Here is a 56,956-nt window from a genome sequence, read left to right on the forward strand (position 1 = left end):
CAGGGACTGTCGTTCTCCGCTCTCGAACGAGATCATGATGTGGTGTGCCATATCTGAAGACTTCCCGTGATCGCCACGGAACTCTCTGAATCGGCACGGTCCAAATCCGGCCAAACACCCAGGTTTACCGCTAAGACCGCGTCCGGAACTCAAGATCGAGGCTCGCCGGAACCGCCGCGAAGGCCGCCTCGACCCGCGTTCGCAGCGCCTCGCGCGTCGGGGGTTCCGCGGCCTCGGCCCACTCCTTCATCGCCCAGCGCCAGGCGGCGAGCATCACCTCGAGGGGGAGCACGAGTTCGAGCGGGCGCGGGCCGTCCGGGCCGAGGCGGCGGGCGAGCGTGTCGAGCACCGTCGCGGTGACGCCGGCGCAGTGTTCGAGGCTGTGCGCGACGAGCGCCTGCGTCCCCTCGGCAAGCCGACGGCTCGCCACGAAGCGCGGCTCCCAGCCGGGTTCCATCTCGGCCAGCGCGACGAACAGCGCGCGCTGGTAGACGGCGAGGGCTGGGCCGTCCAGGGGGCACTCCTCGATGTGCCGCACGTAGACCGCCCAGAGTTCCTTCTCGGGCGCGAGGGCGACGTCCTCCTTGGAGGTGAACATCCGGAAGAACGTCCGCTTCGACACCTCGACGGCTCCGACGACCTCGTCAAGCGTTGTCGCGTCGAAGCCCTTGTCGCCGAACAGCCGGAGCGCCGCTTCGACGAGCGCGGCCCTGGTCCGCAGCTTCTTGCGCTCACGCAGCGGCAGCTCGGAGAGGGTCACACGGCCGAGTCTACGCCCTCGCCTCCGAAGGGCGAACGCCGCTTGACGCCAAATGCCACTGAGTGGCAGATTTCAGCCATGCAAGCTCATGTGATCGACCACAGCGCTCCCGGACACCTGCGGCTCGCCGAGGTCCCCGACCCCGAACCCGGGCCTGGCCAGGCGCTCGTCCGCGTCCGCGCGATCTCCCTCAACCCCGGCGAGGTGCTTTACGGCCTCCCCGGCGCACCCGACGGGACCGTGCCGGGGTGGGACGCGGCGGGCGTCGTCGTCCGGGCCGCCGCCGACGGGAGCGGGCCCGCCGTGGGCACGCCCGTCGCGACCGCCGACTGGGCGGGCGCGTGGGCGGAACTGCGCGCGGTGGACACCGGCATGATCGGCGTCCTGCCCGACCGGCTCGACTTCGGCGTCGCGGCGACCCTGCCGATCGCGGGCGCGACGGCGCTGCGGGCGCTGCGCGGCCTCGGCCCGATCCTCGGCCGCCGCGTCATGGTGACGGGCGCGGGCGGCGCGGTCGGGAGGTTCGCGGTGCGGCTCGCCGCGCTCGGCGGCGCGGAGGTCGTCGCCGCGACCCGCGACGCCGCCCACGCCGACGTGCTCAGCGCGCTGGGCGCGTCGGAGGTCGTTGACTCGACCGCACTCGGCGAGCGGCCGACCGCGCCCGTCCACGGCGTCATCGACAACGTCGGCGGGCGCTGCCTCGTTGACGCGTTCGACCTGCTCTCCCCCGGCGGCACGCTCCTCGCGGTCGGGCATGTGACCGGCGAGCCCGAGACGTTCCCGTTCCACTTCCTCGCCGGGGACGGCGGCCGCCACGACCGCGCGGTGCGGACGTTCTTCCTGTTCGACGGCACCCCCGGCTACGCCGCCGACCTGACGTGGCTGGCCGCGAAGGCCGCGTCCGGCGACGTCGTCCCGCATCTAGGGCCGCGCGCCGACTGGACCCGGCTCGGCGACGCGGCCGACCTGCTGCGCGCGGGCGCGCTCCAGGGCAAGGCGGTGCTCGACCTACCCGCGTGAGCGGTCAGGCGCAGGCGCAGCCTGGCACCGTCCAGTGTGTGACGGTCTGCTCAGGTTGTTCCTCGACAAGGACCGACCCCTCGCACAGCAGGACGATCAGCGGCAGCCCCCTGCCGCTCTCGGCGAGTTCGTCGAAGTCCTCGAAGTCCGGATCGGCCAGCGGATCGGCGAGCCACTGGATCTCCGAGACCGTGCCCTGGGTGAAGCCGACGTGGCCCGACGGCGGCATGTGGTGCACGAGCTTGCCGGTGAGGACCCCCTCGCCGTGCCCTATGGTCAGGGTCGCGTCGCCCGGCAGGCCGTGGACCACGCAGTTGCCCAGCAGCTCGGAGACCACGACGAGGTAGTCCTCGCGCGCCCTGCACCCCTCCGGCAGGGCGCGCCTGACCCAAGACCGGGCCTCGGCCACCTGGACGGCCTCGGTGAAGAAGGTCCGTTCGGTCGCCCCCAGCGCCGCGAGCCCGAGTCCTTCGTCGAAGGTCATGGCTCACAAGGTAAGGAGCCACGGCATAGGCGGTCCAGCAGGTTTCTCATTGTTTCTCCGACGGTTTCCCGGCGGCTTTCCCTCACGGCGTCGCCGCCTCGATGAGGGTCCGGGCATCCCGCCCGTAAACGGACGCCTGGGCGAGCCGTTCGAAGGTGCCCATGTAGGCCAGGACGTCGCTGGGCTGGCGGTTGCGGATCTGGCCGGCGACGAGGTCGGGGCGCACCTCGCGGGAATCGTAGATCCAGAAGCCCTCCCATGGCCAGACCGTCCTTGGCGCGCGTAGCGGAAGGATTCCTAGGGCGACGTTGGCGGAGCGGCCGTCGGTGAACTCCAGGAGCCTGGCGAGCTGCGCGCGCATTCCCTCGGGCGGCAGCATCGGGGCGTGCAGGGCGGCCTCGGAGACGACGAAGGAGAACGTCTTGGTGCCGTCGTCGAGGTAGCGCTGGTGGGAGAGGCGTTCGCGGGCGGCGTCGGCGACGTCGTCGGGGATCTGCCGGAAGCGCATGATCGCGGTCAGGTGCGCGGTGGTGTACGCGGGGGTCTGGAGCAGCGACGGGATCGGCGCGTGCTGGAAGATGCGGAACTCGCGCGTGTCCTCGTACAGGGTGTGGAACGAGGTCTGCACCGGGCGCAGCCCGCCCTGTTCCATGCGCCGCCACTGGATGTACAGGCCGTCGAGGTTGCGGGCGGCGGCGATCAGCTCGGGGATCTGGTCGGGGTTGCCGGTCGCCTGGCACCAGACCCGGATGTCCTCCTCGGTCGGCACCTGCCGGCAGTTCTGGATCTTGGAGACCTTCGACTTGACCCAGCCGACCTCGGCGGCGAGCGACGTCACCGTGTGGTGCGACTGGGACAGCAGCTGCCTGAGCTGCGAGGCGAGGATCTTCGATGCCTCGTCCGCGCGTTCCTTGGTCGTCGGCATGTACCGACGGTACGCCGGATGTTTCGCTTTGTCCCCGGGTGTTTCGCAGCCGTTCGCGAAACACCCCTCAGTCGAGGCGGGCGAAATCCCGGACGTGCAGGACCGCCGTGCCGGACTCGTCGGACGCGGCGAGGTCGACGTCGGCGGTGAGCGACCAGTCGTGGTGGCCTTCGGGGTCGGCGACGACCTGACGGACCCGCCAGACGCCCTCCTCCTCGGCGATCTGGAGGAACGCCGGGCCGCGCGCGTCGGGGCCGGTGGGGAGCTCGGCGTGCTCGGCGAAGTACTCCTCGACCGCGTCGGCCCACTCGTCGGCGTCCCAGCCGGTGCCCAGCTCCTCGAGCTCGCGCCACGAGCGGCGGGCGGCGAGCTGGAGGTGACGGAACGCGGCATTGCGGACCAGGACGCGGAAGGCGCGCGGGTTCGCGGTGAAGGCGTTGGTCTTCTCCTCGATCGGCTCGTCGGCCTCGCGCGTGGGGTTGGCCAGCTGCTCCCACTCGTCAAGGAGGCTGCTGTCGACCTGCCTGACGAGTTCACCGAGCCATTCGATGAGGTCCTGCAGCTCCTCGGTCTTGGCCGAGTCCGGCACCGTCTGGGCCAGCGCCTTATACGCCCCGGCGAGGTAGCGCAGCACGATGCCCTCGCTGCGGGCCAGCTCGTAGTGGTGGACGTACTGGGAGAAGTTCATCAGGCGCTCGGAAAGGTCGCGCACCACCGATTTCGGGCGCAGCGGGTGGTCGGCGACCCACGGGTTGCCGCGCGCGTAGATCTCGAACGCGCCGTCGAGGAGGTCTTCGAGCGGCTTGGGGTAGTCGACCTCCTCAAGGAGCTCCATGCGCTCCTCGTACTCGATGCCGTTCATCTTCATCTCCGCGACGGCCTCGCCCTTGGCCTTGTTGAGCTGGGCGGCGAGGATCTGGCGCGGGTCGTCGAGGGTGGCCTCGATGACGGAGACGACGTCGAGCGCGTAGGTCGGGGCGTTCTTGTCGAGCAGTTCGAGCGCGGCGAGGGCGAAGGTGGACAGCGGCTGGTTCAGCGCGAAGTCCTCCTGGAGGTCGACGGTGATGCGGACCCAGCGGCCGTCGGCGTCCGGGACGGTCAGTTCCTCCACGATGCCGCCCGCGCGCAGCGACCGGTAGATGGCGATCGCGCGGGAGATGTGGCGGCGTTGCGCCGCCCTGTCTTCGTGGTTGTCGGTGAGGAGCTTCTTCATCGCCTGGAACGCGTTGCCGGGCCGGTTGATGACCGACAGCAGCATCGTGTGGGAGACCTCGAAGCGCGACTTCAACGGCTCGGGCTCGGCGGTCTGGAGGCGGGTGAAGGTCTCCTCGTCCCAGGAGACGAAACCCTCCGGGGGCTTCTTGCGGACCAGCTTGCGGAGCTTCTTGGTGTCGTCGCCCGCCTTGAGGACGGCCTTGTGGTTCTCCACGACGTGGTCGGGGGCCTGGCAGACGACGTAGCCGACGACGTCGAACCCGGCGCGTCCGGCGCGTCCGGCGATCTGGTGGAACTCGCGGGCGCGCAGGCGGCGCACGCGGCGTCCGTCGTACTTGGACAGCGCGGTGAACAGCACGGTGCGGATCGGCACGTTGACGCCGACGCCGAGCGTGTCCGTGCCGCAGATGATCTTGAGCAGGCCGGCCTGCGCGAGGCGCTCGACAAGGCGTCGGTACTTGGGCAGCATCCCCGCGTGGTGGACGCCGATCCCATGCCTGACCAGGCGTTCGAGGGTCTTGCCGAACTTCGTGGTGAACCGGAAGCGGCCGATCAGCTCGCTGATCCGCGCCTTCTCCTCCTTGGTGCACACGTTGACGCTCATCAGCGACTGCGCCCGCTCGATCGCCGCGGCCTGCGTGAAGTGGACGACGTAGACCGGGGCCTTCTTCTCCAGCAGGAGGTGCTCGATCGTCTCGTGCAGGGGGGTGAGCTTGTAGGCGTACTCCAGCGGCACCGGACGCGTCGCGGACCTGACGATCGCCGTCGGGCGTCCGGTGCGGCGGGTGAGGTCCTTTTCGAACATCGCGACGTCGCCGAGCGTCGCCGACATCAGCAGGAACTGCGCCTGCGGGAGCTCGAGCAGCGGGATCTGCCAGGCGACGCCACGGTCGGGCTCGGCGTAGAAGTGGAACTCGTCCATGACGACGAGGCCGATGTCGGCGCGGTCGCCCTCCTGGAGGGCGATCGCGGACAGGACCTCGGCGGTGCAGCAGATGATCGGCGCGTTCGGGTTGACCGACGCGTCGCCCGTCATCATGCCGACGTTCTCGCTGCCGAACTGCTCGACCAGGTCGAAGAACTTCTCCGACACCAGGGCCTTGATCGGCGCGGTGTAGAAGCTGCACGCGTCGCGGGCGAGCGCGGCGAAGTGCGCGCCCGCCGCGACGAGGGACTTGCCCGAGCCCGTCGGCGTCGCGAGGATCACGTTCGCGCCCGTGACCAGCTCCATCAGCGCCTCCTCCTGAGCCGGATAAAGGCTCAGGCCGCGCTGCTCTGTCCACCCGGCGAACGCCTCGAAGACCTTGTCGGGGTCGCCGTCTTCGGGAAGCAGGTCGTGGAGGTTCACCCCTCCATGATGGGTCATCCCCAGACCGCGCCGACCTCCTCGGCGACCTCGGCGGCCTGGACGCGTCCCGCCTCGAAGGCGGGCAGCCACAGGCGCGCGTCGAGGATGTCCACGCCGAACAGCTCGATCGCGGGCTGGTTCGGGCCGACGGCGGCGATCTTGGCGTCGCCGAGCGCGGCGATCTCCCGGGCCAGGACCGGCCGCGGCGTCATGTGCGCCATCGGCTCCACGATGACGACCTTGTCGTGGCCCGCGGCGAGGTCGGCGTTGCTGACCGAGCGGACGCCGCCGTCCATGTAGCGGCGGCCCGCGATCTCCACGGGCGGGAACACCGCCGGGACCGCGCAGCTCGACGCGACCGCCAGCGGCAACGGCACGCCGGAGGCTGCCTTCCAGATCTGGAAGGCCCCGTCGGCGGTGTCGACGGCGGTGACCAGCAGTTCCCGGTCCGGCCAGGCGTGGCTGGACAGCCGCTCGCCGATCTGGGCGAGCCGCGCGCCGTCCCCCTCGACGGTCAGGGCCAGCTCGCCGATGCGTCGTCTGGCCTCCTGCGGCTCGATGCCCTCGTCGCCGTACATGAGCGCGAAGGCTTGCATGACCTTCTCCATGTCGATCTGCTGCGCGTGCGCCGCCGCGGCCTCGGCCTCGGCGACCGCGGCGATCTCGGTGGCCAGATCGGCGCCCTGGGCGACCATGGCGCCGACCACCGAGCCCGCCGACGTGCCCACGACGAGGTCGGCCTCACCGAGGTCGACGCCCGCCGCGCGCAGGCCCGTCACGAGGCCCGCCTCCCAGCCGATTCCCGCGATGCCGCCTCCGGCGAGGACCAGTGCTCTGCTCATGTCCCCCAGTGTCGCCCAGGGGTCACGCGCTCATCCAGGCGGGGTCGGGCGGCAAAGCCCCCATACCCGGCACGAAGGACCCCTCGGGGAAGCAGGCCCAGGCCCGTGTGTTCGTCTCCTTGACCTCGATCGAGACGGGCTGGTACCGCCCGGCCCCGGACAGACCGGACACGACCTCGCCGAAGACGAAGGCCGAGACGATCACCCCGAGGTCGGCGCTGGTCGCGGCGAGCTCCTTCTTGAAGTCGGGCGCGTCGAGGGCGCGGTGCAGCTGGTTGGCGGCGCGGCCGACGAGGCCCCGTCCGTCGTGGGTGACGTGCCCGGCGTCCACGGACATGCGCATGCGCAGCCGGGACGCGGCCGCCGCGCGGCGGTTGTGGGCGGCCAGGAGCGTCCGGAGGTGGTCGACCAGAGGGTCGATCAGCCGGACCGTGGGCAGCCCCGCGGGCAGGGCCAGGAGGATGCCGTCGCCGCGGTCCTCGCGGTGGCTCTGCACCCACGGGAGTTTGCCCTGCTCGAACGCCTGCTCGACCAGCCGGTACATGGTGGCGCGCAGGTAGATCATGTCCTCGTGGCTGCGCGCGAGGTCCCCGAAGGCGCAGATGTCGAAGGCGAGCAGTGCGTGCAGGCCGCCCTCGGGGCGCACCTTGGCCCCGTCGGAGCAGGTGGTCGGAAAGTTCCCTCGTCTAGTGTGGTGAGACCGCTTCATTCCCCAGCCATCCCCTGGATTCTGCTTTCTTGGGTTGCCCCCAGACGGGGATAAGACGCACTAACCAGACGATCGGCTCCATCCCAATGGTTGGGATGTTTGGGATAGGCTCACTGCTATCTACCACCGAGTTGCATTGACGTCCTCCGGAGGAGGAAAGATCCATGGCCGGGCCGCTGTGGCGCGACATCTCCGAGACGCTGCGCAGGCGCATCGAGTCAGGTGACCTTCCCCCCGGCGCACAGCTCCCCACCGAGATCGACCTCATGGAGGAGTTCGGCGCGAGCCGCAACACGGTACGGCAGGCGCTCCAGCCGCTGATCCAGCGCGGCATGGTCACCGCGCAGCCGGGGCGCGGCACGTTCGTCACCGAGAAGGTCGACCCGTTCGTCACCACGCTCACCGAGAACCCCAGGACCGGCTTCGGCGGGGGCGAAGGGGCCGCGTACATGTCGGAGGCGAGCCTCCAGCAGCGGCTCGCGCGCAACGGGCCGATCAAGGTCGAGCTGCAGATGGCGACGCCGTACATAGCGCGCGGGCTCGGCGTCGACCCCGGGACGCCGGTGATCAGCCGCCACCAGGAGCGGTTCATCGACGGACGGCCCTGGTCGCGCCAGTCCTCGCACTACCCGATGACGCTCGTCGAGGCGGGGGCCGCGCTGCTGCTCCAGGCCGTCGACATCGACCAGGGGCCCGTCGCCTACCTCGAGGACGTCCTGGGCATCCGCCAGGTCGGCTACCAGGACCTCGTCCTCGGCCGCCCCGCCCACCCGGACGAAGCGGCCTTCTTCCGCCTCTCCGGCCCCGGCAGCCTCGTCTTCGAGCAACGCCGCACCGCCTTCGCCGTCGACGGCCACCGCATCCGCCTCACCGTCACCGTCTACCCCGCCGACCGCAACCGCTTCCTCATCAACGAGGGCATAGTCCCCGAAGAAGCCATGAGCCCCCCACCCCGCAAAGACCGCTAACCTCGCAGTCCCTTCGGGACTGCGAGGAAGAACTCGGGACCCCGCGGCGCAGGTCCGGGGCTCGGGGCCCCGCGGCGCAGGGCTCAGGTTTCCTCGCAGTCCCTTCGGGACTGCGAGGGGACAGGCGCCGGGGCGCATGGGCGCGCTCGGCGCGCCTTGGGCCTGAGTCCCGCGAGGCCGGGGCGCCCTTTCCCGCAGTTCCGAAGGGACTGCGGGTCAGGCTCTTGCTGGGCGGGGGGGTTTGAGGAGGGTGCGGAGGCGGGGGGGTGGGTTGTTGAGTTTTTCCAGCATTTGGGTGGCTTCGGCGGCGGTGAGGCGGTCGGACGGGTCCTTGCGGAGGAGGCCGTCGATGACCGGGCGGAGTGGGCCCGCGTTGCGTGGGGGGGTGTGTTCGTCGACCAGGACTGCGAGCATTGAGGCCAGGGCGCCGGCTCGGCGGTAGGGGGGGCGGCCGTCTACTGCGGTGTAGAGGGTGACGCCCAGGGACCAGAGGTCGGAAGCCTCGGTCAGGCGGTCGTTGCGGGCCTGTTCTGGTGAGACATAGGCAGGGGAGCCCTCGAGGACCTTCAGGTCGGTGTCTTCGGTGTGGATGGCAAGGCCGAAGTCGGTGAGGACCACGCGGCCGTCGGCGCAGACCATGACGTTGCTCGGTTTGACGTCGCGGTGCAGCAGGCCCGCGGTGTGGGCCGCGCGCAGGACGGCGCAGAGCTGGCGGCCGATCTCGGCGGCCTTGGCCGGGGTGAGCGGGCCTTCTGCGTCGATGACCTGTTGCAGGTTGGGCGCGTCGATGAACTCCATGACGAGCCACGGCCGCCCCCCGGCGACGAGCACGTCGTGCACCGCGGCGGTGCCGGGATGGCTGAGCCGCGCCATCGACCGCGCCTCCCGGGTGAGCGACCGGCACAACTCGCGCCTGCGCTCGGTGTCCGCCCCCAGCGGGAGCAGGATCTCCTTGACCGCGACCACCCGGTCGAGGACTTCGTCGTGGGCGCGCCACACCACGCCCATGCCTCCACGGCCACGCTCTTCAAGCAGCCGGTAACGCCCCGCGACAAGAATTGGTCCGACCCCCGTCTCGCACGTCCAGCACGCTTCTGTTCTCAGCTCCTGCCCGTTTTGTGCGGATGGGAAGGTCGGAAGATCGTCAAGAGTCGGGCAGTTTTCCGCCGCGCCGGTGCAGCCACCAGGCCCACGCGAGCCCCCCGAGCGGGATTTCCACGACATACGTGAAGAAGCTGTACAGCAGGACGGCGGTGGCCGCGCCGGACGCGTCAAGCCCGAAGTGGACGAGCACGGCGGCGGTCCCCGTCTCGGTGACGCCGGTCCCGCCCGGGGTCAGCACGACGCTGGTCAGCACCCGGTTCAGCGCGAACGCCGCGACGGTCTCGGCGAGCCGGGGCGGCTGCCCGACCGCCCACAGACAGGCCCAGAACAGCACGCCTTGGAGGAACAGATACCCCGTCATGCCGAAGGTCAGGGTCTTCCACCCGGTCCGCAGCACGCCGATGGTCTCCGCGCGGATGCGCAGCAGCGCCGACCCGAGCCCGCGCAGCAGCACCGCGAGCCTGCGCGGGGAACGTGCCGCGAGCGCGCGCAGCCGTCCGTTCACCCAGTGCGCGGCGCTCTCCCAGCGCAGCGCGACCCCCAGCAGCACCGCGCACGCCAGCAGCAGCGCCCCCGCCGACGCCGCCGCAGCGGCGAGCTGCCGGTTGGGGGCCTCCCCGATCGCCAGCAGCGCGGCGAGGCCCAGCGCGGGCAGCAGCAGCCTGCCGAACACGTTCCACACCCCGCTGACCAGCGTCGACACCGCCACCGAGGCGGGCGCGAACCCCCAACTTCCGGCGAGCGCGAACGTCGCGGCGACACCGGCCGCGCCGCCGAACGGCAGCAGGTTGCTGACCGCGCTGCCCGCCGCGTTCAGCTGGAACGCCTGTCCGTGGCCGAGTCCTGGCAGCGAACCCGTCAGGACGAAGGTGTACAGGCCGAGCCCCGCGAGCCACAGCGCGACGAGGATCGCCGCCTCCCCCGGCCCGAGGGAGCTGAGGCCGCGCCAGATCGCCGTCCAGTCGGCGCCGACGAGGCGGGGCATCAGCGCGATGAGCCCGACCGCGAGGGCCAGCGAGGCAGCCGACAGGACGAGCCTTCTCACCGCCGTACGTAGTACTCGGTGCCGAGCGCCAGCCGGAACAGCGGCCCCGGCAGCCTGCACAGCACCGCGAGCAGGCGCGGACCGCCGGTACCTTGGCTGGCGTGCGCGGCCATCGCGGCGCGCTTCGCGGCGGCGAAGCGGCGGACGTCGACGCGATGGCTGATCCTTGAGCCTGGGGTGTATGCCTGCCTCCAGCCGTCGAGCGGGAACAGCGCGGCGAGCGGACGCAGCCACCGCCACAGCCGGTCCCGGTCCACCGTGGCCTCAAGCACGATCTCGGTGCCCGCGATCCGCGCGGCGGCCACCCCCACGCGGTGCACCTGCACATGGTCGGGATGGCCGTAGCCGCCCCGTTCGTCGTAGACCGTCAGCAGGTCGGCCTTCTCCTCGACGAGGACGCGCGCAAGGCGCTCGGCGGCCTCCTCCACCGGACGCGACGCGAACCCTCCGGGCGCACAGCCGTCGAGCCCTGAGTCGGCGTAGCCGAGTGCGACGACGCGCGCGCAGCCGAGGATGCGCGCGGACTCCTCAAGCTCCCGAAGGCGCACCGGCCCAAGCGCGCGCGTACGCAGACCCGTACGGCCGAGTTCCCCTGCGGTGGCGACTACCAGGACCACACGGTTGCCGTCGGCGGCGAGCCTCGCCATCAGCCCGGCGGTCAGCAGCGCCTCGTCGTCGGGGTGGGCGTGGAAGAAGACGCAGGTGCGCATGAAGCGGAATCTGCCCTGTGCCTCGTGAAGATCAGGCCGTCCCCGGGTCAAGTCTGGGTCAGAGGGGACGCCGCTGGCCGGTTCCGGCGTGCGGGCTCCCGAAACTCACGAAGGTGAGGATTCTCCATGTGAGCGACTGCTTCCTGCCCAGGCTCGGCGGGATCGAGGTCCAGGTGGACGAGCTTGCCGCGGCCCAGCGCGCGCAGGGCCACGACGTCGCGGTGGTGACCGCCACCCCCGGGCCCGACTTCCCCGGGCTGCTGCGGACCGGCCCGCGCGTCCCGTGGGGGCTGCCCGTCGGCGGTTCGCTGCGGCCCGTCGTGGAGGAGGTGAAACCCGACGTGATGCACGTCCACGCGGGGGTGGTGTCGCCGTTCGCGTGGCGTGCGCTGGCGAGCTGCCGCGACGTGCCGACCGTCGTCACCGTGCACAGCCTGTGGGGGCGTCCGACGGGCGCGGTCTACCGGCGGCTCATCGGCCCCGACGTCGCCGTCACGGCGGTCAGCGAGGCCGCGGCGAGGCCGATCCGCCGCGCGCTGGGCGCGGACGTGAGGGTGGTGCCGAACGGCATCGACACCGAGCCGTGGCGGACGATCAGGCCGTGGCTGCCGACGGGCGCGGTGCACGTCGTCGCCGTCGGCAGGCTCGCGCCGCGCAAGGAGCCGTTCACGCTGCTGAAGGTGCTGCGCGAGGCGGGCAAACGCGTGCCGATCCGGGCGACGATCGTCGGCGACGGGCCTGCCGCGCGCGGGGTGCGGCGGTTCCTGCGCGAGCACCGGATGGCCCACTGGGTGCGGGTGACGGGACGGCTCGACCGCTCGGAGGTCCGCGAGGTGCTGGCCTCCGCCGACGTGTTCGTCGCGCCCGCCCGGCGTGAGTCGTTCGGGCTCGCGGCGCTCGAGGCGCGCCTGGCCGGGGTCCCTGTCGTCGCGCACGCCGACTCGGGCGTCGCCGACTTCGTCGCGCCCGAGCGCGAGGGGCTGCTCGCCGGGTCGGCCAAGGAGCTGACCGAGGCGCTGGTCAGGCTGGTCACCGACCACGAGCTGCGGCACCGCGTCGCCGCGCACAACGGCGACACGGTGCCCGAGCGGTGCACCTGGCCCTCGGTGCTCGCCGCGTTCGGCGAGCTGTACGAGGGCCGCCGCGCGGCCCCCGCACCCGTGGACGATCAGACGCCGAGCACGGACCGCGCCCACTTGTAGTCGGACTTGCCGACCGCCGTGCGCTGCACCTCGCCGACGACCTGGAGCTGACGCGGCAGCTTGTACCCGGCGATCCTGTCGCGGCAGTGCGCGACGAGGTCCTCGAGGGTCAGCTCGTAACCGGGCAGCGGCGCGACGACGGCCGCGACGCGCTGCCCGAACCGCTCGTCCGGCACGCCGACCACGACGACGTCGTAGACGCCGGGGTGCTCCTTCAGCGCGACCTCGACCTCCTCGGGGTACACCTTCTCGCCGCCGGTGTTGATCACCAGCGAACCCCTGCCGAGCAGGACGATCGAGCCGTCCTCCTCGAGGCTGGCGAAGTCGCCGGGGACCGACCAGCGGACCCCGTCGGCGTCGGTGAAGAACGTCGTCGCGGTCTTGGCGGGGTCGTTGTAGTAGCCGACCGGGATGTGGCCGGACCTGGCGAGCTTGCCGATCTCGCCGGGCTTGACGGGCTTGAGGTCGTCGTCGAGCACCGTCACGCCGGGCTTCATCATGAAGCGCGCGGTGCCCTCCTTGCCGCCCACGGCCGGGCCGCACGCGCCGGTCTCGGACGCGCCGTAGTTGTCGAGGAACAGGCCGGTGGACAGGTGCTTGCCCAGGGCCTCCTTGGCGGCGTCGGTGAGCGGCGCGCCGCCGGACGCGATCGCGAACAGGCTGGAGATGTCGTAGCCGCCCTTGTCGAGCTCGGCGGCCAGCGGCCTGCCCATGACGTCGCCGACGATCATGAGCACGTTGACGCCCTCGTCCTTGACCAGGCGCAGCACCCGGGCGGGGTCGAAGTTGTGGTCGTTGAGCAGCACGAGCCGGGTGCCGCTGAGCAGCGACATCATCGCCACCCACTGGCCCGCGCCGTGCATGACGGGCGCGCAGTCGAACGTCGTCGCGGGCGCGGCCGTGGCGTTCTGGGCGATCTGCTCGGGCGAGGTGATCGGGTCGCCGAGCGCGTTGCCGCCGCCCATCGCGCCGAAGAAGATGTCCTCGGTGCGCCACTCGACGCCCTTGGGGTAGCCGGTCGTGCCGCCGGTGTACATGATGTAGCGGTCGTCGTTGGAGCGCGGCGGGAAATCGTTGTGGGTGGGCTGGGCGGCGAGGGCTTCTTCGTAGCCGACGGCGTCGGGGATGTCCTGGTCGCCGCCGTCCTCGAGGACGACGACGTGGCGCAGCAGCGGGAGCTGGGCGCGGTCGAGCCTGGCGAGCAGCGAGCGTTCGCCGATGACCGCGACGGAGCGGGAGTCGGTGAGCACGTGGTGCAGCTCGCCCGCGACGTACCGGTAGTTCACCGGGATGGGGACCGCGCGGATCTTGAAGGCGCCGAAGAACGACTCGAGCCACTCGGCCCGGTTCCACGAGAGGATCGCGACGTGGTCGCCGGGCCCGACGCCCTGGGCCGCGAGGTGGTGGCCCACCTGGGAGGCGCGCGCGTCGAGCTCGCCGTAGGTGTGCCGGACGTCGCCTGCGACAAGGGCCTCTCGGTCCGGCGCGGCTGCGGCGAGCAGCTCAAGAAGCTCAGCCAGGTTGTACGTGGACATGGGTCTCCTCCCAGGGGGTGGAATCGCGCGAGACGTGCGGCCATCCTCGTTTCCGTTTCGTTAACCGGCAATACCCGCCGGTAGCGCCGTCAAAGAGATTCCAGTCACAATCCGGACCCCCTAGCAGGCCGCTGAGCTGCGGTCCAGTAACCCGGGAACGGAACACCTCCTCCTACCCCTTAACGGCGCTCTTATGGCCGGTTGTGCAGGGTAGATAACAATTCAGCAACCAGCGAGCAGGGGGCCAAGACGTGAGCACACCGGTTGCCTGGACGCCGCCGAGTTGGGAACAGATCGTCACCGAGCACTCGGGCCGTGTTTTCCGGCTCGCCTATCGGCTGACCGGGAACAGGCACGACGCCGAGGACCTCACCCAGGACGTCTTCGTCCGGGTGTTCCGATCCCTGTCCTCCTACACCCCGGGCACCTTCGAGGGCTGGCTGCACCGGATCACCACGAACCTCTTCCTCGACGGCGCGCGCCGCCGTCAGCGCATCCGCTTCGACGCCCTCACCGACGAGGCCGCCGCCCGGCTGCGCAGCGGCGAGCGCGGTCCCGCCCAGATCATCGACGACGCCGCGCTCGACCCCGACGTCCAGACCGCGCTCGACTCCCTGGCCCCCGAGTACCGCGTCGCGGTCGTGCTGTGCGACATCGAGGGCCTGTCGTACGAGGAGATCGCCGCGACCCTCGGCGTCAAGCTCGGGACGGTCCGCAGCCGCATCCACCGGGGCAGGGCGCAGCTGCGGATGGCGCTCGAGCACCGCAAGCCGCGCACGGCGTCCGACGAGTCGCCGACCGGCGGGTTCCAGGTCCCCGCGGGGGTTTGAGCACGGGTTGGAGAACCGGACACGCCGCCGCGACGGGTGCGGGCCGGCCGAAACCGTCGGCTAGCGGAGTTCCGGGGTGTGTCCTAGCGGAGACATGTGGGTTTCTCCGGGGTTTCTTGTGATCGTCCGCCTATGACCGCCCGGTCTGCCGCGGTTATCTTCCGGCCATGGACATGGTCTTCGCACGGCGCGGGTCGGGCCCGCCGCTCGTCGTCCTGTGCGGCACGGGCCCCCGGGCGCGGGCGTGGGAGCCGGTCATCGGCCTCCTGGCCGCCGAGCGCGAGGTGCACGCCGCCACGGTCCCGGCGGGCGACCTCGACGCCGCCGTCACGGCCCTCGCCTTCGCCGTCGCGGGGCTCGACCGCCCCCACGTCGCGGGGTGGGGCTTCGGCGGGCTCGTCGCGCTCGAGGCGGCGGAACGCGGCCTCGTCTCCTCCGCGACGGCCTTCGCGCCGACCGGCTTCGACTCCGCCGACCGCCCCTCCACCCTGCTGACGGCGCTGCGCCGCTGCGCGTCGGTGCCGGGGATGCTGCTGGAACGGCTCGTCGCCCCGCCCGTCAAAGGGTCGCTGCCGTACCGTGCCGGGTTCGGCGGGCCGCTGCTGGCCCCGGACGACGGCTCGGCCTTCACCGGCGACCTCGCCGACGTGCCCGTCACGCTCGCGTGGGGCACCCTGCCCGACGGGGGCGTCCCCTCCCCCGCCCGCTCCGCCCGCGCAAGGCTCCCGCACGTCACGCACCTGCGGCTGCCCGGCTGCGGCAGGGTGCCGATGGCCGACGCGCCGCGCATGGTCGCCGAGGTGATCCTGACCGCGACCGCCGCCGCCGAACGGCAGCGGGTGGCCGTCGCCGGTTAGCCGGGCACGATCGGCAGCCGCAGCACGAAGCACGCGCCGCGCTCGGAGTCCTCGGCGACGAGGTCGCCGCCGTGCGAGCGCGCGATGTCCCTGGCGATGGCGAGACCGAGGCCCGTCCCGCCCAGGTGGCGGCTGCGCGCGGTGTCGAGCCGCGAGAACCTGCCGAAGATGCGCTCCCTGTCCTCCGGCGGGATGCCGGGACCGCTGTCGCACACCCGCATGACGGCCTTGTCGCCCTCGCGCCGCACCCGCACCCGGATGTCGCCGCCGCCGTAACGCTCGGCGTTGTCCAGGAGGTTGGCGTACAGCCTGGCGAACTGGAAGCGGACCCCGTGCACCCGCACCCCCTCGACGACGTCGAGCGCGACGCCCCTGCGCGACTCGAGCCTGGCCAGCTCGCCGAGGTCGAAATCCTCCGCGACCGACGTGCCCGCGCCGATCTGCGACAGCAGCAGCAGGTCGGTGATGATCGCCTCAAGCCGGTCGGTGTCGCGCAGCGCGGCCCGCGACACCTCCTCCCAGTCGGCGTCCTCCGGGTGCAGGAGCGCGCCCTCGAGGTTGGCGCGCAGGCCCGCGATGGGGGTGCGCAGCTCGTGCGAGGCGTCCGAGGCGAACTGGCGCTGGCGCTCCACCGCGTGCTCGAGCCGCTCGAGCGTCTCGTTCGACGTCCTGGCCAGCCGCGCGATCTCGTCGTCGCTGTTCGGGACGGGCACGCGCCGGTGCAGGTCGGACGCGCTGATCTCGGCCATCTGCCGCCGGATCGCCTCGATCGGCCGGAGGGTACGGCCGACGATCAGCCAGGTCACCCAGGCGGCCAACGCGGACAGGACGAAGACGAGCAGCGCCGCGATGATGTTCAGCGTGTGGCCGGTGAGCGCGCGCGGCATCGGCACCGCCACCACGACGAAGTCGGCGTCGCCGTAGATGGTCGTGCGCAGGGACACGACCGCGTAGCAGCTCACCTCGCCCGCGCACTCGATCCGGCGCGCCAGCCTGTCGTCGGGCGGCGGGCGCAGCTGGCTGAGCGGCGGCAGGTCACGGGCGTCGGCGCTGGCCTGGACGACCCTGCCGGACTGGTCGATCACCTGGATGAGGTGGACCGCCGCCGACGACGGGATCGGCGAGTCCACCCGGTCGGCGCGGACGTCGGCCGACACGCGGCGCGCCACGCGTTCGGCCTCGTCGAAGATCTGGGCCTGCACGGTGCGCCGGAACAGGCTTGTGACGCCGACCGCGATCAGGCCGATGACCACCGCCGCGAGAAGCGCCGCGACCACGGTGTCGCGCACCCGGATGGAGCGCGGCCACCACCTCATGCGTCCCCCCGATGCCCTGCCCCCGAAGGCGCGGCCCCCGCCGCGACCCGTCACGCGTCCGCCCCCGTGCCCGGCCGGGTGCGGCCGTCCGGGAGCGGCGACCGTCCCTCGGTGTGCCTACCCGGACGAACGGCCGTCGCAACCCATCGCGCACGCACCCGTCACGCATGGTGACATCACCGACTGTACCGAGTCGATCACCCGCGGGGGGACCCGGACGCCGAACGCGGTCCACGGACTGAGACGGGTCACCCCCGGGTGAACTTTCGATGAGAGCTCGTCGCATTGGCCCGCAAGGGCTGACTCAACGGGTCAGCATGGGGTTATGTTGCCGGAGTGGCATTGTTCGGCCACGAACAAGAGGAAATCGGCAGTACGTCCGGACGCCGTCGACAGCGTTCGGGTAACGACCGTTACCAGATTGGAACATGGACCCGGACACCGCCCCCCTCCAGCGGCGGCGTCCCTGCGCAAGGGGTTCTGGACCGCCCCCCACCGCAAAGAGCGCCGAAGTTGCCACGGCCGCGCGGCCGATCCTGGCCCCGCGCGGACCTACACTGGCGGTCTGGTGAACCACCAGAGCATGATTTGCACCACAATCTCATGTGAAATTCGTCATGATCCTTGAGGTCGAGGCGACCAAACTGCCCCAGGGCGCGCGGGGCCAATGCCGAATGGAGGTCACCGCGTGACAGCAGAAGTGGGCATCCCCTCCCGCACCGGGCGTGCCGGGCGGAGCCCATGGTCGGACATTCCGCGCGAGCTCTCCGAACACGTTCTGCCGCATCTCGACCTTGTCGCGGAGGAGATCATCAAGGAGGTCCGCCTCCAGGTCCGCGAATACTCAAGGGGTGGAGGCCCCTACGCGTCCAACCTCCGCACCGTCGTCGAACGCGCCCTCACCCACTTCGTCGACCGCATCGCCCACGGCGGGCCGCACCCCGACCCCGACTTCTTCCAGGCCATCGGACGCGGCGAGGCCGGCGAGGGCCGCAGCCTCGACCCGCTCCAGGCCGCGATGCGCGTCGGCGGGCTCGTCGCCTGGCGGCGGCTGTCGGAGAACGCCTGGGAGCTGGAACCCCGCGTCATCACCGCGCTCGGCGAGGCGGTCTTCGTCCACCAGGACGACATCGCACGCCAGGCCGCCACCGGATACCGCCAGGCACAGGCCGACGCGGCCGGCGAGATGCAGCGCCGCCGCCGCAGACTGCTCGACCTGCTCCTCACCGGCGGCTCAGGCCACGACGCCATCGCCGACCTCGCCGCCGCCGCGCACTGGCCGATGCCCCGCACCGTCGCGGCCGTCGCGCTCGACATCCGCCACCAGGACACCCGCCCCCCGGCCTTCCCGCCGGACGTGCTCATCGACCTCGGCCGCACCCAGCCGTCGCTGCTCATCCCCGACCCCGACGGGCCCGGCCGCAACCAGCTCATCGACCGCGCGCTCGCCGACTGCAGCGGCGTCATCGGCCCGACCGTCCCGGTCACCGAGGCCGCGCACTCGATGCGGCTCGCCCGCGCGATGCTCCAGCTCGGCCAGCGCGGCGTCATCGACGCCGAGGGCGTCGTGCGCTGCGTCGACCACATGTCGACGCTCATCCTCTTCCAGGACGAGCAGCTGCTGACGTCGCTCGCCGAACTGCGCCTCGCGCCGCTGTCGCACCTGCGCAGCAGCCAGCAGGACAGGCTCGCCGAGACGCTGCTGGCCTGGCTGCAGTCCGGCAGGAACGCCAACGAGGTGGCGATGCGGTTGCACGTCCACCCCCAGACCGTCAGATACCGCCTCCGGCAGCTCGAGGAGCTGTTCGGCGACCAGCTCCTCGACCCCGATCTCCGGTTCGACCTGGAGATCGTGCTGCGGGCCAGAAGGCTCCAGCAGTCGGTCGCGCCGGTCCCCGCCGCGCCCGACCAGGCGGTCGCGGGCGAGGTCATCAGCCTCCGCCGCGTCTGACCCAGCGCACAACGAAGGCCACCGCTTCTGGCGGTGGCCTTCGCCTCTCTCACCCCTCACACTCCCCGTCCCGCGGGGCCCTGCTCACCGCCCAAAGAACTCCTCATCCGGCCGAGTACCAATCCCAATAGTCAACCGATTGGTGTAGTTGAAGAACGACGCGACCTCGATGACCTCGACGATCTGCTCGTCGGTGAACCCGTGCTCGCGCAGGCCGAGCACGTCATCGTCGGTCACGTGCGACGGGTTCACGGTGAGCTTCACCGACAGGTCGACGATGGCCTGCTCACGCGGGCCGAACCCGATGATGTGGTGGTCGTCGGCGATCCGGTGCGCCAACTCGCGGTCCTTGAGCGCGGCAGCGAGCCCGGCGCGGTGATTCGCCTTGCAGTACCCGCAGCCGTTCTCGTGGGAGACGACGACCGAGATGAGCTCGCGCTCCTGGATCGTGAGGGTGCCGCCGTTGGGGTCCCACAGCGAGTGGTAGAAGGTCAGCAGCCGCTTGAGCGTCTCGGTGTTGTGGGCGTAGCTGTTCAGGTAGTTGGGGACGCGGCCCTGTTTCTTCTCCGCGTCGGCGAACAGCGCCTCGACGTCCTCGGGGAACTTCGACCGGTCGGGGGTTCCGAACCGCGAGAGGCGGGGCTCGGCCACTTCGAACGTCATGAGTGACTTTCTCCTTGCTGCTGTTCCCATCTTCCCTACCGATAATGTAGGAATGGTGGGGAACTTGCAAGGGCGTAGCGGGAACCACGGAAGGTGACGGAGCATGACAGTTCAGACGGACGTCGCGGCACCACATGCCCTGTCGGACGCGGAGGCGCTGCGCGTCGCCGTCGAGGTGGCCGGGCGGGTGCGCGTCGGATCGGCCGAGCGGGACCGCGAGTCACGCCACCCGCGCGCCGAACTCGACGACCTCGCCACGACGGGGCTGCTCGGCATCGCCGTCCCGACCGAATACGGCGGCGGAGGGGTGCGGCCGAGCACCGTCGCTGAGGTGTTCCGGCTGCTCGCGGTCGGGGACCCCGCGGTGTCCCAGCTGCTGCTGTCGCACTTCGTCCTCATCGAGCTGCTGAAGGAGGCTGGGTCGGCGGAGCAGAAGGAGTTCTTCTTCGGCGAGGCCGTCCGGGGCGTCAGGTTCGGGAACGCGACGGCCGAGCGCGGCACGAAGCACGTGTTCGACCGGCGTACGTCGCTCACCGCCGACGGCGACGGATATGCGCTGAACGGGCGGAAGTTCTACACCACGGGGGCGCTCGCGTCCGGGTGGATCGGGGTGGCGGCGTCGGTGGACGGGGACCAGGCACAGCCCGTCATCGCGTTCGTGCGGCCGGACGACGAGGGCGTCGCGTTCGCCGACGACTGGACCGCGTTCGGGCAGCGGCCCACCGCGAGCGGGTCGATCGAGTTCACCGACGTGCGGGTGCCGGCGGAGCGCGTCCTCGTGCTCGGGCCCGTCCCGGCCGACCCGCCGCCGCAGACGCTCGGCGCGTACGACCAGATCCTGCACGCCGCGATCGACGTCGGCATCGGCAGGGCCGCGCTGGAGGACGGGGCGGCGTTCGTCGCCGAGCGGAGCCGTCCGTGGTTCGAGTCGGGCCACGACCGCGCCGCCGACGAACCCCACACGCTCCTGCACTTCGGCAAACTGACCACCCGCCTCCACGCCCTCGAAGCCCTTTTCGCCCGCGCCGGAGCAGTCCTCGACGCCGCCTACGCCGCCCCCGCCCTCACCGACGCCAACACCGCGGCCGCCTCCCTGGCCGTAGCCGAAGCCAAGGCTTTCGCCCAGGAAATCTCCCTCCAGATCGCCTCCGACATCCTCGAACTGTCCGGCACCAGCGCCGCCGACTCCACCCACGCCCTAGACCGCCACTGGCGCAACGCCCGCGTCCACACCCTCCACGACCCCGCCCGCTGGAAATACCACCACATAGGCAACCACACCCTCAACACCACAAACCCCCCACGCTACCCCCTCCTCTAACCCCCAAAGGCCCCCGCTTCCCCTGGGAGCGGGGGCCGTCGGCGGGATCTCTCAAACCCGGGCGGCTTGCGGCGTCCACCAGGGTTTCGGTGGGGATGGGGAGGCGGGGACCGGGGGTGGTCCCCGCCGGGAGGGGTTAGGAGCGGTAGAGGTTTAGTTTTTCTTCGCCGATTTTGGCGCGGAGGGTGGGGTCGTCGATGCCCAGGCCCTCGGTGGGGGCGGCGCAGAGGAGGGCTACCTTGCCGATGTGCTGGTTGGTTTGGACGGCTCGGGTGGCGTCGGCGGCGGTGTCGAGGTCGAAGACGCTGGAGAGGGTCGGGTGGATCATGCCCAGGCTGATGAGGCGGTTGGTCTGGACCGCTTCGTGGTAGTTGAAGCCGTGGGAGCCGACGATGCTCTTCAGGCGCATCCACAGGAAGCGGTTGTCGTACTCGTGGCGGTAGCCGGTCGAGGAGCCGCAGGTGACGATCTTGCCGCCGCGCTTGGCGACGTAGACCGAGGTGCCGAAGGTCTCCGCGCCCAGGTACTCGAAGACGATCTGGGGGTCCTCGCCGACGGTCGAGCGGATCGCCTCGCCGAGGATGCGGCCCGCCTTGCGGTTGCGGAAGCCCTCCGGGCCGAGGCCGAGCTCGTTGCGGTTGATGACGTGCTCGACGCCCTGCTTGCGCACGAGGTCGGCCTTGTCCTGCGAGCCGACGACCGCGACGGGGATGCCGCCGCCGTTGAGGACGAGCTGTGAGGCGTAGGAGCCGAGGCCGCCGGTGCCGCCCCAGACCAGGACGACGTCGCCCTGCTTCATCCGCGCGCCGTGCGAGCCGACCAGCATGCGATAGGCGGTCGCGGCGCACAGCGTGTTCGACGCGGCCTCCTCCCACGTGAGGTGCGCGGGCTTGTGGATGAGCTGGTTGGCCTTGACGACGCAGAACTCCGCGAGCGACCCGAAGTTGGTCTCGAAGCCCCACGCGAGCTGCGACTCGGTCATCATGCCGTCGTCGTAGGAGGCGTGGTCCTCCTCGTCCACGTAGGCCGGGGAGATGACGACCTTGTCGCCGACCTTCCAGTTCTTGACGCCCGCGCCAGTGCGCACGACGACGCCGGAGCCGTCCGAGCCGAGGATGTGGTACGGCAGGTTGTGACGGGCCCCGTACCAGCCCTGCTGGCCGAACTTCTCGAGGAACGCGAAGGTCGGGACGGGCTCGAAGATCGCCGACCAGACCGTGTTGAAGTTGATGGCGGCCGACATGACCGCGACGACGCACTCGTCGGGCGCGATCTCCGGCATGGCGACCTCGCCGACGTGCATCGACTTGCGCACGTCCTTGTCGGTCTCGCCCTCGAAGATGCCGACCTCTTCGCGCAGCGTGTACGCGGCCCGGAACGACTCCGGAAGTGCGGTGTTCTGGAGCTCCTCGGGGGAGGCGCCGTTGATCACGGCCTGGAGCAGATCAGACATGTCGATTCCTCTGGTGAGCGCGCCGTTGACTAGTGGGCAAGTTCACCGGCCAGATGCGCCGCGATGAGGTGCACACCGGGCGGGTCCAGCAGGTTCAGGTGGTGTGTCCCGGTGACCTCGACGATCTCCAGGTTCGGGCAGAGCGGCCCGAGCCCGTTGGTGTCGTCGAGGTCGACGTAGCGGGCGTCCTGGACGGCCCACGGGGTGGGCAGGGGCGCCTTGTAGAGGATGACCCGGCCGTCGTACGGCTTGTAGGCGTACCTCTCCAGCGTCCTTGTGTCCTGGTGTGAGGTGAGCTGGTGGTGCAGCACCGCGGGGGGCAGGGACGCCATCACGGGTGCGGCCCGCTCGGCGACGAGGGCGAACATCTCGTCCTCGCTCTTCCCGGCCAGCTCCGCGTACTCCAGCTTCACCTCCGTCCCGTACGTCTCGGTCAGGTAGGCGGCGAAGCCGGCGAACCTCTTGGCGAGGTTGTCGGCGTCGTCGTCGGTGGGCAGCGGGACGCCGCCGTCGAACAGCGCGACGAACTCGACCTCGTGGCCCGCGGCGGTGAGCTGCCGCGCGGTCTCGTAGGCGAGGGTCGCGCCGAACGACCAGCCGCCGAGCCGGTAGGGCCCGGAAGGCTGGGTCTGGAGGATGTGCTCGACGTAGCGCGCGGCGCGTTCCTCGACGCTCGGCGCGTCCTCCCAGCGTTCGAGCCCGTAGAACGGCTGTGCGACGCCGATGAGGGCGGCGAGCTGCTGGTAGCAGCCGGTGGTGCCGCCCGCGGGGTGCGCGGCGAAGAACGGCCTTCCCGCGCCGAGGGGTTGCAGCGGCCGGACGGTCTGCCGCGCCGCCTCGTCCTCGACGGCCCTGACGACGTCGGCGACGCCCTGGGCGGTCGGTTCGGCGAACAGGGCGGTCCGGTCGAGCGTGGTGTGCAGCTCGGCCTGGAGCTTCAGGTGGATCAGGTCGGCCTGGTGCTCCTGGCCGCCGAGCGCGAAGAAGTCGTCGACGACGCTGACGCGGGCGAGGCCGAGCTGTTCCTCGAACAGCCGGACCACGAGGCGTTCTGCGGCGTCGCGCGGCATGACGTAAGCCGAGTCGTCGGCTTCGGGCGCGGCGGTGCCGCCGAGGCCGAGTTCGTCGGCGGCCCATTCCTCGAAGACGTTCACGCTCGCGCCCTGGAGCAGGACGGCGGGCGGGACGGTGAGTCCGAGGTCGTGTTCGATCGCGCTCTTGATCCGGACGGCGACGAGCGAGTCGAGGCCGAGTTCGGTGAGCGGGGTCGCGGGGTCGAGGCGGCCCGCGTCGAAGCCGAGGATCGCCGAGACGCGTTCCAGGACGCGGGCGCGCAGGGCGGCGCGGGCGGCGTCGGGGTCGAGGGCGCGCAGGCCGTCGGGGCCCGGCCAGTCGTCGGAGGCTCCGGCCTGTCCTGCGGCCTCTACTAGGGCGGTGTAGAAGGGCATCCTGCGGATTTCGGGGAACAGCTCGACGGCCTTGGCGGCGTCGAACCGCAGAACGCCGGTGGCCGCCCTGTCGTACGCGAGGAGCGCTTCCAGGGCTTCTACGCCCTCTGCGGGGGTCAGCGGCTCGATGACGGTCACCGCCGCGTCGGTCGCGCCGCCGACCTCCGCCCAGGTGCCCCAGTTGACGGTCGAGGCGGCGAGGCCGTGCGCGCGGCGGTGCGCGACGAGGGCGTCGAGCGCGGCGTTCGCGGCCGCGTAGGAGCCCTGTCCCGGCGAGCCGAGAAGGGCGGCGGCGGAGGAGTGCATGAGGAAGAAGTCGAGGTCCTCGGGGACCGCCTCGTGCAGCCGCCACGCGCCCGCGACCTTGGCCGTCCACACCCTGTGCAGGTCCTCGGGGCCGACCTCGGTGAACAGCCGGTCGGCCATCGCGGCGGCCCCGTGGACCACGCCGCGCAGTTTCTTCCCGCCCTCGGTCGCGGCCGCGACGAGACGTGCCGCGACGCCGTCCGCGGCGACGTCGCCGAGCACCACCTTGACGTCCGCGCCCAGCGCGCGCAGGGCCGCGATCTCCGCCTCGGCCTCGGGGTTCGGTCCGGAACGCCCCGAAAGCACGATCCGGCCAGCGCCACGCTCGGCGAGCAGCCGCGCGGTCACCAGGCCGATGCCGCCGTACCCTCCGGTGATGACGTACGCGCCGCCCTTGCGGACGGCCTTGCGCGGCTTGCCTTCCGGGAGGGACGCGGCAGCGAGGCGGGCGCTGTGACGGCGTCCGGCTCGGTAGGCGATCTCGGTGTCGGTGGAACCCGCGGCGATCTCGGCGGTGAGGATCGCCGAGGCGTCGTCGTCCGGTTCTAGGTCGAGGTGGGTCGCGCGCAGGCCCGGCTGCTCGAAGCCGAGGACGCGGACGAGGGCGGGGAGGAAGCCCTGGCCCGGGTGACCGGCTTCGCCGTCCACGACGGGGCGGGCCCCGCGGGTGACGAGCCAGAGGCGCTGCGCGGTGAGCGCGCGGGCGGCTCCGGCGACGGCGAGGACCAGCGCCTCGTCGGCGACGTCGGCGGGCGGGGCGAGCGCGACATGCCTGGTGTCCTCGGCGACCGCCGCGCGTACGGCGGCTTCGGCGTCGGCCCAGTCGATGTCGTCAAGGATGACGAGCCCGTCGGCATCGCCCTCGGCGTCTTCGAGGGGGTCTTCGGTCCACACCGCCTCGACAAGCTTGGCCGACAGGGGGACGGGGACGTCACGGCGGCGCAGGACGACGCCGGAGGCGGCGAGGAGGGGGGTGCCGTCCTCGTCGGCCAGAAGGATCTCGCCAGTGACGGCGGCTTCGTTACGCGTCACCGTCGCGCGGCTAAGGCCGCCCCGGTGGGTGGGGCCGAAGACGCGGAGTTCCCCTATGGACTCGGCGATCCACCCGTCTTCGCCGACTTCAGCGGAGAGCTGTTTGAGGCAGCGGTCGAAGACCTCGGGGTGCACGCGGTAGTGACGGCTTCCCTTGGACGCGCCGGTTATCGCGGTCCATCCTGTGACGTCGGCCTTGCCGGGGGCGTCTGCGAGTTCGTCAGCGGAGACGGCTTGCGCGGTCGCCAGCGGGGCCCATACGCCCGCCGGGGTGCGGACGTGGATCGCGACCCGGCCGTCGGCGTCGAGGGTCGTGCTCAGCTCCGTGTCGCCGTCCACGGCGTGCAGGCGGCTCAGCTCAAGCGCGCGCACGGCGACGCCGTCGGCCTGCGCGGCCGCCGCGAGCGCCATCTCGGCGAGCGGGGCGGCGGAAAGGTACGCGCCCTCCCAAGTCGCCATGTTCTGCCAGGCGTGGCGCTCCTCGCCGGGCAGCTCGACGTGCGCGCCGAGCAGCGGGTGCGCGTCGGAGCCCGCGACGCGGCGCGCGCCGTCCATCCAGTGCCGCTCGTGCCGCCACGGCGCGCGCGGCAGCGCGACGAGCCCGCCATCACGCGGGGCGGTGACGGCGTGGCCGTGCACGGCGAGCGTCGCGAGCTGGGCGTGGAAGGTGAGGGTGTCGTCGGTCTCCTGGCCCTTCGGAGCGCGCTTGAGCGAGTGCAGCACCTGCGCGCCCGAGCCGTCGAGGGTCTCGCCGACGGCCATCGCGAGGATCGGGTGGGCGTTCAGCTCGATGAACGTGCGGTGGCCGTCCTGCGCGGCGGCGGCGACGGCGTCGGCCAGCCGGACGGGGTTGCGCAGGTTCGCGGCCCAGTACTCGGCGTCGAGCGGCGCGGAGCCGTCGAAGAGCTTGCGCGGGTCCTCCAGCGCGGTCGTGTACATGGGGATCTCGCCGACGCGCGGGGCGAGCTCGGCGAGCAGCTCGCGCAGCTCGGGCAGCAGCGGATCGACCTGCGGCGAGTGGCCCGCGCCCTCGGCCTTGACCTGCCGCGCGAGGTACCCCCTGCCGGACGCCCAGGCCAGCACCGCCTCGATCGCGTCGGCCTCGCCGGTGACCACGGTCTGCTTCGGCGACGACAACACGGCCGGGTGGACGAGGGGCCCGTCGTACTCCTGGAGGTCGTTCTGGCCGCACCCGATGACGGCCATGCCGCCCCCGCCGACCAGCGCGGTCATCAGCCGGGAGCGGCGCACGATCACCTTGACGCCGTCGGCCAGGCTCAGCGCCCCCGCGACGACCGCCGCCGCGACCTCGCCCATCGAGTGCCCGATGACGGCGGCGGGCTCGACCCCGTAGGACCGCCACACGCGCGCGAGCCCGACCTGGACGGCGAACAGCACGGGCATGATCTCGGCGGGCCCCTCGGGCATCCTGCCCTCTTCGAGGAGGTTCCACAGGTCGAGCCCGGCCTCCTCGGCGAACATGCCGTCGAGGTCGTCTATCGCCTCGGCGAACGCGGACTCCTCGGCGAGCAGAGACTGGGCCATCCCAGCGCGCTGGGCGCCGTACCCGGAGAACACGAAGACGGGACGCGCGGCGCTTCCCACGGCGGTTCCGGTGACGACCGAGGGGCTCGGCCTGCCCTCGGCGAGCGCGGCGAGGCCGTCGCGCAGGCCCGCGAGGTCGCGCGCGACGACGGCGGCCCTGGCGCGGCCGCGCGGCTCGCGGCGGCGCAGCGTCTCGGCGACGTCGGCGAGCGCGGGCGCGGCCCACCCGGCGGCCGGCGCGGGCGCGTCAGCGGCCTCCTGAGGCGCGGGCGGGGTGAGGGTGTCGAGGAGGGCCCGCGCGTAGTCGGGGAGGCGGTCGGCGGCCACGTCGGACAGCGGGAAGACGCGGACGGGCACCGGCTCGGGCTGGACGGGCTCGGCCGCGGGGAACGCCTCAAGGCGGACGTGCGCGTTGGTGCCGCCGAAGCCGAACCCGGAGACGCCCGCGCGGGCCGGGCGCTCGTGCGACGGCCAAGGCGTCTCGACGGCGGCGACCTTGAGGTTGAGCTCGTCAAAGGGGATGTGCGGGTTGGGCTCGCGGTAGTGCAGCGACGGCGGGATCACGCCGTGGTGCAGCGCGAGCACCGTCTTGATCAGCCCCGCCGCGCCGGCCGCGGCCTCCATGTGCCCGAGGTTCGACTTCACCGACCCCAGAAGCAGCGGCTCGGTACGGCCCTCCCCCAGCACCTCGCCCAGCGCGCGCGCTTCGATCGGGTCTCCGAGGAACGTGCCCGTGCCGTGCGCCTCGATGTAGTCGACGTCGCGGTCGGCCGCGTACATGTCGCGCAGCAGGGCCTTCTGGGCGTCGGCGTTGGGCGCGACGAGCCCGTTGGAGCGGCCGTCGGAGTTCACGCCTGACCCGGTGACGACGGCCAGGACGCGGTCGCCGTCACGGCGCGCGTCAGCCAGCCGCTTCAGGACGAGCACGCCGCAGCCCTCGGCGCGGACCATCCCGTCGGCGGACGCGTCGAACGCCTTGCAGCGCCCGTCTGCGGCGGTTCCTCCGGCCTGGTCGAACGTCATCGTGATAGTCGGCGACAGCAGGACGTTCACACCGCCCGCGACAGCCACGTCGCTGTCACCGGCGCGCAAGGACTGGACGGCAAGGTGGGTGGACACGAGGGACGACGAGCAGGCGGTGTCCACGATCATCGAGGGGCCGCGCAGGTCGAGCAGGTAGGACAGGCGGTTGGCGACGATGCTGAGGGCGGCTCCCGTAGCGGTGAACGCTTCGAGGCGCGTCAGGTCGGAGGCTGTGAGCCCGGCGTACTCGGGGGCGGAGACGCCGATGAACACGCCGGTGCGTGAGCCGCGCAGCCTCGCGGGGGCGAGGCCCGCGTGCTCGAACGCCTCCCACGCGACCTCGAGGACGAGCCTTTGCTGGGGGTCCATGACGGCGGCTTCGCGGGGCGTGATACCGAAGAAGCGCGCGTCGAACGCGGCGATGTCGTCAAGGAAGCCGCCGCGCTTGGTCACCTTGTCGAGGAGGTCGGCTATCTCCGGGGAACCGTCGTCGAAGGCGTCCCAGCGGCCGTCGGGCACCTCGCCGACGGCGTCGCCGCCGTCGCGCAGGAAGCTCCAGAACTCCTCGGGGCCGTCGATGCCGCCGGGGAAGCGGCAGCCGAGGCCGATCACGGCCACCGGCTCGTCACTGCCGGACATTCCGGACGGACCCGCCGAGACCGGCACACCGACCGGCTCGGGCTCGGCCCCGCTCAGCGCGGCGGCGATCCGCGAGATCGTCGGATGCTCCCAGACCAGGGTCGCGGGCAGTGAACGGCCCAGAAGCTCCTCGAGTTCGCCCGCGATCGCGACGGCGTCCCTTGAGGCCAGGCCGAATTCCTCCAGCGGGCGGTCCACATCCACCTCGTCGGGAACCATGTCCGCACGGTGTGCTATCTCATGGACGAGGAAGTCTCGGATCTCACCCTGGAGCTGCGAATCCCTGCCTACGGACATGAGCTCCCCCAACATGGGCATGGGCCGGTGCGAGCGACCACCTTGTCCCAGTTTGAGCGCATCCCTCTTCGCACGCGGACCAAGAATCTCGGGTGTTCCTTATCACCCCCATGACAAGAGGTTTCCGCCCACCATATGGGTGAATTGGGGCTAAATGGGACGGGACAGGTACGGGTGGACGTTGGCGGTCGTGGCCGTCAGCGCGTTCATGGTGACCTTGGACAACACGGTCACGAACATCGCACTCGCGACGATCGTCGAGTACTTCGACACGAGCCTCGCGGCTGCCACCTGGGTCACCACCGCGTACATCCTGATCTTCTCCTGCCTGATGATCGCCGGAGGGCGGCTTGTAGACGTCTACGGCGTCCGGCGGACCTTCTCGATCGGCATGGGCGCGTTCACGCTCGCCTCCCTCGGCGCGGGACTGTCCCAGGAGCTGTCGCACCTGATCGCGTTCCGGGTGCTCCAGGGGGCCGGGGCGTCACTCGCGCTGCCCGCGACGCTCGTCATGGTGATGAACAAGCGGACCGAGAAACAGAAGTCGCTCGGGAACCTGGTCTTCATCCTCACCGGGACCGTCGCGTCCGCGCTCGGACCCGTCATCGGCGGCGTCATCACCGAGACGTTCTCCTGGCACTGGATCTTCCTGATCAACGTCGGGCCCGGCCTGTTCGTCATCGTGCTCGCCCAGTTCGTCCTCGACGGGCAGAGCGACAACGGGCCCGAGAACGTCGACCTCCCGGCCGTCCTCACCACCGCGACGCTGCTGTTCTCCATCACCTACGGCGTCCACGCCGGGAGCAGCTCGATCGGCTGGACCCACCCCAGCGTCCTCGCCGTCTTCGGCCTCGCGCTCATCTCGCTCTTCTCGCTGATCCTCGTCGAGAAGTGGGCGCCCAACCCGATGATCAGCACCGAGTTCTTCCGGAACAAGGCGTTCTCGGGCGGTCTGGCCGGACAGATCCTGTGGGGGATGGGCTTCTCCGGCGTCATCACCTACTCCGGCAACTTCATGCAGGTCGTGCTCGGCTGGAGCCCGTCCCAGGCCGGGAGCGTGTTCATCCCCCCGGCCGTCATCATCGGGCTGTGCACGCCCATCGGGTTCTGGCTGTCGGCGAAGTTCGGGCCGCGCATCCCCATCTCGACCGGCATGGTGCTGATGGCGTGCGGACTCGTCGCGTTCTCCGGGTTGCGCCAGGGCGACGACTTCACCGACATCCTTCCCGGCATCGTCCTGCTCGGCGTCGGGTCGGCCCTCACCATGCCGCTCGGCCTCTACGTGCTCAAGGCCGTCCCGGAAAGCCGGACGGGCGTCGCGGGCGGGCTGCTCAACGTCGGCCGTGAGATCTCCGCCGCGCTCGGCATCGTCTTCCTCGGCGCGCTGCTGTCGTCCATGCGGCGTTCGGCCGCCGCCGAGGGCGAGAGCGAGATCGCGGCGCTGGAGCAGGGCTCGTCGGCGGCGCTGCTGCTCGGCGCGGCGCTCGTGCTGATCGGCGCGATCATCACCGTCAGCACCCTCCAGCGCAAGAGCGAGATCGCCGAGGAGCCGGAAGGCAAGGCGCAGCCCATGCCTGACGCGTCCTCGATCACCTCCGGGTCGTTCCCCGTCATCCCGGACTGGTGGGGCACCAACCGCAAGGCGGGCATCCCCTCGGCATGGCCGCCGCCTCCGCCCTACAGTCCCTATGAGACGACGGAGGAGGACCGCACATGGGCCGGAAGGTAGTGATCTTCGCTGCCGGTTCGCGGGGCGACCTGCAACCGTGCGTCGCGCTCGGCAGGGGCCTCGCCGACCGGGGCGACGAGGTGCGGCTGATCTCCAGCGAGTCCTACCGCGGGCTCATCGAGGACGCCGGGCTCGCGTTCCGTGGGCTGTCACTCGACCCCGCCAAGATCGTCGACTCGCCCGAGGGGCAGGAACTGCTGTCCGGGGGACGGAATCCGGCCAAGTTCCTGCGGAACATGAAGCGGATCGCCGCTCCCCTGGCCGAGAAACTCCTCGCCGAGGTCGACGACGGGACCGACGGGGCCGACCTCGTCCTCGCCCCCACCCTCGGCTACCTGGGCGCGCACATCGCCGAACACCGGGGCATCCCGCACGCCCTCATCCACTTCCAGCCCTCCCAGCCGACCGGACGCTTCCCGCACCCGTTCCTGCCGCACGCCCGCCTCCTCGGCCCGTACGCCAACCGGCTGACCTACGAGGCGCTCGACTTCGTGACGTGGCAGCTCACCCGCCCGTTCATCAACACGTGGCGGACCGAACGCCTCAAGCTCCCCCCGGTCTCCCTGCTCGGCCCGCAGCGCGCCGCCCGCACGGCCCCCGTCCTGTGCGCGTTCAGCTCGGTGCTCGTCCCCCGTCCCGCCGACTGGCCCGACAACGTGAAGCTCACCGGCTTCTGGTTCCTCGACCAGCCGCACTGGGAGCCTTCTCCCGAACTGACGGCCTTCCTCGACGCGGGCCCCCCGCCCGTCTACGTCGGCTTCGGCAGCATGCTCCCCGCCGACCCCCGCGAAACCGACCTCAAGGTCCGCACCGCCCTCCGCCTCGCGGGCTTCCGAGGCGTCCTCCAGGGCGACCCGTCGACCTCGGAAGACGACATGTTCGTGGTGAACAACGTCCCCCACTCCTGGCTCTTCCCCCGCATGGCCGCCGCCGTCCACCACGGCGGCGCGGGCACCACCGCCGAATCCCTCCGCGCCGGCCTCCCCACCCTCGTCTGCCCCTTCTTCGGCGACCAGCCCTACTGGGCCGACCGCGTCCACGCCCTCGGCGCAGGCCCCACCCCCCTCCCCATCCGCCACCTGACCGTCGAATCCCTAACCTCCCGCCTCCGCACCCTCCCCACACCCCCCCACCGCACCCGCGCCCAAACCCTCGCCTCCTCCCTCAACGCCGAAGACGGCGTAGCCCGAGCCTGCGAATCCCTAGACCTCCTCCAACCCTTATCGGAGCTTTCGGGCCGCCAAGCCTCGAGCCGGCGAAGTGGCCGTCCGATTCTTCGAGCGCAATCTCGCGCAATCGCCTCCCCACGATGACGCCCTGATCGCTAACTTCTCGGTGAAGAACCCGGACAGCGATGGCAGTCCGGTCCAGGGAGTCTCGGGCAATCGGCGAACCGGAGGTCGCGATCTCGTGCAATCCCCTGACGACAACTCGCCCCTCACCCTTACCTTCGTCCTCAAGGACCCCGGGTCCCTCCAGGACGACCAGTGCCCAAGCCTCTACCGGACGAGCAGGCGCACGTGGATCATCCAGGCCGACCGACGGGACGAACCGGACGTGAGGGCACAGGCCCGAGCCCTCGCCCCACACGAAGGACTAGGCGAGGTGACCGACGACTTCATGGACGTGATCGCCCGCACCTACGTGAAGGAGAGGTATGGACTCGATATCCCCGGCTGAGCGCCGGGCGCTGGTCGCCGGTGTCCAGCGTGAGGCTCTCCACCTGGAGACCCGGGACAACTACGGCGTCGACGCCGAGTTGTTCGCCCGGTGGCGCGCGGGTGACCGCGAAGAGGTCGCCAGGGTCCTCAAGCCGTGGTGCGACGAGGTGAGGGCGGGGGTCGCGGAGGGGAAGGTCTATCGGCGTGCGTGCGTGGTCTCTGAACCCCTCTCCGAGTACCAGGCGTTCACGCGCGAGGTGACCTACCTTCGGGTGGAAGCGGGCGAGGACCAGCGTTGGATTCCCCGGCGGCTGGTCTCAGCCCTGGCCCTGCCCGGGAACGACTTCTGGCTGCTGGACGGCGAGACCGTGATCTTCAATGTCTTCTCCGGAGATGACGTCTGCGTGGAGATCCAGGTCTCGTCGGACCCCGACACGGTGAAGTTCTGCGCCGACATCTTCGCCGCGCTCTGGCCCTTGGCGATCCCGCACGCTGAATACCGGCCGATCTGAGCGCAGTCAGCTGTGTCAGAGCAAGCGGCGCAAGCAGCGCGCAAGGCGATCGCTCTTCGTATGCGGGACCTTCGCCTGGATGCGCGCCTCAACGGCCGTCAGCTGGCCGCGGAGGCGGGCATGCGGCCGTCCAAGGTCTCGCGTATCGAACACGCCCGGCAGAATCCCACGGAGGACGACATCCGCGCGTGGTGCCGGGCGTGCGCGGCCGAGGACCAGATACCCGAACTGATCGCGGCCCGTCGCGAAGTCGAGCAGATGTGGTTGGAGCACCGTCGAGAGCTACGGGCAGGCTTCAAACGCATGTCCGAGCGCAACCGCCCGCTCTACGAGCAGAGCGAGCTGATCCAGGTGTACGAGCCGATGGCCGTACCCGGCTTCCTCCAGGCCCGCCACTACGTCCGGGCCTCGCTGGACCCGATCGCACGGTTCCACGGGATGAGGGACGACCTGGACACGGCGGTCGAAGGCAGGCTGAACCGCCTGAAGGTCCTGACCTCGGGCATCACGCGGTTCTCCTTCGCCATCGAAGCCACCGCGCTCTACACGGTGTTCGGAGACCGAGAGACCATGGAAGCCCAATACGACTTCCTCATGACGGCCACACGACTACCCAACGTCTCTCTCGGGATCATCCCTCTGGGCCAAGCCCGAAAGGACATGTGGCCAAGCGGCGGCTTCTACATCTACGACGCCCGCCTGGTCCGTTGTGAGCAGTGGACCGGGCTCTACCAGACCGAACGCCCCGAGGAGATCGCCACCTTCCTCAAGATCTTCGCACTACTCCGCAAGCAAGCCGTCTACGGCGACCCCGCACGCCAGGAAATCGAGACCGCCCGAACTCGCCTGCAATCTCGCGATGTGACGTGTCCGTCTTGTGGGGGGACGGGGGAGCGGTGAGGTTTGTGTATGGGGAGGTGGGGTTGCCGGTTGATCGGCGGTTGTTCGTGCCGGAGACGATTTATGTGCGGGAGGGCGGGTGGTTGGTGCCGCTTCGTCGGTCGGAGAGGCCGGAGGAGTGGGAGAGGTTGGTCGGGATGGATGATGCGGTGACTACGCGGACGGATGAGGGTGAGCCGCGGCTTTCGGGGGTTGTTTATCCGGCGGGTAAGGGGTTCTTTCCGACTTCCTCGTCCAGTGCGCCCGGGGTTATGGCGCGCATGATCCGGGCCTTGGATGTGCGGCCCGGTATGCGGGTGCTGGAGATCGGTACAGGGACCGGGTACAACGCCGCGTGTTTGGCGGCGCTCGGCTGTGAGGTGGTGTCGGTGGAGATCGAGCGGGACCTTGCTGAGCGGGCCCGGGCTTCGTTGGAGGCGGCCGGGGTCGGCGGGGTCGTCGTCGTCTGCGGGGATGGAGAGTTGGGGGTGCCGGGGTGTGCGCCGTTTGATCGGGTTGTTGCGACGGCCGCGGCGCACACGATCCCGTATGCGTGGGTGGAGCAGACCAGGGACGAGGGGTTGATCGTCGCGCCTTATACGGGGGAGGCACACAGGGCGGCGTTGCTCGTGTTGCGTGTGCACGACGGGACCGCGATCGGTGGAATGGAGGGTGGGGCGGGGTTTATGCCGCTTCGGGGGCAGGGGCTTGAGCCGGCGGTGGTCAATGCGATTGAAGACCGGGTCGGGGTTCGGGTCGAGGTGACCAGGGGCGGGCAGAGGGTTTGGGGGGACTGTTAGGAGGTTGGTGGGGGTGGGGGTGGGGGGTTGAGGATTAGGTGGGTGTTGGGGGTGGTGGTGGCGGCTTGGAGGGTGCGGAGGTGGAGGAGGGAGGGGTGGTCTTCTAGGAGGCGGGCTGTGTTGGCTAGGGAGCGGAGGGCTGCGGACTCGGCGCGGGCGCGTTCTAGGTCGGCGCGGCCGCGTTCGCGGGCGAGGAGGGTTTCGAGGGTGGCGCGGCGGAGTTCGCCGGGGAGCATGAGGTCGCGGATGACGGCTTCGGCGACGGTCAGGCCGAGGTCGGGGGCGTCGCCGGTGATGAGGGCGGCGATGTTCGCGGAGAGGGCGGGGCGGTCGGCCAGGAGGTCTTCGAGGGGGGCGGCGGTGACGACGGCGCGGGCGGCGTCCTGGACGCGTCCGTAGAGGATGTGCTCGGTGCTCTGCGCGCCAAGGGAGAAGGCGTGCGGCTCGGTGACGGACCAGGTGACGGCCATGCTCAGGCGGAGGGACAGGCCGTCGCTGGTGAGGAGGTCCTGGCCGGTGACGTGCATGACGCGCGGGCGGATGTCCACGGACACGAGGGTGTGCCGGGCTGAGCGGCCGATCCGGTGGCGGCCGGGCTCCAGGACGCGCTGGAAACGTCCGTCGCGGAAGAGAAGGGTCCGCTCCCATTCCATGACCGTTACGCGCATGTCGCTGCCTCCCTGCTCCTGACGTCCGCTCTCCGGCCGCGAACGCGCGGCGGGGGCGCTCTCCCGTGGGAGGACCCGCAGGGCCGCGAGCACGCGAGTGGCCGGAGAGCGGACGCGTGAGGAGTCGAACCTCGGGCCGTAGCCTTTACCGGAGTGAATGCGACCGGCGACGATACGGGGAACACGTGTCGGCGATCCCGATGTGCCCCTTTTACCGGCCGCTTCACCTGCATCGTAGGCATTTCCGTCACGGCGACGCCACGCATTTAACTCCGCCCGCTTGCCCTCCGACGTGACGGGAATGACCGCAGGTACGGGGTGGTTCGACGGGGCGGCGGGCTCGGGGGAGCCTTCCGGAGGGGGTGCTGCGTGAAGGGGCGGGACGACGGCTTCGGCGAGCGGCTCGGCGTGCTGCGGGTGCCCGGCGAGATCCGCGCGCCGGGCAGGGTGCGGCGGTGGGTGCGCGGCCTGCTGTCCCAGGGCCGGGACGGTAATGATGCCGTCGAGGTAGTGGAGCTGCTGACGTCGGAGGTGGTGACGAACGCCGTCGAGCACGGCCCGCACGGCGGCGAGGTGCGCGTCGCGGTGTACCGGGACGGCAAGCGGGTGCGGGTGGAGTGCTCCGACGGCGGCGCCGGCGTCCCCGTCGCGCGCGAGGCCGGCGACGCCGACGAGGACGGCAGGGGCCTCATGCTCCTCGACGGCCTCGCCCGCGAATGGGGCAGCCGCACCGACTCAGACGGCACGTCGGTCTGGTTCGAGGTCGACGCCTGAACGCCGCCCAATGCCGCCGTTAACGCGAGCGTTCTAGTATTTTTTCGCCTTAATGGCCTTCATCGCCTTCGGCCAGGACCGCTTGAGCTCGATCTTCCAGAACGGCCACGAGTGCCGTCCGCCCGAGTAGATGTGCGCCTGGTACTTGATGCCGAGCGAGTCGAGCCGCTTTTTGAAGTCCATCGTGCTCATCCCGACGAAGTACTCGGAGATGAGTCCGGCGTCGCTCGGCAGCAGCATTCCGCTCCCGGTCGAGAAGTAGATCCCGGTGCCCCTGAGTTTGGGCGCGAGCGACCACGGGTCGTGCGCCTCCCAGTTGGCGCGGTCGTCGACGGGGTCGCCGTAGATCCGCTTCGGATCGCCGCGCGGCGAGTTGATCATTCCGAGCGCCTCGGGAATGCCGGGCGACAGGATCGAAAGGAGGCTGCTGTAGGCGGCGACGTACTTGAACCGTCCGGGATAGCGCGCCGCGTACGTCATCGCGCCCTGCCCGCCGGAGGAGTTGCCGAGAATGGCGCGGCGGGTCCCGGTGTGCATGTTCCGGTTCATCAGCTGGAAGACCTCGGTCATGTGGAAGGTCTCCCACTCGGGCGGCCCGCCCTTGCCGTTGTTATACCAGTTGGTATAGGAGCCGTTCGCGCCCTCGGGCATGACGACGATGGCGTTCCATTTGGCGGCGAGCGTCGCGATCTGGGAACTGCGCGTCCACGACTTGTAGTCGGCCTCCCCGCCGCCGTGCAGCAGGTAGACGACGGGCCAGGTCTTCTTGGTCTTGAACTTCCAGCCCTTGGGCAGCAGCAGGCGGACCTTGCGGGTCTTGTTGCCGAGCCCCTTGGACTTCACGGAGACGTCGAGCCTGCGCTTGTTCTTCGTGAGCCACTTGTACGACGTGATCGCGCTGCCGTTGTCGGCCTTCTTGAAGGTGACCTTCTTGCCGGACTTGCCGGACGCGGCGTTGACGGCCTCGGCCTTGCCCGGCGCGGCCGTCGCGGGGACAGCGGAGGCGAGACCGAGCGCGAGGACGAGGGCGGTGAGGGCGGCGGGGAGTGTTCGGGAGCGCATCTTGGTGCTTCTTCTCAGTACTTCTTGGCCTTGATGGACTGCATGATCTTCGGCCAGACGAAGTTCGTCTCACGCCGCCACGCCGGCCAGTTGTGCCGGCCCTTCTTGTAAAGGTGCGCGGTGTACGGGATCTTCTCGGCCTTCAGCTTGTCCCTGAAGTACTTGGCGCTGTACCCGGTCCATTCCTCGGCGATCAGGCCGATGTCCCAGGGGTCGAGGTCGGTCGGGTCGCCGGGGCCCGGCTCTCCGTCGAGGCCGGACGAGAAGAAGATCTTGGTGCCGCGCAGTTTCTTCGCGAGGTCCCAGGGGTTGTGCTTCTTCCAGTTGGCCGCGTCGGCGGGGTAGCGGCCCCAGATGGCGTTCGGGTCGTTGCCGTTGCCCGAGTTGATCTGGGCGAGGAACTGCGGGATGAACGGCGCGCGGATGTGCAGGAGGCCGCTCAGCGAGGCCGCGTACTTGAACTTGCCCGGGTACCGCGCGGCGTAAGTCATCGCGCCCTGCCCGCCGGACGAGTTGCCCATCACCGCGGCGACCTTGCTCGCCCGGAAATTGCGTTCCATCAGCGGGATCACTTCCTTGATGTGGAAGTCCTCCCACTTGGGCGGGCCGCCCTTTCCGTAGTTGTACCAGTTGGTATAAGAGCCGTTCGAGCCCTCGGGCATCGCCACGATGACGTCGTACTTGGCGGCGATCGACTCGATGTTGGTGCTGCGCGTCCAGGAGACGTAGCTGTCGTTGCCGCCGTGGTACAGGTAAACGATCGGCCACTTCTTCTTCGACTTCTGCGACCACTTCTTCGGCAGCAGCAGCCTGACCTTGGGGTTCACCCCCGGCAGCGACGGCGTCTTGATGGTGATGTCGGCCTGGCGCTTGTTCTTGGTCAGCCAGGTGAACTTGGTGATGGCCGCGCCCGTCGGGGCGGGCTCGAACTTCAGCCGGGCGGACGCCGATCCGGGGACGAGGCCCACGGTCAGGACGGCGACGGCGACGACGCCGCCCGCCCTCAGCGCCCCGAATCTCGATGCGCCGACACGGCGCCGGGGTTCACCGCGCATGATCATCCTCCACCTCGCGCCAGTGCCAGCCCGTACCGTCGGGGCCTGGCACGATCTCACGCCGTCTGCCGGGGTTGGACCCCGGCCGTCGGCCCTGTTCGGTCCACACGTATCCGCCGCCCTGCTGGGGGACGATGCCGCGGCGCGGCCGTCCGTTCTGTCGTTTCAGCGCCGGAACGTCCACCGATGTCACTGTCGGGTTACCTAGCGCGGCCCCCGCGCCGCCGCCCTTCGCTCCCCCGTCGTTCGAGACGGCCGTGTCACCTTCGACGTGAACGTCGTGCACTTCACGCAGGTCGATCGCCGCGTGCAGCCGCTTCAACGGCCCGGGCAGCCACCAGTTGGCGTCGCCGAGGAACCGCATGGTCGCCGGGACGAGCAGCGAGCGGACGAGCGTCGCGTCGACCACGACCGCGACGAGCAGGCCGACGCCCAGTTCCTTGACCGTCGTGATCTTCGCGGTCGAGAACGCCGCGACGACCACCACGAGCAGCACCGCCGCGCTGGTGATGATCCCGCCGGTCTGCTGGAGCCCGCGCGCGACGGCCTTGCGGTTGTCGTGGGTGTTGTCCCATTCCTCCCGGATGCGGCTGAGGAGGAAGACCTCGTAGTCCATCGAGAGGCCGAACACGATCGCGAGGACGAGGATGACGGAGTTGGCGTCGAGCGAGCCCGTCGGGGTGAAGCCGAGGATGTTCGCCAGGTGCGCGTCCTGGAACGCCCAGACCATCGCGCCGAAGGACGCGCCGATGGACAGGAGGTTCATGATGACCGCCTTGATCGGCAGCAGCAGCGAGCCGAACGCGGCGAACAGCAGCACGAAGATCGCGACGCCGACGAACGCGGCGGTCTTCGGCAGCGATCTGGCGAGGCTGTCCATGAGGTCCATCTGGACGGCGGTCGCGCCGCCCACGACGATGTGGTTGACCGCTTCCGGCCGGTCCGCCGGATTGTCCAGCGCGCGCAGGTCGCGGACGAGCTGTTTGGTCGTCTCGTCGTTGGCGTCGCCCTCGTAGGTCACCTGCATCCGGACGAGCCCGTCCTTCTGGCTCTGGTTGGTGAACTGCGCGGCGGTCACGTTGGGCATCGCCGCGATCTTGTCGCGGAACTCGGCGAGGTTCTTGGGGAACTCGTCGCGCCCGGGTTTGAAGTTCTTCGGCACGAGCGCGCCCTCGAGCAGCACGTCGATCGGGTCGAGGACGCCGCCGGAGAAGTTCTCCTGGACCGTCTCGACCACGACGCGCGCGGGCATCCCCTCGGGCAGCGACCGGATGTCCGACAGCCCGAACTGGACGTGCAGGAACGGCGTCACCAGCGCGAGCAGGACGGCGCTCGTGCCGATGAAGTACAGGAACGGGCGCCGCATCACGCTGTGCCCGAGCCGGTACCAGGCGCCCTCTTCCTCGGTCTTCGGCTTCCGGTTGCGCCGCTTGCGCCACGGCATCTGCCCGAACTCGATGCGCGGCCCGAGGATCGACAGCATGCACGGCAGGATCACCAGCGACATGATCAGCGCGACGACGATGACGGCGTTGCCCGCGATGCCGATCGACTTCAGGAACATCTGCGGGAACAGCAGCAGCCCCGCCATCGACGCCATGACGGTGACGGCCGAGAACATCACGGTCCGTCCTGCCGTGGCCATGGTGACGCCCATGGCGGTGGCCCCGTCACGGCCCTTGCCCAGTTCCTCCCGGAATCTATTGATGATGAACAGCGAATAGTCGATCGCCAGACCGACCGCGAGCATCGACACCAGTGGCGTCGTCAGGCTGGAGACGTCAACGACATATGTAGTAGCGCGCAGGACGGCGAGCGCGCCGAGGATCGAGAAGACGCCGACGAGCACGGGTTGCAGCGCCGCCGCGACGCTGCCGAACACGATGAGGCCGATCACCAGCACAAGGGGCAGCGAGATCAGCTCCGCCTTGGTGAGGTCGGCCATCATCTGCTGGAGGAAGTCGTTGCCGATCTGGACGGCCCCGCCGACCTGGACGGTCATGCCCGGCGCGTCAATGTGCTTCTTGACCGCCTCGAGGTCCGCGACCTTCGCCGAGTCGGCCTTGAGCGGGTCCTTGTCCCCCTGCAGGACGAGCATCACCAGGGTGCTGTGGCCGTCGTGGGAGATGATGTTCTCCCGGCCCTCCTTGGCCTCCTTGGTGCTGCCCGCGATGTGCCAGTAGCTGAAGATCTGCTTGACGTTCTCCTTCGGCAGGCGGCCGATGGTGAACAGCACGGCCTGCATGTACTCGGGGTCGGTGACCTTGTACTCGTCGCTGCGGTAGACGAGCATCACGTCGGGGTTCGCGCCGCCCCAGACCATCGACGCGGTGCGGTTCACCGCCGTCGAGTCGGCCTTGGGGTCCTCGAAGCCGCCGGACTTGAGCACGCCCGGGCTGAAGACGCCGAGGCCCCAGAACCCGGCGAGGAACGTGAGCAGCACGGACAGGAGCAGCACGAGCCAGCGGAACCGATGGACGAAGCGTCCCCAGCCGTACATGTGTGTCTTTCTCCTGCCTTCGGTTCCGCAAGCCGGGGGCGGCTAGCGCGCGAGCCTGTCCGCGGTCCGGACAAGGTCGCCGTCCAGATAGCGCGCGCGCGTCGCCGCCCGCGCGACCTTCCCGCTCGACGTGCGGGACAGCGAACCCGGCTCGATCAGGACGAACTCGTGGATGTGCATCTCGTGCACCTGGTTGACCTTGGCCCGCACCGCGCGCTCCACCTCGGCGAGGTCGAGCTTGGCCACCGGGAGCCGCCGGTTGCGCTCGGCGACGACCACGAGCCGCTCGGTCTCCTCACCGGGGACGGAGAACGCCGCGACGTAGTCGGGCCGGATCGCCGGGGAGGCGGCCTCGGTCGTCACCTCGACGTCCTGCGGGTAGTGGTTGCGGCCGTCGACGATGATCAGGTCCTTGATCCGGCCCGTCACGTACAGCTCGCCGTCGTGGACCGCGCCGAAGTCGCCGGTGCGCATCCAGCCGCCCGCCGGGACGCCCTGCGCGTCCTCGATGACCGCGCCGAACGTCTCGGCGCTGCGCTCGGCGTTGTTCCAGTAGCCGAGTCCGACGTTCGGGCCGTGCACCCAGATCTCGCCGACGACCCCGTCGGGGCGCTCGCGCCGGGTGTCGGGGTCCACGATCGCGACGTGCTGGCCCTGCGGCGCGCCGCACGAGACGAGCGACTGCGCGGCGGGCGCGTCCGACGGGACGATCCTGCCCTGCGTCAGCGCCTCGCGGTCGGCCTTCAGCATCCGCGCCGGGACGTTCGGGTCGGGGTTGGTGACGAAGCTGCCGGACACGAACACCGTCGCCTCGGCCAGCCCGTACGCGGGCCGCACGACGCCCGCGCGCAGCCCGACGGGCGCGAACGCGCGGGTGAAGTTCTCGACGGTCGACGGCCTGATCGGCTCCGCGCCGTTGAGGCAGACGTTGACGCCGCTGAGGTCGAGGCCCTCGAGGCTCTTGGCGTTGGCCTGGCCCGCGACGTAGTCGTAGGCGAAGTTCGGGCCGGCGGTATAGACGTTCGGGCACTCCGACAGCAGCCGCATCCAGCGGATCGGCCGCATCAGGAACGACATCGGGTCGGCGAGGATCACGTGGTTGCCGTGTACGAGCGGCAGCGCGAGCGCGGTGACCAGGCCCATGTCGTGGAAGAGGGGAAGCCAGGTGACGGCTTCGCACGTCTCGATCTCCGGCGGGTCCCATGACGTCCACAGCTGGCGGGCGTTGGCCGCGAAGCCGCCGTGGGTGATCTCCACCCCGGCCGGGGCGCTGGTGGAACCCGACGTGTACTGGAGGTAGGCGAGGTCGTCCGGGCCGATCTCGGGCAGCTCGTAGCCTTCGCCGACCGAATCGTCTATCTCGTCGGACAGGACGATTCCGCGCGGGCGCGGCACGGGGTGCTCGTCAAGGAACTTCTCGACGTACGGGAGGGCCGCCGCCGTCGTCACGATGACGGCCGGGGCCGCGTCGGAGTAGGCGCGGATGAGGCGGTCGGCGTTGCCCGGCAGGTCGGGGGAGAACAGCGGGACCGCGACGATCTGGGCGGCGAAGGCCCCGGACATCGCGGTCAGGTAGTCGAGGCTCTGCGGCAGCAGCAGCGCGGCGCGGTCGCCGGGCTCGGCGTACTCGCGCAGCGAGACCGCCATCGCCTTGGCCTTGTGCCACACCTCGGACCAGGTGAGGGTCCGCTTGGCCCCTTCGCGGTCGGTGGAGTAGTCCACGAAGGTGAACGCCTTGGCGTCGGGCTTGGTCACGGCGTGCTCGGCCAGCAGGCCGACCAGGGGCCGGCGGTCGAGGTCGGGGAGCAGCGAACCCAAGGCCATGAAGGACTCCAGGGGGGCGTGGGTATGACTTCGTGAGGCTACCGGAACGCCCTCCGCAAGGGTCACTAACCGCCAGGACGATTCGATTCAGGACCTTTTGTAATTCGGATGACAAGTCGGTCACCAATCCCCGCTCACCTGCGGCTTCTCGGACGCACTCCGACACGACCCACGTCCAGCCCGTAGTCTCACCTCCGCCTTTGCCGGCGCAGCGGGTAACCGCTGTTCACGGTGAGTCGCCGCCGCCACACCCCCACGGCGATCGTGCACCACAGCAGCAGCACCTCGCCGACGACCGCGATCGCCAGGACCGTCAGCCACGCCGACTTCTCCTTCGGCTCGGCCCACGCGTCCTCCGCCTTGAGCGACAGCGCGGCGTGCTCGACCATCCGGGGCGCGGGCGTCACCGCCAGCGGCGACGGGCTCGGCGCGGGCGTCAGCGACGGCAGCGCCTGCGCGGGCGGCGCGACCCTCGGCGTCACGGGCAGCCCTCCCCCGGCCGACGTCGCCTCCCCCGACGGTTCAAGCTCCGGCAGCCCGCCGGGCATCCCCTCCGGCCTGACGTCCGGCACCACGCCCGGCACCACGCCCGGGACCTGGGCCTGCGGCCCCTGCGGCGCGGCGACCTCCGGCGGCACCTGCGGCCACGCCGCCCCGACCTCGGGCAGATCGGGAAGGACGGGCCGCGCGGGCTCGACCGGCGGCGCCAGACCCGGCAACCCGCGCGGGACGCTCACCACGGGCGGCGGCGTCGGCACGACCTCCCGCGGCTTGGCCACCCACGGCTCCTGCACCCCCGTCCCCTGCGCGGCCACGCCCCCGGGCCTCTGCGCGCCGGTCCCCTGGGACGCGACACCTGCGGGCCTCTCGACCCCGGTGCCCTGGCCTCCCGGCTTCGCGGGGCCGGGCTGCCGGGGGCCGTGGGCGGGGGCCGGGTGCCTGCCCGGCGCGGGCTTGGTGGTCTCGGTCTTGCCCGGGCGGGGGCGGACCGGGGGGGTTTGGGCGGGTCTGCCCTGGATTCTCGGCACCGCAGGTTCTTCGGCGGTCTGGGTCCTGGTCGGGCGCGGGCGGACCGGGGGCGTGTGGACGGGTCCCGCGTGCGCCGTCGCGCGGGGCAGCTCGGACGGGATCGGCGCGGCCTGCGGCGGCGCGGAAGGGATCGGAGTGGGCGGCTCCGCGTCCTGCCTGCCGGGCTCCCCCGGCTCGGGGTCCTCGAACTCGACGTCCATGTCGCCGGTCCACTCGTCCGGATCGACGGCGGCCGACGGAACCTCCGGCGCTGCGGCGCGCGCGTCGGGCGTCTCGTCGGCGTTCGGCCCCCGGCTCTGCACAGCCTCGTCGGCGACGGCCTCCGGCGACGCCCCCGACTCGGCGGCGGCGTCCCCGGGCAAGGCGGTCGGGTCCACGGCGTCGGCCCCGGGCGACGCGGTCGGGTCGACGGCCTCCGGCGTCACGCTCGGCGCGGCGTCGACGGCTCCCGGCGACAAGCTCGGCGACGCGCTCGGGTCGACGGGCGGCGCGGTCTCCGGGGAAGGGTCGGCGGCCACGATCGTCCCCCCGGCGTTCGCCGCCGAGACCGCGGCCGTGAACCGGCCCGGCTCGCCCGTCGCGCGGACGCCGAAGCGCGGCAGCCGCACGGTCCCCTCGACCGATCCGGGGCTGCAGCTCAGCCCGGTCGCGACGGGCACGCAGTTCGGCGGCCGCTCGGTCCAGACGGCGTCGGCGGCCTCGGTGGACACCGCGAGCCGCACGTCCTTGGCGACGCCCTCGGGCACGGTCAGCTCGACCTCGTAGAAGTGCGCGCCGCCCGCGCCGCCGAGCGCCCGCGCGACGGCCTCGACCTCGACCTTCCGCTCCCCCGACGGCCGGTCCTTGGCTTCGCTGCTGCTCCAGGCCGCCATCGGCCAGGCGAGCAGCCCCGCCGATAGTCCCGCCGCGACCGCCGTGCTCCGCGCCCGACCCACGCTCGCCTCCCACGTCGATGATCACTGGGGGGCGTTCGACTCCATGCCCGGGCCGGGCGGCCGATAACCCCCGGATATCCCCAAGGCGGAACCCCGAGGCCCCGCTTTCGTTGGGTGAAAACAAGTTTCCGTACACTGACCGCATGAGTGTGCGTTCGCTGGAGCGGGCCTTCGAGCTGCTGGAGCATCTGGCGGACGCGGGCGGCGAGATGGCGCTGACCGAGCTGACCGAGCGCTCGGGCCTGCCGATGCCGACGGTGTACCGGATGATGCAGACCCTCGTCGGGGCCGGTTACGTGCGGCAGGAGCCGTCCCGCAGGTACGCGCTCGGCCCCCGGCTGATCCGGCTCGGCGACAGCGCCTCACGGCTGCTCGGCACGTGGGCCCGTCCGGTCCTCGCCGCGCTCGTCGACGACCTGGGCGAGACCGCGAACATGGCGGTGCTGGAAGGCGATGCCGTCGTTTACGTTGCCCAGGTGCCGTCACGACACTCGATGCGGATGTTCACCGAGGTCGGCCGACGGGTCCTGCCGCACTGCACCGGCGTCGGCAAGGCGCTGCTCGCCCAGCTGCCCGACGAGACCGCCCGCGAGATCGTCGGCAGGACCGGCATGCCCGCCCGCACCCCGCGCACCTTCACCGACCCCGACGCCCTCATGGCCGAGCTCGCCCTGATCCGCGAGCGCGGCTACGCCCTTGACGACGAGGAGCAGGAGCTGGGCGTCCGCTGTGTGGCGGTCCCGCTGCCGCACTCCCCCGCCCGCGCGGCCCTTTCGGTGTCCGGGCCGAGCGGCAGGATGACCCCGGAGACCGTCGAGCGGGTGATCCCGGTGATGCGCGACGCGGCAGCCGCGTTCGCCGTCGAACTCGCCGCCCGCGACTAGCGCCCGGGGAACACCGCCCGGAGAACACAGAGGCCGCGCGGTCCCTGGTGGGGACGGCGCGGCCTTCGTGCGGAGATCAGCCTCCCAGCGGATTGGTGGGCAGGCCGACCTGGCCCGCCTCCATCTGGGTGAGACCGGGCAGGCCGGGCAGACCGCCCAGCTTGCCTCCCGCGCCCGCCGGGTTCACCGACTTGGCCGCGGCCCCGATGCCGGTGAGGCTGCCGAGCACCGCCTTCATCAGCGGGTTGTTCGGGCCGAGGAGCATCGACGCTGGGGTGCCCAGCGCGACGGGGTCGTTGACGCGCCGCGCGGCCGAGGCGAACTCGGCGCTGCGGTCCGGCACGGCGGCGGGCAGCGCGTCGGGCGCGCCGGACGCGGTCCTGCCGAGCGGCGACAGGCTGCCGGTGAGCTGGCCGAGGATGTCCTTGTCGCCCTTCGCGCCGGTGAGCTGGCCGACGAGGTCGCCGCCGCCCTTCACCGGGACGCCGCCCTTGATCGCGGGCTTGTTGCCGCCGCCCTTGCCCGGCTTGCCCCCGGGCTTGCTGTTGCCGCCGACCGCGCCGCCGAGCAGGTCGCCGACCGGGTTCTTGCCGCCGAGCAGGCCGTTCAGCAGGCTGCCGACGGGGTCGGCGGGCATGGGCGCGCGCCGCTCGGTCGAGCAGCGGGACACCGCGAGGTCGGTGGCCTCGCCCGCCTTGTCCACGAGGCGCAGGCCGACGACCTCGCCGCCGAGCGCGTCGCGGGTCTGGTGGTTGAGGATCGCGTAGGCGCCGTCGGCGAGCGGCAGCCGCGTCCCGACGGCGGGCGTCTTCGGCAGCCGGCGGCCCGCGAGCGTGCCGCGCACGGCGGTCGCGCCCTTCAGCTCGCCCTCGGGGCTGACCGCGCAGCGGCTGCCGAGGTTGGTGAGGTTGAGCGCGTCGGGATTGGCGCTGACGCCCGACAGCAGCGACGTCACCTGCTGGGTGCTGTCGGCCAGCTGCTGGACGACGCCGAGGCCGCCCGCGACGTCCATGCCGTCCTTGCGCACCTCGACGCCTTCGACGAGCTGCACGACGGGACGCGCCTGGCTGGCGACGAGCCCGGTGCCCTGCGCGAGGATCGCCGCAGGGCCGCCCTCCTTGCCCGCGGCCGCGGCAGGTCCCGCCGCCGTCGCGGGCACCGTGCCGACCAGGGCGAGCACCGGCGCGAACGCACTGGCACAGACCAGGGCCTTCGTCGAGTTCTTCATTTCCCCATCCCCCCGCGGACTGTGGGCACACCGCCTTTCCGACGGCACCGTTCGGGCGGGACGTTAGTACAGGTCAGGGTGCGGGGAAAGGGAAACCACGCGTTCCTTGAACATGACGTGAAGCCTTTCAAGGAAACGGCGGATCGCCATTTTTCCACGATGTCCCCCGGCAATTCTCCGCGATTATCGTGACTTGTCGTGACGACGCCGTGCCGAATCCGGGCACGCCAGGGGCTGGCGAAGAAGGGGCGGGGAAGGCCAAGCTCTTACCTATCCTTGAGCGGGCACATGCGTGATCATGACCCGTGACGATCCCCGGAGGACCAGGCAAGTGGCAACCAAGAGCAAGGCGGGCGGCGGCGACGCCAGGGCACGCGTGGCGCAGATGCGGGCCGCCGAGAAGCGGCGCGAGCGCATCCGCTGGATCATCACCTTCGCCGTGGTGCTGGCGGTCGTCGGCGCGCTCGCCGGCGGCGCGGTCTGGGCCATCAACAAGGACAGGCGGGAGCAGGACGAGCGCCACGCGAAGGCCAACCAGGCGCGGATCGAGGCGGGACCGCCGTGGGCCGTCCCCGACGACCCGATCCACCGTGCCAAGGAGCTCGGCCTCGACGTCAAGCTCGGCATGGAGGGCGACGCGAAGCACATCCACGCCCACCTGTCGCTGTTCGTGAACGGCGAGCAGCACCAGATCCCCGCGAACCTCGGCATCGACGCCGCGGGCAACATCGCCGAGCTCCACACCCACGACACCCGGGGCGTCCTGCACGTCGAGTCCTTCAGCGCCGACAAGGTCTTCACCCTCCAGCAGCTCTTCGACCTGTGGGAGATCCCCCTGTCCACCGGCGAGCTCGGCCAGTTCAAGACCGACGCCACCCACACCCTCAAGTTCTACGTGGACGGCAAAGAGGTCACCGACCCGCCGAGCGGCATCACCCTCGAAGCCCACCGCGAGATCGCCATCGTCTACGGCACCGCGGAAGACAACGCCAAGATCACCGTCCCCGAATCCTTCGAGTTCGACGAGAACGAGTGACCGACGGGGCCCGGTCGCGAGGCCGGGCCCTCCGGGTCAGCCGTTGGGGGTGGCGGTCAGGCTGGTGCAGGAGCGCAGGCCCGTCCAGCGGGCGTGTTCGGCCTTGGCGGCGTCGCCCTTGAGGAGGATGGGGAGGCCGGAGGAGATGCGGGCCGGCTTCCAGGTCGACTTGAGGATCTTGCGGCCCTTGGTGCGCAGGACGAGGACGCCGGAGTTGGCGGTCTGGCCGTTGGCCGAGCTGAAGACGAAGTTGCCCAGGCCGTAGTGGATGTACTTGCCCTTGAGGTAGCCGCCGGCCTGGGGGACGTGGGCGTGCCCGCCGACGACGACGTCGGCCCCCGCGTCGACCAACTGGTCGGCCAGTTCCTCCTGGCGCGGCAGGGGGCAGGTCGCGAGCTCCTGGCCCCAGTGCAGGTACACGATGACGAGGTCGGCGCCCTTGCGTGCGGTCTTGACGGCCTGGACCATCCGGTCGACCTCCTTGGCGGAGGCGAGGCCGCCCTTGGCGTCCGTCGCGGTCCACGCGGGGATGAGGTGGTCGTCGAGGACCTGGGTCGCGCCGAGGACGGCGAGCTTGTTGCCCTTGATCTCGGTCCGGTACGCCGCGTATGCCTCGTCGGCGTCCTTGCCGATGCCGAGCGTGGGGAACTTCGACTTCTTGATGGCCTTCAGCGAGTCGGCGAGGCCGGACTCCATGTAGTCCATGCCGTGGTTGTTGGCCATGCTGACGGCGTCGACGCCCGCGCCGCGCAGCGCCTTGAAGACCGTCGGCGCGACCCGGAACGTGAACTGCTTGCCGGGCGCGGGGGTGCCCGCCTCGGTGATCGCCGTCTCCAGGTTGATCATCGCGAAGTCGGCCTTGCGCAGCGTCGCGGCGATCGGGCCGAGCGCGGTCTTCGGGCTGGCCAGGCGGGCGCGCAGGTAGTCCTCGAAGTGGACGTCGCCGCCGAACGCGAGCGTGATCGGCTCCTTGACGGGCTTGGTCGCGGTCGGCTCGGCGCGGGAGGAGGGCCTGGTGTCCCCGGACGCCTCCGACTTGTCCTCGCCGCTGCTGCAGCCCGCCGCGGCGAGCGCGAGCGCCACGACCGCGGCCGACATCATCTTGGTCCGCATCTCCGGTCCTCCAGCGACGGGTGATCTCTGCCGCCGAACAGGATGGCAGAGCTTGATCTCCCTTAGATGACGCCGTGCTGACCGCCGTTGTTCACGCGTCCTGATCACTGCTTGAGCCCGGCGCAGCCGGTGAGCGCCTGCCACGCGGCGTAGGCGTTCTGGGCGGGTTCGTCCTTGAGCGGGGTGGGCAGTCCGGGGGCCTTGAGCTCGGCCGGGGCCCAGTCCGCGTTGGTGACGATCGAGCCGCTGAACGTCAGGGTGAGCAGGCCGGTCTGCCCGGTGGGGCCGTCGGCGGCGAACTCGGGGGTGGCGTAGGAGCCGAGGCCGTAGTGGACGTACTTCTCCTTCAGCAGGCCGCCGCCCTGCAGGACCCGCGCGCCGGTGCCGACGACGGCGTCCGCGCCCGCGTCGACGTACTTCTCGGCCTCGGCCTTCTGGGCCGCGCTCGGGCAGCTCTGGCCCTCCTCGCCCCACTCGGCGTAGACGACGACGGCGCTGTACTTCCCTTCGGCGTCCTTGATCGCGTTGACGAGGCGGTCGTCGCCCGCGACCGCGCGCTCCGCGCCGAAGAACGCGACCTGGCCGCCGTTCACGTTGGCGACGAGCGGCTCGAACGTCCCGCCCATGACGGGCATCTCGGTGTCGTTCGGCACCTCCTGCGCGCCGACCATCGCCGCGTCGACCCCGGCGGCCTTGAGCGCGGGGAGCGCGGCGACGTCCGAGGCGTGCGCGACGGTCACGTCGGCCGCGCCGAGCTGGGCGGCGACCGACGACAGGGCGTTCTTGGGGTCGTCGAGGCGGTCGGTGAACTCGCCGATGAAGGAGACGTCGCCCGCGAACGCGAGGGTGAAGATCGCCCCCGCGGTGCCGCGGTCGGGCTCCGGCGCGGCGTCCGTGCCGGAGGAGCATCCGGCGAGGGCGAGCAGGACTCCGGCGGCGATCAGGCTGCGCATCATCCCCCTAGGATGCCGGGCTCCCTATGCTGGTTCGTACCACCCCCGAAAGGACGAGCGTGGACATCGAGCTGATCAGAGCGCACACCCCGGGCACGCGGCATGCCGTCCACCTGAACGCGGCCGGCGCGTCCCTGCCGCCGGAACCCGTCCTCGCCGCGGTCGTCGCGCACCTGACCCTCGAGTCCGAGATCGGCGGGTACGAGGCGGCCGACGCCGTCGCCGACAAGATCGCCGACTCCTACGCCGCGCTCGCCGAACTCGTCGGGGCCGACCCCGGCGAGATCGCCTTCGCCGAGAGCGCCACCCGCGCGTGGGACCAGGCGTTCTACGCGATCCCGTTCAAGCCCGGCGACCGGATTCTCACCACGTCGAGCGAGTACGCCAGCAACGCCCTCGCCTACGTCCAGGCGGCGCGGCGGCACGGAACCGTCACCGAAGTAATCCCGGACGGCCCCGACGGCGCGATCGACCTCGCCGCGCTCGCCGCGGCCCTCGCCAGGGGCGGCGTCCGGCTCGTCGCGCTCAACCACATGCCGACCCACGACGGCCTGGTCAACCCCGCCGCCGAGGTCGGCGCGCTGGCCCGCGCGCACGGGGCGCTGTTCCTGCTCGACGCCTGCCAGTCGGTCGGCCAGCTCCCGATCGACGTGCGCGCCCTGGGCGTCGATCTGCTGTCGGCGACCGGCCGCAAGTTCCTGCGCGGCCCGCGCGGCACCGGCTTCCTGTACGCGCGCGCCGAGGTGCTGCCGCTGCTCGACCCGGCCGTGGTCGACCTCGCGGCGGCCGACCTCACCGGCCCCGACGAGTTCACCTTCCGCCCCGACGCGCGCAGGTTCGAAAGCTGGGAACGGTCCGTCGCGGGCCAACTCGGCCTCGGGACCGCCGCCCGCTACGCCCTCGACCTGGGCCTCGACGCGATCGCCGCGCGGGTTCAGGGCCTGGCGGCCCGGCTGCGCGAGGCGCTCGGCGACGTGCCCGGCGTCACCGTCCACGACCGGGGGACGCACAAGAGCGGGATCGTGACGTTCGGGCACGCCACGCGGACCGCCGCCGAGATCGTCACCGGGCTCGCCGGGCGCGGGGTCGTCGCGCGGGTGTCGGAGCAGACCTTCCGCTACGACGCCGGAGCGCGCCCGCCCGCGCGGGTGCGCGCCTCGGTGCACTACTACAACACCGAGGACGAGATCGACACGGCCGTCGCCGCCCTGCGCGCGCTGCTCGGCTAGCCGATGGGCGCGGCCAGCGCCATGTCGTCCCGGTAGGGCGTGGTGGCGTAGTGCCTGCGGAACCAGTCGGTGAGCGCGCCGTCGACGCTGACGGCCGCCGCGACGGGCGGGCGCGGCTCAAGGCCCGGCGCGTCGGCGAGGGCGTGGCCCATCCGGAACGTCGCGGCCTCAACGGTGCTGAGCCCGGCGTCGGCGAGCGTGTCGCGCAGCGCCATCACCTCCGAGGTCGGCACCAGCAGGTCGGTGCCGCCGCTGACCAGCAGCACCCTGGGGTCATGCCGGACGATCTCGGCGGTCCGCGCGGTGAGCTCGAGCCGGGTCGCGGTCTCGCGCGTCTCGGCGTCCCACGCGTACGGGCCGAGCCGCTGCTCGCGCGCCGCGACCGCGCGCGACGGGCTCGACACCGGCGCGACGAGCGCCGCCGCCGACGCCTCGACCCGCGCCTCGGCCAGGGCCAGCAGCGCGATCAACGCGCCCTCCCCGTGCCCGACCAGGCCGATCGCGCCGTCCCCGCAGCCCAGCAGGGCGCGCAGCGCCGCGACGGCCTCGGGCAGCTCGGCGGCCGCCCGCTCCACGGTCGTGCCGAGCAGCCGCACGTAATCGCGGTCGGCGACGTCGCCGGGCAGCCGCAGGCCCAGGTAGACGCGCCAGACCGGCACCGACGTCATGGGCAGCGCCGCGGCCATCGCCGCCTCGGCGCGCGGCGGGTCGAAGGCGTGCCAGCAGACGATCAGACCTTCCGCTGGCGGAGAGTCCACCGCGGTCGGAGGCAGCGCCACAAAGGGGACCCCTCCGACGGAACCGCTGCGCGGCCTGGCGATCTCGTCACCGGTCATGGACCCATGGTGGCAGTGTGGACGGCACTCACACGCGCCAAAGACGTAATGTCCGAGAATCGTGGGTTTCGACCGCAAGAGCGGGCTCTTACTGCGGAAACAGCTGATTGATCAGTGTTCAAGGTAACCCGCCAGATAGGTCTGGATGAGTCCCTTGGCCTCGCCGATCACCGCGTCGTCGCCGTCGTGCTCGCGGCGGAACGCCATCTTGATCAGCGCGTCGGCCGACTCGACCGCGATCGCGAACGCCCGCTGGAGCTCGGGGGTGTCCGGGACGCCCGTCGCCTGCACGATCAGCTCACGCAGCCGCTCGGCCACGACCGCGTTGTTGTCGGCGGACTCATCCAGCAGGTGCGGGTCGGCGACGTCACCGAAGCGCAGCACCCGGAAGCCGGGGACGGTCCGGTGCATCTCCACGAAGATGTCGATCGCCCTGCCGACCAGCAGCGACCAGCTCCCCGCGGGCAGCTCGTCGAGCAGGAGCCCGATCCTGCCGCCGAAGTCCTCGAGGTTGCGCAGCGCGAGCGCCTGGGCGACCGCGCGCTTGTCGGGGAAGAACTGGTAGACCGAGCCGATCGCCACGCCCGCCCGCTGCGCGATCCGCGTCGTGGACAGGCCGTCGTAGCCCGACTCGTCAAGGATCTCGGCGCACGCGTCGAGCATCCGCTGTACCCGCTCGGCCGAACGGCGCTGCGCGGGCTTACGCCGCAGTGGGGTCCCCGTCTCCGTCACCGGTCCATCATCCCCCCGCACCGTCCCGGCCGCATCACCAGGCTGTCCGGTTGGCATGGCTTCGTCCTGTGCTTTGTACCTTGGAGGGTGACGTGGACGGCCCGTGCGGCCGTCCGGCCCCCGCTGTGCCAGTTCCCCCCGAGGTGGAGAGATGGACGTGACCGCCCCCGCGGACTCCGCGACGCGCCTGCGCGGCGCAGGACTGAGAGTGACGTCCGCGCGCGTCGCGATCCTCGAGACGCTCAGGTCGGCGCGGCACCTGACCGCCGAGGAGGTCGCGGTGAAGGTGCGCGAACGCGTCGGAACCGTGTCCACGCAGGCGGTTTACGAGGCGCTGAACGCGCTCACCGACATCGGGCTGCTGCGCAGGATCGAGCCCGCGGGCTCGCCCGCGCGCTACGAGTCGCGGGTCGGGGACAACCACCACCATCTCGTCTGCCGCCGCTGCGGGGCCGTCGCGGACGTGGACTGCGCGGTCGGGCACGCGCCGTGCCTCGAGCCGGCGAACGCGGCGGGCTTCGCCGTGGACGAGGCCGACGTCATCTACTGGGGTCTGTGTCCGTCATGTCAGGGCGTTTAAGGGCCGCGAAAAGCCCGACATCCGGTGTGAGACTGGACACTCTTCCCCGGGTCAGACGCCGAGCGCCTTCATGATCAGCGGCCACGCCGCCTTGTACTCGCGGTTCCAGTAGGGCCAGGCGTGCAGGCCGTCGCCGTACAGGTGGACGGTCGCGGGGATGTCCATCGCGTCGAGCCGCGCGGCCATGTCCTTGCTGGTGAGGCCGACGAGCTTCTCGCCCGCCGAGCCCGCCGCGTACTGCTTGATCACCTCGAGGACGTCGCCGTCCTTGTCCTCGAGCACCTGGCCGGGTTCTGGGTCGAGCGGCCCGGGCAGGCCGGTCGTCCCCGCGGAGATGTAGACGCCGGTCCCGCGCAGCGCGGCGGCGTTGACGTAAGGGTCGTGCTCAAGCCAGTTCCAGCGGTCGAACAGCGGGTCGCCGAGCTTGGCGAACGGGTTCGTCACCGTGCCGATCGTCATGTCCGCGAGCAGCATGATCGCCGGAAGTCCGGGCTTCGTCGGGTGCAGGACCGCGCTGAAGGCCGCAGCGTACTTGTACAGGCCGGGGTTGCGGGTCGCGTACATCATCGCGCCCGACCCGCCGGAGGAGATCCCCATGACGGCCCGGTCCGTGCCGCCCCGGTAGTTGCGCTCGATCAGCTGGCGCACGTCGCGGGTGTGGAAGGTCTCCCACTTGGGCGAGCCTCCCTTGCCGCCGTTGTACCAGTCCACGAACCCCTGGCTCTGGCCCGCCTCGGGCATGACGACGATGACGTCCGAGCCCTCGGACGTCTTCTCGATGTCGGTCTTCTCGGTCCAGATCGTGTAGGTGTCGGGACCGCCCGGGAGCACGTACAGCACGGGCCACGTGCGCGTCGCGTTCTGGCTCCACCCCTCGGGGAGCAGGATGCGGACCTTCGGGTCCATCGCGGCGATCGACGGGGTGTCCACGGTGATGTCGACGGTGCGCGGGCCGACGCGCTCGGTGGCGATGATCCGCGCGCCGCCGTCGGCGGGGACGGGGGCCGCCGCGTCGGCGGGGGTCGCGAGCAGCGCCGCGCCCACGGACAGGGAGGTCAGGCCCCAGAAAAGACGCCGACCGAAATTCTCAAGCTTCACCGTGCTGCACTCACCGTTCACCGACCCCATGCCAGGGTTCCCTCACGGTTACCGTGAAGTAGAGCGCAACATATCGGACATCGGACGCCGGTGACAGATCAGCGCGTTGCGGTTCGGTCGCCTTCCCACCACGGTTTCGCACAGGTCCGGAACAGATGCGCGTCGAAGTCGATCCGGTACTGGTCGTGCACCCTGGCGTCGGTGATCCTGAGCACAGTCTCGTCGCTGCGCCGCAGGTCGAAGGGCATGTAGTTGAGGCTGCCGGTGAGGACGGCCTTGCGTCCGGTCACGCCCTCGAGGCTGCCCGCGCCCGCGTCGATCGTCAGGTACTTGGAGTGGACGGTCATCTTGCCCGAGCACTCGCGCGCCGCGTCGGTCCCCGCGCGCACCAGCCGCTCGGTCCTGGCGATCGCGGCCGGGGTGGTGCCGAGCATCCCGTAGACGAGCTTCACGTCGCAGTAGCCGCCAGGCTCGGCGCGCAGCGCGGCGAGGCGCTCGGCGATCGGACGCAGCCCGAACTTGAACATCGCGACCCTGATCCTCGTCGGCCGCGCCTTGTTCGTACTGCACTTGACCTGGTCGAGGACCTCGGTGATCGGGTCCCCGGGGCCCACGCTCGGCGTCGTGTAGAGCTGGTGCTTGCCGGTGACGACGTGCGTGTAGGCGTCGTCGGCGGGCGGCCGCACCCTGCCGACGCCCTCGCGCAGCCGCTCGAAGTAGTCGCCGTACGCGCCGTAGAGCCCGGAGTCGGCGACGGTGTAGGCGTTGTTCCAGAACTCCGTCCGCTCCTCGAGCGTCAGGTTCGCCGAACTCTGCACGACGACGTCGGAGGCCGACCCGACCTTGGAGAACAGGAAGAACTTGTTGTGGTGGATGCCCGTGCCCAGGCACCCCCAGCTGCGCCGGCACTCGCCCGCCCACGACCCGTCGGTGAAGCCGGGACGATAGTTGCCGATCTTCTTGGTCAGCTCGCTGAAGTACGGGCGCGCCTTGCTGTCGCGCGCGTTGTTGGTGATGATCTGGACGGTCACGCCGCGTTTGTTCTTGGCGCGGGCGAGGGCCTCGGTCACCGCGGCGTCCCGCCACAGGTACATCGCTGCCCGGATCGTCGAGCCGCGCGCGGCGTGGTTGATCAGGGCGAGCAGGTGCTCGCGGATGACGTTCTCGCGGCCGGGCCCCGCCGCCGTCGGATGGCTGAAGATCGCGCCCTGTCGCGGCTGGTAGGCCGCGCCGCCCGCGTGCGCGGGGACCGCCGCGCAGAGGGCCATCGCGCAGACGGAGACTGTGGTCAGCGGGAGGACGAGGCTTCTCAGGAGCGGCACGCGCAAGATCCTCCCGCCCGGCGGCTCCCGACACCCGCGACATGCGCGCTCTTGATCCCGCCTTTGCCGTCCTCGTAGGCGCGCGGTGTGCGTCGGCCCAACGTCGCTCACGGACCCTGTCAGGCGGGGTGTGGTAAGTGGTTACATACCTGATATGAGCCGAATCGCTACGCGGACGTGCCCCCTGTGCGAGGCCCTGTGCGGGCTTGAACTCACCCTTGAGGACGACAAGGTGGTCAAGGTCAGGGGCGACCGGAACGACCCGTTCAGCAAGGGCTTCATCTGCCCCAAGGGCGCGAGCTTCGGCAAGCTCGACAACGACCCCAACCGGCTCGCCGCGCCCCTCGTGGACGGCGTCGAGACCAGCTGGGATGAGGCGTTCGCCGAGACCGGACGCTCCCTGCGCCGCGTCATCGAGCAGTACGGGCCCAACGCCGTCGGCGTCTACCTCGGCAACCCCAGCGCGCACAGCGTCGCCGGCGCCCTGTACGGCTCGGCCATCATCCGGGGCATCGGCACCCGCAACGTGTTCAGCGCGTCGACGTCGGACCAGATGCCCAAGCACGTCGCCGTGGGCTACCTGTTCGGCGACCCGGTCGCCATCCCCGTCCCCGACCTCGACCGCACCGGATATCTGCTGATCCTCGGCGCGAACCCCTTGGAGTCGAACGGGAGCATCTGCTCCGCGCCCAACTTCCCCGGACGGCTCAAGGCGATCCGGGCGCGCGGCGGGCGCGTCACCGTCGTCGACCCCCGGCGCACCCGCACCGCGGAACTCGCCGACGAGCACGTCCCGATCCGGCCGGGCGGCGACGCGTGGTTCCTGTTCTCCCTCGTGGACGCCCTGCTCAGCGAGGGCCTCGCCAAGCCCAGGCACGACGTCGCCAACCTGGAGAGGCTGCGCGCGCTCGCCGCCGAGTTCAGCCCCGAGGACACCGCCGCGCTGACCGGCGTCCCGGCCGAGACCACCCGCCGGATCGCCCGTGAGCTCGCCGAAGCCGAGTCCGCCGCCGTCTACGGCAGGATCGGCACCTGCACCCAGGAGTTCGGCACCCTCGCCAGCTGGCTCATCGAGGTGCTGAACATCCTCACCGGCAACCTCGACAGGCCGGGCGGCGCGATGTTCCCCAAGGCCGCGCACTCCTTCGGCAGGCGCACCCGGCCCTACCGGACCGGACGCTGGCACAGCCGCGTGCGCGGCCTTCCCGAGGCCAACGGGGAGCTGCCCGTCGCCGCGCTCGCCGAGGAGATCGAGACCGAGGGCGAGGGGCAGATCCGGGCGCTCATCACCATCGGCGGCAACCCCGTCCTGTCGGCCCCCGGAGGCGACAGGATCGGCCGCGCGCTGGAGAACCTCGAGTTCATGGTCAGCGTCGACCCCTACCTCAACGAGACGACCGCGCACGCGCACGTCGTCCTGCCGCCGCCCCCGCACACCCGCTCGCCGCATTACGACGTCGCGCTGCTGTCCTTCACCGTGCAGAACTACGCGCGCTACTCGCCGCCCGTGGTGCCGCTCGGGGACCGTCCGTCGGAGTCGGAGATCGCCGCGCGGATCGCCGGGGAGATCCTCGGGGTGACGCCGGAACAGCTTGACGAGACGGTCATCCAGGCGACGCTCAAGAAGGCGGGCCGCGAGGACCTGCGCGCCGAACTCGGCCCGCCGAACGCCGAAACGCGGCTCGACATGATGGTCCGGCTCGGCCCCTACGGCCTCACCCTTGACGAGCTCGTCGGCGGCAAGGTCATCGGCCCGCTGGAACCCCGCCTTGCCGAGGTCCTCGTCCTCGACAAGATCGACATCTGCCCCGAACCGTTCGCCGAGGACGTCCAGCGGATGCGCGCGTCACGCAGGACCGACGGCTTCGTCCTCATCGGCCGCCGCCACCTGCGCTCCAACAACAGCTGGATGCACCAGATCGGCGGGCTGACCGGCGGCACCAACACCTGCACCCTGCGGCTGCACCCG

The 56,956-nt window shown here is 71.1% G+C and carries 47 protein-coding genes (2 of these 47 only partly in view); 19 read left to right on the forward strand and 28 right to left on the reverse strand.

From position 1 onward, the window contains the following. Positions 1–51: the 5' portion of a hypothetical protein gene (locus tag R9X44_RS22110; RefSeq protein ID WP_319816151.1), read on the reverse strand. 345 nt of this gene lie to the left of the window's left edge; the window shows 51 of its 396 coding nt (coding positions 1–51); the start codon lies at positions 49–51; its stop codon lies off the left edge, out of view. Between the two features lie 79 nt (positions 52–130). After that, entirely contained in the window at positions 131–760 is a 630-nt protein-coding gene (locus R9X44_RS22115; RefSeq protein WP_319816152.1) for a TetR family transcriptional regulator, read from the reverse strand. Between the two features lie 78 nt (positions 761–838). On the opposite strand from R9X44_RS22115, the gene R9X44_RS22120 reads away from it, so the two are divergent. Beyond that, positions 839–1,780 carry a zinc-binding dehydrogenase gene (locus R9X44_RS22120; RefSeq protein WP_319816153.1) on the forward strand — a complete coding sequence of 314 codons (942 nt, stop codon included), beginning with the start codon at positions 839–841 and terminating at the stop codon, positions 1,778–1,780. A gap of 4 nt (positions 1,781–1,784) precedes the next feature. Here R9X44_RS22120 and R9X44_RS22125 read toward each other — a convergent pair whose 3' ends face one another. From R9X44_RS22125 to R9X44_RS22145, 5 genes are all read right to left on the reverse strand, one after another. Beyond that, on the reverse strand, positions 1,785–2,264 hold the full coding sequence (locus R9X44_RS22125) for a hypothetical protein (RefSeq protein ID WP_319816154.1): 480 nt from the start codon (positions 2,262–2,264) through the stop codon (positions 1,785–1,787). Between the two features lie 82 nt (positions 2,265–2,346). After that, positions 2,347–3,189 carry a DUF5753 domain-containing protein gene (locus R9X44_RS22130; RefSeq protein WP_319816155.1) on the reverse strand — a complete coding sequence of 281 codons (843 nt, stop codon included), beginning with the start codon at positions 3,187–3,189 and terminating at the stop codon, positions 2,347–2,349. 67 nt (positions 3,190–3,256) lie between these two features. Continuing rightward, the gene (locus R9X44_RS22135; RefSeq protein WP_413774970.1) at positions 3,257–5,770 is read right to left on the reverse strand and encodes a DEAD/DEAH box helicase; all 2,514 of its coding nucleotides are present in this window, start codon (positions 5,768–5,770) and stop codon (positions 3,257–3,259) included. Beyond that, positions 5,767–6,594: a patatin-like phospholipase family protein gene (locus tag R9X44_RS22140; RefSeq protein ID WP_319816157.1), complete on the reverse strand. Its 828-nt coding sequence runs from the start codon at positions 6,592–6,594 to the stop codon at positions 5,767–5,769. Before R9X44_RS22140 ends, R9X44_RS22135 begins: the two co-directional genes overlap by 4 nt. A 22-nt stretch (positions 6,595–6,616) precedes the next feature. Further along, the gene (locus tag R9X44_RS22145) at positions 6,617–7,240 is read right to left on the reverse strand and encodes a hypothetical protein (RefSeq protein WP_319816158.1); all 624 of its coding nucleotides are present in this window, start codon (positions 7,238–7,240) and stop codon (positions 6,617–6,619) included. A 227-nt stretch (positions 7,241–7,467) separates the two neighbouring features. On the opposite strand from R9X44_RS22145, the gene R9X44_RS22150 reads away from it, so the two are divergent. Next, entirely contained in the window at positions 7,468–8,271 is an 804-nt protein-coding gene (locus R9X44_RS22150; RefSeq protein WP_319816159.1) for a GntR family transcriptional regulator, read from the forward strand. Positions 8,272–8,487: 216 nt separating this feature from the next. Here R9X44_RS22150 and R9X44_RS22155 read toward each other — a convergent pair whose 3' ends face one another. Genes R9X44_RS22155 through R9X44_RS22165 form a run of 3 tightly spaced genes read right to left on the reverse strand, consistent with a single transcriptional unit; the run spans position 8,488 to position 11,130 of the window. Further along, positions 8,488–9,495, reverse strand: a complete 1,008-nt coding sequence (locus tag R9X44_RS22155; RefSeq protein ID WP_319816160.1) for a serine/threonine-protein kinase — start codon at positions 9,493–9,495, stop codon at positions 8,488–8,490. Then, positions 9,416–10,420, reverse strand: coding sequence for a lysylphosphatidylglycerol synthase domain-containing protein (locus R9X44_RS22160; RefSeq protein WP_319816161.1), 1,005 nt, complete (start codon positions 10,418–10,420; stop codon positions 9,416–9,418). Before R9X44_RS22160 ends, R9X44_RS22155 begins: the two co-directional genes overlap by 80 nt. Continuing rightward, positions 10,417–11,130, reverse strand: a complete 714-nt coding sequence (locus R9X44_RS22165) for a PIG-L deacetylase family protein (protein ID WP_319816162.1) — start codon at positions 11,128–11,130, stop codon at positions 10,417–10,419. The genes R9X44_RS22160 and R9X44_RS22165 overlap by 4 nt, the downstream gene beginning before the upstream one ends. Positions 11,131–11,243: 113 nt before the next feature. Here R9X44_RS22165 and R9X44_RS22170 point away from each other — a divergent pair, with 113 nt between their 5' ends. After that, the gene (locus R9X44_RS22170; protein ID WP_319816163.1) at positions 11,244–12,332 is read left to right on the forward strand and encodes a glycosyltransferase family 4 protein; all 1,089 of its coding nucleotides are present in this window, start codon (positions 11,244–11,246) and stop codon (positions 12,330–12,332) included. Here the strand turns inward: R9X44_RS22170 and R9X44_RS22175 are convergent. Beyond that, positions 12,299–13,867 carry an acyl-CoA synthetase gene (locus R9X44_RS22175; RefSeq protein ID WP_319816164.1) on the reverse strand — a complete coding sequence of 523 codons (1,569 nt, stop codon included), beginning with the start codon at positions 13,865–13,867 and terminating at the stop codon, positions 12,299–12,301. The genes R9X44_RS22170 and R9X44_RS22175 overlap by 34 nt on opposite strands. A gap of 251 nt (positions 13,868–14,118) precedes the next feature. Between R9X44_RS22175 and sigE the strand changes: the two genes are divergently transcribed. Further along, positions 14,119–14,697, forward strand: a complete 579-nt coding sequence (gene sigE, locus R9X44_RS22180; protein WP_319816165.1) for an RNA polymerase sigma factor SigE — start codon at positions 14,119–14,121, stop codon at positions 14,695–14,697. A gap of 167 nt (positions 14,698–14,864) precedes the next feature. After that, positions 14,865–15,554 (forward strand): alpha/beta fold hydrolase, encoded by a 690-nt coding sequence (locus R9X44_RS22185; RefSeq protein ID WP_319816166.1) that lies wholly within the window; start codon positions 14,865–14,867, stop codon positions 15,552–15,554. Here the strand turns inward: R9X44_RS22185 and R9X44_RS22190 are convergent. After that, positions 15,551–16,870, reverse strand: coding sequence for a sensor histidine kinase (locus tag R9X44_RS22190; RefSeq protein WP_319816167.1), 1,320 nt, complete (start codon positions 16,868–16,870; stop codon positions 15,551–15,553). The two genes, R9X44_RS22185 and R9X44_RS22190, sit on opposite strands and share 4 nt — an antisense overlap. Positions 16,871–17,558: 688 nt before the next feature. On the opposite strand from R9X44_RS22190, the gene R9X44_RS22195 reads away from it, so the two are divergent. Beyond that, positions 17,559–18,821, forward strand: coding sequence for a helix-turn-helix domain-containing protein (locus R9X44_RS22195; RefSeq protein ID WP_319816168.1), 1,263 nt, complete (start codon positions 17,559–17,561; stop codon positions 18,819–18,821). An 84-nt stretch (positions 18,822–18,905) separates the two neighbouring features. On the opposite strand, the gene R9X44_RS22200 is transcribed toward R9X44_RS22195, so the two are convergent. After that, complete coding sequence (locus tag R9X44_RS22200; protein WP_319816169.1) at positions 18,906–19,484, reverse strand: peroxidase-related enzyme; 579 nt, start codon at positions 19,482–19,484, stop codon at positions 18,906–18,908. Positions 19,485–19,587: 103 nt separating this feature from the next. Between R9X44_RS22200 and R9X44_RS22205 the strand changes: the two genes are divergently transcribed. Then, positions 19,588–20,805: an SfnB family sulfur acquisition oxidoreductase gene (locus tag R9X44_RS22205; RefSeq protein ID WP_319816170.1), complete on the forward strand. Its 1,218-nt coding sequence runs from the start codon at positions 19,588–19,590 to the stop codon at positions 20,803–20,805. A gap of 136 nt (positions 20,806–20,941) precedes the next feature. Here the strand turns inward: R9X44_RS22205 and ccrA are convergent, their stop codons facing one another. Together ccrA and R9X44_RS22215 are read right to left on the reverse strand one after the other, a co-directional pair. Further along, positions 20,942–22,258, reverse strand: a complete 1,317-nt coding sequence (gene ccrA / locus R9X44_RS22210) for a crotonyl-CoA carboxylase/reductase (protein WP_319816171.1) — start codon at positions 22,256–22,258, stop codon at positions 20,942–20,944. A 29-nt stretch (positions 22,259–22,287) separates the two neighbouring features. Further along, positions 22,288–28,569: an SDR family NAD(P)-dependent oxidoreductase gene (locus R9X44_RS22215; protein ID WP_319816172.1), complete on the reverse strand. Its 6,282-nt coding sequence runs from the start codon at positions 28,567–28,569 to the stop codon at positions 22,288–22,290. A 133-nt stretch (positions 28,570–28,702) separates the two neighbouring features. Here R9X44_RS22215 and R9X44_RS22220 point away from each other — a divergent pair, with 133 nt between their 5' ends. The 6 genes from R9X44_RS22220 to R9X44_RS22245 are packed head-to-tail and all read left to right on the forward strand — an operon-like array spanning position 28,703 to position 34,129. After that, a complete protein-coding gene (locus tag R9X44_RS22220; RefSeq protein WP_319816173.1) occupies positions 28,703–30,277 on the forward strand; it encodes an MFS transporter in 1,575 nt (524 codons plus the stop codon). Next, on the forward strand, positions 30,262–31,590 hold the full coding sequence (locus tag R9X44_RS22225; RefSeq protein ID WP_319816174.1) for a glycosyltransferase: 1,329 nt from the start codon (positions 30,262–30,264) through the stop codon (positions 31,588–31,590). Before R9X44_RS22220 ends, R9X44_RS22225 begins: the two co-directional genes overlap by 16 nt. Positions 31,591–31,612: 22 nt before the next feature. Then, the gene (locus R9X44_RS22230; RefSeq protein ID WP_319816175.1) at positions 31,613–31,957 is read left to right on the forward strand and encodes a hypothetical protein; all 345 of its coding nucleotides are present in this window, start codon (positions 31,613–31,615) and stop codon (positions 31,955–31,957) included. Next, positions 31,935–32,450, forward strand: coding sequence for a DUF6879 family protein (locus tag R9X44_RS22235; RefSeq protein WP_319816176.1), 516 nt, complete (start codon positions 31,935–31,937; stop codon positions 32,448–32,450). The genes R9X44_RS22230 and R9X44_RS22235 overlap by 23 nt, the downstream gene beginning before the upstream one ends. 12 nt (positions 32,451–32,462) lie before the next feature. Continuing rightward, the gene (locus tag R9X44_RS22240; RefSeq protein ID WP_319816177.1) at positions 32,463–33,350 is read left to right on the forward strand and encodes a helix-turn-helix transcriptional regulator; all 888 of its coding nucleotides are present in this window, start codon (positions 32,463–32,465) and stop codon (positions 33,348–33,350) included. Beyond that, positions 33,347–34,129: a methyltransferase domain-containing protein gene (locus R9X44_RS22245; RefSeq protein WP_319816178.1), complete on the forward strand. Its 783-nt coding sequence runs from the start codon at positions 33,347–33,349 to the stop codon at positions 34,127–34,129. Before R9X44_RS22240 ends, R9X44_RS22245 begins: the two co-directional genes overlap by 4 nt. On the opposite strand, the gene R9X44_RS22250 is transcribed toward R9X44_RS22245, so the two are convergent. Continuing rightward, complete coding sequence (locus R9X44_RS22250; RefSeq protein WP_319816179.1) at positions 34,126–34,797, reverse strand: slipin family protein; 672 nt, start codon at positions 34,795–34,797, stop codon at positions 34,126–34,128. The two genes, R9X44_RS22245 and R9X44_RS22250, sit on opposite strands and share 4 nt — an antisense overlap. Positions 34,798–35,166: 369 nt before the next feature. Here R9X44_RS22250 and R9X44_RS22255 point away from each other — a divergent pair, with 369 nt between their 5' ends. Then, positions 35,167–35,571: an ATP-binding protein gene (locus R9X44_RS22255; protein WP_319816180.1), complete on the forward strand. Its 405-nt coding sequence runs from the start codon at positions 35,167–35,169 to the stop codon at positions 35,569–35,571. A 33-nt stretch (positions 35,572–35,604) separates the two neighbouring features. Here R9X44_RS22255 and R9X44_RS22260 read toward each other — a convergent pair whose 3' ends face one another. The 5 genes from R9X44_RS22260 to R9X44_RS22280 form a co-directional block, all read right to left on the reverse strand. After that, positions 35,605–36,633 carry an alpha/beta hydrolase family protein gene (locus R9X44_RS22260; protein ID WP_319816181.1) on the reverse strand — a complete coding sequence of 343 codons (1,029 nt, stop codon included), beginning with the start codon at positions 36,631–36,633 and terminating at the stop codon, positions 35,605–35,607. Between the two features lie 14 nt (positions 36,634–36,647). Continuing rightward, on the reverse strand, positions 36,648–37,688 hold the full coding sequence (locus tag R9X44_RS22265; RefSeq protein WP_319816182.1) for an alpha/beta hydrolase: 1,041 nt from the start codon (positions 37,686–37,688) through the stop codon (positions 36,648–36,650). Further along, the gene (locus tag R9X44_RS22270) at positions 37,678–40,188 is read right to left on the reverse strand and encodes an MMPL family transporter (protein WP_319816183.1); all 2,511 of its coding nucleotides are present in this window, start codon (positions 40,186–40,188) and stop codon (positions 37,678–37,680) included. Before R9X44_RS22270 ends, R9X44_RS22265 begins: the two co-directional genes overlap by 11 nt. 42 nt (positions 40,189–40,230) lie before the next feature. Then, positions 40,231–42,012 (reverse strand): fatty acyl-AMP ligase, encoded by a 1,782-nt coding sequence (locus R9X44_RS22275; RefSeq protein WP_319816184.1) that lies wholly within the window; start codon positions 42,010–42,012, stop codon positions 40,231–40,233. A 188-nt stretch (positions 42,013–42,200) separates the two neighbouring features. Then, positions 42,201–43,976 (reverse strand): hypothetical protein, encoded by a 1,776-nt coding sequence (locus tag R9X44_RS22280; protein WP_319816185.1) that lies wholly within the window; start codon positions 43,974–43,976, stop codon positions 42,201–42,203. Between the two features lie 143 nt (positions 43,977–44,119). Here R9X44_RS22280 and R9X44_RS22285 point away from each other — a divergent pair, with 143 nt between their 5' ends. Beyond that, a complete protein-coding gene (locus R9X44_RS22285; protein WP_319816186.1) occupies positions 44,120–44,860 on the forward strand; it encodes an IclR family transcriptional regulator in 741 nt (246 codons plus the stop codon). A gap of 76 nt (positions 44,861–44,936) precedes the next feature. Here R9X44_RS22285 and R9X44_RS22290 read toward each other — a convergent pair whose 3' ends face one another. Beyond that, positions 44,937–46,088 (reverse strand): hypothetical protein, encoded by a 1,152-nt coding sequence (locus R9X44_RS22290; protein ID WP_319816187.1) that lies wholly within the window; start codon positions 46,086–46,088, stop codon positions 44,937–44,939. A gap of 331 nt (positions 46,089–46,419) precedes the next feature. Between R9X44_RS22290 and R9X44_RS22295 the strand changes: the two genes are divergently transcribed. Further along, on the forward strand, positions 46,420–47,124 hold the full coding sequence (locus R9X44_RS22295) for a hypothetical protein (protein WP_319816188.1): 705 nt from the start codon (positions 46,420–46,422) through the stop codon (positions 47,122–47,124). Between the two features lie 36 nt (positions 47,125–47,160). Here R9X44_RS22295 and R9X44_RS22300 read toward each other — a convergent pair whose 3' ends face one another. Both R9X44_RS22300 and R9X44_RS22305 read right to left on the reverse strand, forming a co-directional pair. Next, on the reverse strand, positions 47,161–48,237 hold the full coding sequence (locus tag R9X44_RS22300) for a CapA family protein (RefSeq protein WP_319816189.1): 1,077 nt from the start codon (positions 48,235–48,237) through the stop codon (positions 47,161–47,163). 104 nt (positions 48,238–48,341) lie between these two features. Then, on the reverse strand, positions 48,342–49,193 hold the full coding sequence (locus tag R9X44_RS22305) for a CapA family protein (RefSeq protein WP_319816190.1): 852 nt from the start codon (positions 49,191–49,193) through the stop codon (positions 48,342–48,344). A gap of 23 nt (positions 49,194–49,216) precedes the next feature. Here R9X44_RS22305 and R9X44_RS22310 point away from each other — a divergent pair, with 23 nt between their 5' ends. After that, complete coding sequence (locus R9X44_RS22310) at positions 49,217–50,419, forward strand: aminotransferase class V-fold PLP-dependent enzyme (RefSeq protein WP_319816191.1); 1,203 nt, start codon at positions 49,217–49,219, stop codon at positions 50,417–50,419. Here R9X44_RS22310 and R9X44_RS22315 read toward each other — a convergent pair. Continuing rightward, on the reverse strand, positions 50,416–51,255 hold the full coding sequence (locus R9X44_RS22315; RefSeq protein WP_319816192.1) for a hypothetical protein: 840 nt from the start codon (positions 51,253–51,255) through the stop codon (positions 50,416–50,418). The genes R9X44_RS22310 and R9X44_RS22315 overlap by 4 nt on opposite strands. A gap of 111 nt (positions 51,256–51,366) precedes the next feature. Continuing rightward, complete coding sequence (locus R9X44_RS22320) at positions 51,367–51,987, reverse strand: TetR/AcrR family transcriptional regulator (RefSeq protein WP_319816193.1); 621 nt, start codon at positions 51,985–51,987, stop codon at positions 51,367–51,369. 151 nt (positions 51,988–52,138) lie between these two features. Between R9X44_RS22320 and R9X44_RS22325 the strand changes: the two genes are divergently transcribed. Then, positions 52,139–52,567, forward strand: a complete 429-nt coding sequence (locus R9X44_RS22325; RefSeq protein ID WP_319816194.1) for a Fur family transcriptional regulator — start codon at positions 52,139–52,141, stop codon at positions 52,565–52,567. Positions 52,568–52,618: 51 nt separating this feature from the next. Here the strand turns inward: R9X44_RS22325 and R9X44_RS22330 are convergent, their stop codons facing one another. Together R9X44_RS22330 and R9X44_RS22335 are read right to left on the reverse strand one after the other, a co-directional pair. Further along, positions 52,619–53,665: an alpha/beta hydrolase family protein gene (locus R9X44_RS22330; protein ID WP_319816195.1), complete on the reverse strand. Its 1,047-nt coding sequence runs from the start codon at positions 53,663–53,665 to the stop codon at positions 52,619–52,621. Between the two features lie 98 nt (positions 53,666–53,763). Then, the gene (locus R9X44_RS22335) at positions 53,764–54,987 is read right to left on the reverse strand and encodes a phospholipase D-like domain-containing protein (RefSeq protein ID WP_319816196.1); all 1,224 of its coding nucleotides are present in this window, start codon (positions 54,985–54,987) and stop codon (positions 53,764–53,766) included. A gap of 154 nt (positions 54,988–55,141) precedes the next feature. Between R9X44_RS22335 and R9X44_RS22340 the strand changes: the two genes are divergently transcribed. Beyond that, on the forward strand, positions 55,142–56,956 hold the 5' portion of the coding sequence (locus tag R9X44_RS22340; protein ID WP_319816197.1) for a molybdopterin-dependent oxidoreductase. Its footprint extends 282 nt past the window's final position; only the first 1,815 of its 2,097 coding nucleotides appear in the window; it begins with the start codon at positions 55,142–55,144; its stop codon lies off the right edge, out of view.

Source organism: Actinocorallia sp. A-T 12471 (assembly GCF_033875155.1).
Classification (GTDB): Bacteria; Actinomycetota; Actinomycetes; order Streptosporangiales; family Streptosporangiaceae; genus Actinocorallia.

Bases quoted from the DNA above. Each gene is read 5' to 3' on its own strand.
- R9X44_RS22120 (WP_319816153.1), top strand. From the start codon at position 839: ATGCAAGCTCATGTGATCGACCACAGCGCTCCCGGACACCTGCGGCTC.
- R9X44_RS22125 (WP_319816154.1), bottom strand. From the start codon at position 2,264: ATGACCTTCGACGAAGGACTCGGGCTCGCGGCGCTGGGGGCGACCGAA.
- R9X44_RS22130 (WP_319816155.1), bottom strand. From the start codon at position 3,189: ATGCCGACGACCAAGGAACGCGCGGACGAGGCATCGAAGATCCTCGCC.
- R9X44_RS22135 (WP_413774970.1), bottom strand. From the start codon at position 5,770: ATGACCCATCATGGAGGGGTGAACCTCCACGACCTGCTTCCCGAAGAC.
- R9X44_RS22140 (WP_319816157.1), bottom strand. From the start codon at position 6,594: ATGAGCAGAGCACTGGTCCTCGCCGGAGGCGGCATCGCGGGAATCGGC.
- R9X44_RS22150 (WP_319816159.1), top strand. From the start codon at position 7,468: ATGGCCGGGCCGCTGTGGCGCGACATCTCCGAGACGCTGCGCAGGCGC.
- R9X44_RS22155 (WP_319816160.1), bottom strand. From the start codon at position 9,495: ATGTCGTGGAAATCCCGCTCGGGGGGCTCGCGTGGGCCTGGTGGCTGC.
- R9X44_RS22165 (WP_319816162.1), bottom strand. From the start codon at position 11,130: ATGCGCACCTGCGTCTTCTTCCACGCCCACCCCGACGACGAGGCGCTG.
- R9X44_RS22175 (WP_319816164.1), bottom strand. From the start codon at position 13,867: ATGTCCACGTACAACCTGGCTGAGCTTCTTGAGCTGCTCGCCGCAGCC.
- R9X44_RS22185 (WP_319816166.1), top strand. From the start codon at position 14,865: ATGGACATGGTCTTCGCACGGCGCGGGTCGGGCCCGCCGCTCGTCGTC.
- R9X44_RS22190 (WP_319816167.1), bottom strand. From the start codon at position 16,870: ATGAGGTGGTGGCCGCGCTCCATCCGGGTGCGCGACACCGTGGTCGCG.
- R9X44_RS22200 (WP_319816169.1), bottom strand. From the start codon at position 19,484: ATGACGTTCGAAGTGGCCGAGCCCCGCCTCTCGCGGTTCGGAACCCCC.
- R9X44_RS22205 (WP_319816170.1), top strand. From the start codon at position 19,588: ATGACAGTTCAGACGGACGTCGCGGCACCACATGCCCTGTCGGACGCG.
- ccrA (WP_319816171.1), bottom strand. From the start codon at position 22,258: ATGTCTGATCTGCTCCAGGCCGTGATCAACGGCGCCTCCCCCGAGGAG.
- R9X44_RS22215 (WP_319816172.1), bottom strand. From the start codon at position 28,569: ATGCCCATGTTGGGGGAGCTCATGTCCGTAGGCAGGGATTCGCAGCTC.
- R9X44_RS22220 (WP_319816173.1), top strand. From the start codon at position 28,703: ATGGGACGGGACAGGTACGGGTGGACGTTGGCGGTCGTGGCCGTCAGC.
- R9X44_RS22225 (WP_319816174.1), top strand. From the start codon at position 30,262: ATGGGCCGGAAGGTAGTGATCTTCGCTGCCGGTTCGCGGGGCGACCTG.
- R9X44_RS22235 (WP_319816176.1), top strand. From the start codon at position 31,935: ATGGACTCGATATCCCCGGCTGAGCGCCGGGCGCTGGTCGCCGGTGTC.
- R9X44_RS22250 (WP_319816179.1), bottom strand. From the start codon at position 34,797: ATGCGCGTAACGGTCATGGAATGGGAGCGGACCCTTCTCTTCCGCGAC.
- R9X44_RS22260 (WP_319816181.1), bottom strand. From the start codon at position 36,633: ATGCGCTCCCGAACACTCCCCGCCGCCCTCACCGCCCTCGTCCTCGCG.
- R9X44_RS22265 (WP_319816182.1), bottom strand. From the start codon at position 37,688: ATGCGCGGTGAACCCCGGCGCCGTGTCGGCGCATCGAGATTCGGGGCG.
- R9X44_RS22270 (WP_319816183.1), bottom strand. From the start codon at position 40,188: ATGTACGGCTGGGGACGCTTCGTCCATCGGTTCCGCTGGCTCGTGCTG.
- R9X44_RS22275 (WP_319816184.1), bottom strand. From the start codon at position 42,012: ATGGCCTTGGGTTCGCTGCTCCCCGACCTCGACCGCCGGCCCCTGGTC.
- R9X44_RS22285 (WP_319816186.1), top strand. From the start codon at position 44,120: ATGAGTGTGCGTTCGCTGGAGCGGGCCTTCGAGCTGCTGGAGCATCTG.
- R9X44_RS22290 (WP_319816187.1), bottom strand. From the start codon at position 46,088: ATGAAGAACTCGACGAAGGCCCTGGTCTGTGCCAGTGCGTTCGCGCCG.
- R9X44_RS22300 (WP_319816189.1), bottom strand. From the start codon at position 48,237: ATGCGGACCAAGATGATGTCGGCCGCGGTCGTGGCGCTCGCGCTCGCC.
- R9X44_RS22305 (WP_319816190.1), bottom strand. From the start codon at position 49,193: ATGATGCGCAGCCTGATCGCCGCCGGAGTCCTGCTCGCCCTCGCCGGA.
- R9X44_RS22310 (WP_319816191.1), top strand. From the start codon at position 49,217: ATGCTGGTTCGTACCACCCCCGAAAGGACGAGCGTGGACATCGAGCTG.
- R9X44_RS22315 (WP_319816192.1), bottom strand. From the start codon at position 51,255: ATGACCGGTGACGAGATCGCCAGGCCGCGCAGCGGTTCCGTCGGAGGG.
- R9X44_RS22325 (WP_319816194.1), top strand. From the start codon at position 52,139: ATGGACGTGACCGCCCCCGCGGACTCCGCGACGCGCCTGCGCGGCGCA.